Annotated in this window: 43 protein-coding genes, 2 rRNA genes and 2 pseudogenes (1 of these 47 running past the window's edge); 30 read left to right on the forward strand and 17 right to left on the reverse strand. The window is 61.2% G+C overall.

The features are described from left to right. Positions 1-129: ribosomal RNA gene (locus tag ACQ4W6_RS04855) — 23S ribosomal RNA — on the forward strand; the annotation flags it as partial. 151 nt (positions 130-280) lie between these two features. Next, positions 281-393, forward strand: a 5S ribosomal RNA gene (gene rrf / locus ACQ4W6_RS04860). 152 nt (positions 394-545) lie between these two features. Here rrf and uraH read toward each other — a convergent pair. Beyond that, positions 546-899 (reverse strand): hydroxyisourate hydrolase, encoded by a 354-nt coding sequence (gene uraH / locus ACQ4W6_RS04865; RefSeq protein WP_436566058.1) that lies wholly within the window; start codon positions 897-899, stop codon positions 546-548. 121 nt (positions 900-1,020) lie between these two features. Here uraH and puuE point away from each other — a divergent pair, with 121 nt between their 5' ends. The 11 genes and pseudogenes from puuE to ACQ4W6_RS04920 all read left to right on the forward strand — a co-directional run. Then, the gene (gene puuE, locus ACQ4W6_RS04870; protein WP_436566059.1) at positions 1,021-1,974 is read left to right on the forward strand and encodes an allantoinase PuuE; all 954 of its coding nucleotides are present in this window, start codon (positions 1,021-1,023) and stop codon (positions 1,972-1,974) included. A gap of 99 nt (positions 1,975-2,073) precedes the next feature. Continuing rightward, positions 2,074-3,540, forward strand: a complete 1,467-nt coding sequence (gene xdhA / locus ACQ4W6_RS04875) for a xanthine dehydrogenase small subunit (RefSeq protein WP_436566060.1) — start codon at positions 2,074-2,076, stop codon at positions 3,538-3,540. Positions 3,541-3,550: 10 nt separating this feature from the next. Further along, positions 3,551-5,896 carry a xanthine dehydrogenase molybdopterin binding subunit gene (gene xdhB / locus ACQ4W6_RS04880; protein WP_436566061.1) on the forward strand — a complete coding sequence of 782 codons (2,346 nt, stop codon included), beginning with the start codon at positions 3,551-3,553 and terminating at the stop codon, positions 5,894-5,896. 9 nt (positions 5,897-5,905) lie between these two features. After that, positions 5,906-6,973: a xanthine dehydrogenase accessory protein XdhC gene (gene xdhC / locus ACQ4W6_RS04885; protein WP_436566062.1), complete on the forward strand. Its 1,068-nt coding sequence runs from the start codon at positions 5,906-5,908 to the stop codon at positions 6,971-6,973. A 9-nt stretch (positions 6,974-6,982) separates the two neighbouring features. Next, positions 6,983-8,299 carry a guanine deaminase gene (guaD, locus tag ACQ4W6_RS04890; RefSeq protein WP_436566063.1) on the forward strand — a complete coding sequence of 439 codons (1,317 nt, stop codon included), beginning with the start codon at positions 6,983-6,985 and terminating at the stop codon, positions 8,297-8,299. A 43-nt stretch (positions 8,300-8,342) separates the two neighbouring features. After that, complete coding sequence (locus tag ACQ4W6_RS04895) at positions 8,343-9,842, forward strand: adenosine deaminase family protein (protein ID WP_436566064.1); 1,500 nt, start codon at positions 8,343-8,345, stop codon at positions 9,840-9,842. Positions 9,843-10,672: 830 nt separating this feature from the next. Next, entirely contained in the window at positions 10,673-14,044 is a 3,372-nt protein-coding gene (locus ACQ4W6_RS04900; protein WP_436566065.1) for a TonB-dependent receptor, read from the forward strand. A 111-nt stretch (positions 14,045-14,155) separates the two neighbouring features. Continuing rightward, positions 14,156-15,865: a bifunctional metallophosphatase/5'-nucleotidase gene (locus ACQ4W6_RS04905; protein WP_436566066.1), complete on the forward strand. Its 1,710-nt coding sequence runs from the start codon at positions 14,156-14,158 to the stop codon at positions 15,863-15,865. Between the two features lie 19 nt (positions 15,866-15,884). Continuing rightward, a complete protein-coding gene (locus ACQ4W6_RS04910; protein ID WP_436566067.1) occupies positions 15,885-17,114 on the forward strand; it encodes a phospholipase D-like domain-containing protein in 1,230 nt (409 codons plus the stop codon). Between the two features lie 2 nt (positions 17,115-17,116). Continuing rightward, on the forward strand, positions 17,117-18,184 hold the full coding sequence (locus tag ACQ4W6_RS04915; RefSeq protein ID WP_436566068.1) for a S1/P1 nuclease: 1,068 nt from the start codon (positions 17,117-17,119) through the stop codon (positions 18,182-18,184). Positions 18,185-18,364: 180 nt separating this feature from the next. Continuing rightward, positions 18,365-18,949: pseudogene (locus tag ACQ4W6_RS04920) on the forward strand (NUDIX domain-containing protein); the annotation flags it as partial. 420 nt (positions 18,950-19,369) lie between these two features. On the opposite strand, the gene ACQ4W6_RS04925 reads toward ACQ4W6_RS04920, so the two are convergent. The 7 genes from ACQ4W6_RS04925 to ACQ4W6_RS04955 form a co-directional block, all read right to left on the reverse strand. Beyond that, positions 19,370-20,341 (reverse strand): ABC transporter permease, encoded by a 972-nt coding sequence (locus ACQ4W6_RS04925; protein ID WP_436566069.1) that lies wholly within the window; start codon positions 20,339-20,341, stop codon positions 19,370-19,372. A gap of 4 nt (positions 20,342-20,345) precedes the next feature. Further along, on the reverse strand, positions 20,346-21,425 hold the full coding sequence (locus ACQ4W6_RS04930) for an ABC transporter permease (protein ID WP_436566070.1): 1,080 nt from the start codon (positions 21,423-21,425) through the stop codon (positions 20,346-20,348). Further along, the gene (locus tag ACQ4W6_RS04935; RefSeq protein ID WP_436566071.1) at positions 21,422-22,951 is read right to left on the reverse strand and encodes an ABC transporter ATP-binding protein; all 1,530 of its coding nucleotides are present in this window, start codon (positions 22,949-22,951) and stop codon (positions 21,422-21,424) included. The genes ACQ4W6_RS04930 and ACQ4W6_RS04935 overlap by 4 nt, the downstream gene beginning before the upstream one ends. A gap of 81 nt (positions 22,952-23,032) precedes the next feature. Then, entirely contained in the window at positions 23,033-24,028 is a 996-nt protein-coding gene (locus ACQ4W6_RS04940) for a BMP family lipoprotein (RefSeq protein WP_436566072.1), read from the reverse strand. 401 nt (positions 24,029-24,429) lie between these two features. Then, complete coding sequence (locus tag ACQ4W6_RS04945) at positions 24,430-25,332, reverse strand: LysR family transcriptional regulator (RefSeq protein ID WP_436566073.1); 903 nt, start codon at positions 25,330-25,332, stop codon at positions 24,430-24,432. Between the two features lie 80 nt (positions 25,333-25,412). Next, positions 25,413-26,333 (reverse strand): pseudouridine-5'-phosphate glycosidase, encoded by a 921-nt coding sequence (locus tag ACQ4W6_RS04950; protein ID WP_436566309.1) that lies wholly within the window; start codon positions 26,331-26,333, stop codon positions 25,413-25,415. A 24-nt stretch (positions 26,334-26,357) separates the two neighbouring features. Beyond that, complete coding sequence (locus tag ACQ4W6_RS04955; RefSeq protein WP_436566074.1) at positions 26,358-27,515, reverse strand: carbohydrate kinase family protein; 1,158 nt, start codon at positions 27,513-27,515, stop codon at positions 26,358-26,360. Positions 27,516-27,907: 392 nt separating this feature from the next. Between ACQ4W6_RS04955 and xapA the strand changes: the two genes are divergently transcribed. The 7 genes from xapA to ACQ4W6_RS04990 all read left to right on the forward strand — a co-directional run bounded on the left by xapA (position 27,908) and on the right by ACQ4W6_RS04990 (position 36,559). Further along, a complete protein-coding gene (xapA, locus tag ACQ4W6_RS04960; protein ID WP_436566075.1) occupies positions 27,908-28,747 on the forward strand; it encodes a xanthosine phosphorylase in 840 nt (279 codons plus the stop codon). Positions 28,748-28,867: 120 nt separating this feature from the next. After that, the gene (locus ACQ4W6_RS04965; protein ID WP_436566076.1) at positions 28,868-30,061 is read left to right on the forward strand and encodes a phosphopentomutase; all 1,194 of its coding nucleotides are present in this window, start codon (positions 28,868-28,870) and stop codon (positions 30,059-30,061) included. Next, on the forward strand, positions 30,058-31,017 hold the full coding sequence (gene deoC / locus ACQ4W6_RS04970) for a deoxyribose-phosphate aldolase (RefSeq protein WP_436566077.1): 960 nt from the start codon (positions 30,058-30,060) through the stop codon (positions 31,015-31,017). Before ACQ4W6_RS04965 ends, deoC begins: the two co-directional genes overlap by 4 nt. 12 nt (positions 31,018-31,029) lie before the next feature. Further along, the gene (locus ACQ4W6_RS04975) at positions 31,030-33,411 is read left to right on the forward strand and encodes an aldehyde dehydrogenase family protein (protein ID WP_436566078.1); all 2,382 of its coding nucleotides are present in this window, start codon (positions 31,030-31,032) and stop codon (positions 33,409-33,411) included. A gap of 140 nt (positions 33,412-33,551) precedes the next feature. Next, the gene (gene deoA, locus ACQ4W6_RS04980) at positions 33,552-34,874 is read left to right on the forward strand and encodes a thymidine phosphorylase (protein ID WP_436566079.1); all 1,323 of its coding nucleotides are present in this window, start codon (positions 33,552-33,554) and stop codon (positions 34,872-34,874) included. 55 nt (positions 34,875-34,929) lie between these two features. Beyond that, positions 34,930-35,337 (forward strand): cytidine deaminase, encoded by a 408-nt coding sequence (locus ACQ4W6_RS04985; protein WP_035824999.1) that lies wholly within the window; start codon positions 34,930-34,932, stop codon positions 35,335-35,337. Between the two features lie 10 nt (positions 35,338-35,347). Beyond that, positions 35,348-36,559: a nucleoside deaminase gene (locus ACQ4W6_RS04990; protein ID WP_436566080.1), complete on the forward strand. Its 1,212-nt coding sequence runs from the start codon at positions 35,348-35,350 to the stop codon at positions 36,557-36,559. Here the strand turns inward: ACQ4W6_RS04990 and ACQ4W6_RS04995 are convergent. The 6 genes from ACQ4W6_RS04995 to ACQ4W6_RS05020 all read right to left on the reverse strand — a co-directional run bounded on the left by ACQ4W6_RS04995 (position 36,556) and on the right by ACQ4W6_RS05020 (position 41,502). Beyond that, a complete protein-coding gene (locus ACQ4W6_RS04995) occupies positions 36,556-37,719 on the reverse strand; it encodes a dipeptidase (RefSeq protein ID WP_436566081.1) in 1,164 nt (387 codons plus the stop codon). The two genes, ACQ4W6_RS04990 and ACQ4W6_RS04995, sit on opposite strands and share 4 nt — an antisense overlap. Before the next feature lie 11 nt (positions 37,720-37,730). After that, positions 37,731-38,153: a VOC family protein gene (locus tag ACQ4W6_RS05000; RefSeq protein WP_436566082.1), complete on the reverse strand. Its 423-nt coding sequence runs from the start codon at positions 38,151-38,153 to the stop codon at positions 37,731-37,733. A gap of 133 nt (positions 38,154-38,286) precedes the next feature. Continuing rightward, positions 38,287-38,559, reverse strand: a complete 273-nt coding sequence (locus ACQ4W6_RS05005; protein WP_436566083.1) for a hypothetical protein — start codon at positions 38,557-38,559, stop codon at positions 38,287-38,289. 146 nt (positions 38,560-38,705) lie between these two features. Next, on the reverse strand, positions 38,706-39,227 hold the full coding sequence (locus tag ACQ4W6_RS05010; protein ID WP_436566084.1) for a hypothetical protein: 522 nt from the start codon (positions 39,225-39,227) through the stop codon (positions 38,706-38,708). Between the two features lie 91 nt (positions 39,228-39,318). Beyond that, positions 39,319-39,996 (reverse strand): TetR/AcrR family transcriptional regulator, encoded by a 678-nt coding sequence (locus tag ACQ4W6_RS05015; RefSeq protein WP_436566085.1) that lies wholly within the window; start codon positions 39,994-39,996, stop codon positions 39,319-39,321. A gap of 9 nt (positions 39,997-40,005) precedes the next feature. After that, entirely contained in the window at positions 40,006-41,502 is a 1,497-nt protein-coding gene (locus tag ACQ4W6_RS05020; protein WP_436566086.1) for an aminotransferase-like domain-containing protein, read from the reverse strand. Positions 41,503-41,700: 198 nt separating this feature from the next. On the opposite strand from ACQ4W6_RS05020, the gene aptA reads away from it, so the two are divergent. From aptA to ACQ4W6_RS05065, 9 genes and pseudogenes are all read left to right on the forward strand, one after another. Then, entirely contained in the window at positions 41,701-43,017 is a 1,317-nt protein-coding gene (gene aptA, locus ACQ4W6_RS05025) for an omega-aminotransferase AptA (protein ID WP_436566087.1), read from the forward strand. Between the two features lie 9 nt (positions 43,018-43,026). Beyond that, positions 43,027-44,529: a CoA-acylating methylmalonate-semialdehyde dehydrogenase gene (locus ACQ4W6_RS05030; protein WP_436566088.1), complete on the forward strand. Its 1,503-nt coding sequence runs from the start codon at positions 43,027-43,029 to the stop codon at positions 44,527-44,529. 50 nt (positions 44,530-44,579) lie between these two features. Next, a complete protein-coding gene (locus ACQ4W6_RS05035; protein WP_436566089.1) occupies positions 44,580-45,947 on the forward strand; it encodes an NAD(P)-dependent oxidoreductase in 1,368 nt (455 codons plus the stop codon). Then, positions 45,947-47,224 carry an NAD-dependent dihydropyrimidine dehydrogenase subunit PreA gene (gene preA, locus ACQ4W6_RS05040; RefSeq protein ID WP_436566090.1) on the forward strand — a complete coding sequence of 426 codons (1,278 nt, stop codon included), beginning with the start codon at positions 45,947-45,949 and terminating at the stop codon, positions 47,222-47,224. Before ACQ4W6_RS05035 ends, preA begins: the two co-directional genes overlap by 1 nt. A 272-nt stretch (positions 47,225-47,496) precedes the next feature. Next, positions 47,497-48,981, forward strand: a complete 1,485-nt coding sequence (locus ACQ4W6_RS05045) for an NCS1 family nucleobase:cation symporter-1 (RefSeq protein WP_436566091.1) — start codon at positions 47,497-47,499, stop codon at positions 48,979-48,981. A gap of 24 nt (positions 48,982-49,005) precedes the next feature. Beyond that, positions 49,006-50,397 carry a dihydropyrimidinase gene (hydA, locus tag ACQ4W6_RS05050; protein ID WP_436566092.1) on the forward strand — a complete coding sequence of 464 codons (1,392 nt, stop codon included), beginning with the start codon at positions 49,006-49,008 and terminating at the stop codon, positions 50,395-50,397. 14 nt (positions 50,398-50,411) lie between these two features. After that, positions 50,412-51,647 carry a Zn-dependent hydrolase gene (locus ACQ4W6_RS05055; RefSeq protein ID WP_436566093.1) on the forward strand — a complete coding sequence of 412 codons (1,236 nt, stop codon included), beginning with the start codon at positions 50,412-50,414 and terminating at the stop codon, positions 51,645-51,647. A gap of 47 nt (positions 51,648-51,694) precedes the next feature. Beyond that, positions 51,695-53,083 carry a tetratricopeptide repeat protein gene (locus ACQ4W6_RS05060; protein ID WP_436566094.1) on the forward strand — a complete coding sequence of 463 codons (1,389 nt, stop codon included), beginning with the start codon at positions 51,695-51,697 and terminating at the stop codon, positions 53,081-53,083. Positions 53,084-53,121: 38 nt separating this feature from the next. After that, positions 53,122-53,256: pseudogene (locus ACQ4W6_RS05065) on the forward strand (Zn-dependent hydrolase); the annotation flags it as partial. Positions 53,257-53,276: 20 nt separating this feature from the next. Here ACQ4W6_RS05065 and ACQ4W6_RS05070 read toward each other — a convergent pair. From ACQ4W6_RS05070 to ACQ4W6_RS05080, 3 genes are all read right to left on the reverse strand, one after another. Next, positions 53,277-54,464, reverse strand: a complete 1,188-nt coding sequence (locus tag ACQ4W6_RS05070) for an ammonium transporter (RefSeq protein ID WP_436566095.1) — start codon at positions 54,462-54,464, stop codon at positions 53,277-53,279. Positions 54,465-54,696: 232 nt separating this feature from the next. After that, positions 54,697-56,457 (reverse strand): allantoate amidohydrolase, encoded by a 1,761-nt coding sequence (locus tag ACQ4W6_RS05075; RefSeq protein ID WP_436566096.1) that lies wholly within the window; start codon positions 56,455-56,457, stop codon positions 54,697-54,699. 72 nt (positions 56,458-56,529) lie between these two features. Further along, the gene (locus ACQ4W6_RS05080) at positions 56,530-57,468 is read right to left on the reverse strand and encodes a LysR family transcriptional regulator (protein ID WP_436566097.1); all 939 of its coding nucleotides are present in this window, start codon (positions 57,466-57,468) and stop codon (positions 56,530-56,532) included. A gap of 132 nt (positions 57,469-57,600) precedes the next feature. Here ACQ4W6_RS05080 and ACQ4W6_RS05085 point away from each other — a divergent pair, with 132 nt between their 5' ends. After that, positions 57,601-57,671, forward strand: the start of a protein-coding gene (locus tag ACQ4W6_RS05085; RefSeq protein WP_436566098.1) for a urate hydroxylase PuuD. 1,156 nt of this gene lie beyond the right edge of the window; only the first 71 of its 1,227 coding nucleotides appear in the window; it begins with the start codon at positions 57,601-57,603; its stop codon lies off the right edge, out of view.

Below are 57,671 nucleotides of genomic sequence, written 5' to 3' on the forward strand. Positions count from 1 at the left end.
GAGATGAGATTTCCCAGAGCCTTGAGCTCTTTAAAGGGTCGTTCGAGACCAGGACGTTGATAGGCTGGGTGTGGAAGTGCAGTAATGCATTAAGCTAACCAGTACTAATTGCCCGTACGGCTTGTCCCTATAACCTTAGCAGGTACAGAGGATGAGAAAGTACATGTTGCGTGTTGTTGATCGCAGTCATTACCCAAGTAACACCTCAATACATATCTAAACTTCTTCCAGATTCATGACGCTGCTGCCCGATCGGGAGCAACCGTCAGTACAAGTTATGCCTGATGACCATAGCAAGTTGGTCCCACCCCTTCCCATCCCGAACAGGACCGTGAAACAACTTTGCGCCGATGATAGTGCTGCAACCAGTGTGAAAGTAGGTTATCGTCAGGCTTGTTATTTGGAGAAATAGCCCCGGCTGTTTTTCCTTGAGAAAAACCCAACCAGAAATGGTTGGGTTTTTTTTCGTCTGGTGATTTGAATTTCACGGCATAAGGACGTAAAAAAAGGCACCGCTATGCGGTGCCTTTGTCGTTTAACGTCGCTTAACTTCCTCGATAAGTCGAATATGACCACGGCGACACCACCAGCGGTACATGGTAGTTCTCATCTGAATGGGCAATACCGAAGGCCAGCGTGACCAGGTCGATGAAACGGGGTGAGGGCAGCTCGACGCCTTGGGCGGCGAAATAGTCGCCCGCGTTGAACACCAGTTCATATTGGCCCGCCTTCATGCTGTCGCCTTCCAGCAAGGGCGAGCTGCAGCGGCCATCGCTGTTGGTCATATCCATCTTCAGCAAAACTTTTCCTTCCGCCGCGACTGAAAACAGGGCCACCTTGACGCCGGCTCCCGGCTTGCCGTGGGCGATATCGAGTACATGCGTGCTGAGTTTTCCCATTTGCTATCCTGTATATAAGGTGAGTGAATGTGCTTATCGTGCAAATCATATACCGGCGACTGCGCTGGGCTATATGATTGGGCATATAGCCAACATTGTCCTCCTATAGGCGATCCACCGCATGAGTACCTACGAACATTATCCGCGTGACTTGATCGGCTATGGCCGCACGCCGCCCCATCCGCAATGGCCAGGCAAGGCCCGCATCGCGCTGCAATTTGTCCTCAATTACGAGGAGGGGGCGGAAAATAACGTGTTACATGGCGATCCCGCCTCGGAAACATTCTTATCGGAGATGATCGGTGCGGCCGCTTTTCCCGCCCGTCACCTGAGCATGGAGTCCATCTATGAGTATGGTTCGCGTGCAGGCTTGTGGCGCTTGCTGCGCATGTTCGAGGAGCGGCGCTTGCCGCTGACGGTATTTGGCGTGTCGATGGCATTGAAACGCAATCCGGAAGCGGTAGCGGCTTTTCAGGAATTGGGGCATGAAATCGCTTGCCACGGCTTGCGCTGGATTTCCTACCAGAACATGGATGAGGCGACGGAGCGCGAACATATGCGCGAAGCGGTGCACATCATCCGCGAATTGACGGGTTCCGCCCCGCAAGGCTGGTACACCGGGCGCGATTCGCCAAATACGCGCAAACTGGTGGTGGAGCATGGCGGTTTCCGCTACGACGCCGATTATTATGGCGACGACTTGCCATTCTGGGAAAAAGTGGCGTACACGGATGCCACAGGCACTAGCGCCGTGCAGCCGCAGCTGATCGTGCCGTATACGCTGGACACGAACGACATGCGTTTTGCCGCCATGCAAGGCTTTAATTCGGGCACGCAGTTTTTTGATTATCTGAAGGATGCATTCGATGTGCTGTATGCGGAAGGCGATCCGAACGGCTTGAACCAGCCGAAGATGCTGTCGGTGGGCCTGCATTGCCGGCTGGTGGGGCGTCCCGGGCGGGCTGCGGCACTGGCGCGCTTTCTCGACTATGTGCAACGGCATGAGCAAGTATGGACCACGCGCCGCATCGATATCGCCGAACACTGGCATGCGACGCATCCGTTCCAAAAGTAATCTTTATTCATATGGGATGATAAGTAAAATCAGTCTTTGCATATAGTTGTCCCGGGTGCCGGTGTTAATCTCCTATACTGGGACTATACCGAGGCTAGCATGTCAGAACCTATTCGCTTTTATTACCGTGGTGCCGTACAGGAAGTGCTCAACGCCGCCCCTACGCAGACTGTGTTGCAGCACCTGCGCGAGGATTTGCATTGCACCGGGACCAAGGAAGGCTGTGCCGAAGGTGATTGCGGTGCCTGCACGGTCGTCATTGCCAGCCTGCATGATGGCCAGGTTGAGATGAAGGCCGTCAACGCCTGTATCCAGCTTACGCCCACCCTCGATGGCAAGGCCCTGTTTTCCGTGGAAGACTTGCAGCAGCCCAACGGCGCCCTGCACCCGGTGCAGCAGGCGATGGTGGAATGCCACGGTTCCCAGTGCGGCTTTTGCACGCCGGGTTTTGTCATGTCGTTGTGGGGCATGTACCTGGAAAAGAATGGCGCCACGCCCACGCGTTGCGAAATCGACGATACGCTATCGGGCAACCTGTGCCGCTGCACGGGCTACCGTCCCATCATCGACGCGGCAAAACGCATGGGCGAATTGCCGCATGTGGCCTTCGATCGCGATGCTCTGGCGCAACAGTTGCGGCTGCTTCAGCGCGATAGTCTGGTGAGCTATGAACATGACGGTCAGCAATTCCACGCACCGCGCACCATCGAGGAACTGGTGCAGTTGCGCGCCGAACATCCGCAGGCCTGCCTGCTGGCTGGGTCCACCGATGTAGGTCTGTGGGTCACCAAGCAACTGCGCGACCTGGGTGACATCATTTATCTGGGCAAGATAGCCGCCCTGAAAACCATCGCCATCTTTGACGGCAAACTGGAGATCGGCGCCGGCGCCAGCCTGAACGCTGCCTACGGCGCGCTGTGCCAGCATTATCCCGGCGAACTGTCGGAACTGTGGCAGCGCTTCGCCTCATTGCCGATCCGCAACGCGGGTACCTTGGGCGGCAATGTGGCCAATGGTTCGCCCATCGGTGACTCGATGCCATGGCTGATCGCGCTGGGCAGCGACATCGTGCTGCGCGGCCCTGCTGGCCAGCGGATCATGCCCCTTGAACATTTCTATTTAGGCTATCAAAAGAAAGACTTGCAGCCCGGCGAGTTCGTCGAAGCCGTGCGCGTGCCCTTGCCCCGTGCCGATGTGCATTTCCGCACGTATAAACTGGCCAAGCGTTTTGACCAGGATATCTCGGCCGTGTGCGCCGCATTCGCCTTCCAGCTCGATGGCGAGCTGATCGTCGACGCGCGCATTGCCTATGGCGGCATGGCGGCCACGCCGCAGCGCGCCGCGCAAACGGAAGCATTCTTGCGGGGCCAGGCGTGGACGGAAGACAACTTGCTGATCGCCATGCGCCTGCTGGCCGATGATTACGCGCCGCTGTCGGATATGCGCGCATCGAACAGTTACCGCATGACGACGGCGCAAAACCTGCTGCGCCGTTTCTGGCTAGAAACACGCCCCAGTGCGCCGCTGCTGCGCACTGCCGTCAACGCCTACGCTTGCCGCGCCTGAAAGGAAGAGCATGAACCATCCTGCCACGCCCGAACTGCAAGCGGCCGCCTGGAGCGCCGTGGGCAAGCCCAGCCCGCATGAATCGGCGCAATTGCATGTGCTGGGACAAGCCACCTACACGGATGACATCGCCGAATTGCAGGGGACCTTGCACGCTGCGCTGGGCCTGTCGCAAAAGCCGCACGCGCGCATCACGGCCATGGAGCTATCGGCCGTGCGCGCTGCAAAAGGGGTTGTTGCCGTCTACACCGCACAGGACATTCCCGGCACGAATGATTGCGGCCCCATTATCCATGATGACCCGATCCTGGCCTTCGATCTGGTGCAATACGTGGGCCAGCCGATCTTCATCGTGGTGGCCGATACGCACGATCACGCGCGTCGCGCCGCCCGACTGGCGCAAGTGTCGTATGACGAGTTGCCGGCGATCATGACGCCACAGGCGGCGAAAGCGGCGCAATCGTACGTGCTGCCGCCCATGCACCTGGCGCGCGGCGATTATCAAAGCGCGTTTGAAAGTGCGCCGCATGTGCTCAAGGGCCAGTTGTATGTAGGCGGGCAGGAACAGTTCTATCTGGAAGGACAGATTTCCTACGCGATCCCGAAAGAGGCGCATGGCATGCTGGTGCTGTGTTCGACGCAGCACCCCAGCGAGATGCAGCACGTGGTGGCGCACGCGCTGGGCGTGCATTCGCACAACATCACCGTCGAGTGCCGGCGCATGGGCGGCGGTTTCGGCGGCAAGGAGTCGCAATCGGCCCTGTGGGCAGCAGTTTCGGCCATTGCGGCGGCGAAATTGAAGCGTCCCGTGAAGTTGCGCGCCGACCGCGACGATGACATGCTGGTGACGGGCAAGCGCCACTGTTTCTATTATGAGTATGCAGTGGGCTATGACGACGAGGGCAAGATTCTTGCCGCCAAGGTCGACATGACCACGCGCGCCGGCTATTCGGCGGATTTATCCGGCCCCGTCGCCACGCGCGCCGTCTGCCATTTCGACAACACTTATTATTTGTCCGACGTGGACATCCGTGCCGCCTGCGGCAAGACGAATACCCAGTCAAACACGGCATTCCGGGGCTTTGGCGGACCGCAGGGTGCCATTGCCATCGAGTACGTGATCGATGAAATCGCGCGCCATTTGCAGCGCGATGCGCTCGATATCCGTTTGCTCAACTTCTATGGCCGCAACCATGGCGAAGGGCGCAACGTCACGCCGTATGGCCAGGTCATCGTCGACAATGTCATCCACGAACTCGTTGCCGAACTGGAAGTGAGCAGCGATTACCGCGCGCGCCGCCTCGCCATCGACGCCTACAATGAAGCCAGCCCCATCTTGAAAAAGGGCCTGGCATTCACGCCGCTGAAGTTTGGCATCGCGTTTAACGTCACCCACCTGAACCAGGCTGGCGCCCTGGTCCACGTGTATGTGGATGGCTCCGTGCTGGTCAACCATGGCGGCACGGAAATGGGGCAGGGCATCAATACCAAGGTCATGCAGGTGGTTGCGCACGAGCTGGGCCTGGACCTGGAGCGCGTGCGGGCCACGGCGACAGACACCAGCAAGGTGGCCAATACCTCGGCTACGGCGGCCTCCACCGGTGCCGACTTGAACGGTATGGCGGCGCAGGATGCGGCGCGGCAGATCCGTGAACGATTGGCCGGCCATGCGGTCAAACTGTATGGTGGCGAAACGAACGCGGTGCGTTTCTTCGACAACCACATCCTCGTCAATGGTCACCTTGTGCCATTTGCCGAGCTGGTGCAAAAGGCCTATCTTGCACGGGTACAACTGTGGTCGGACGGTTTTTATGCCACGCCGGGATTGTCGTGGGATGCGAAGACGATGACGGGTCATCCGTTTTCCTATTACGCCTATGGCGCAGCCGTGGCCGAAGTGGTGGTCGATACCCTGACGGGTGAATGGAAGCTGCTGCGTGCGGACGCCCTGTACGACGCTGGCCAGTCGCTGAACCCGGCGATTGATATGGGTCAAGTGGAAGGCGCCTTTATCCAGGGCATGGGCTGGCTGACGACCGAGCAGTTGTGGTGGAACGCAGTAGGCAAGCTGATGACGCATGCGCCGTCGACCTATAAAATTCCCGGCATTTCTGATTGCCCGGAAGATTTTCGCGTCAAATTGTTCCAAAACCGTAATGTGGAAGACAGCATCCACCGCTCGAAAGCCGTGGGCGAGCCGCCGTTGCTGTTGCCGTTTTCTGTCTTCTTTGCCATTCGCGACGCCATTTCCAGCGTTGGCAACCATGCCGTGCAGCCACCGCTCAATGCGCCTGCCACCAGCGAGGAAATCCTCAAGGCGATCATGGCCGTGCAAGCGGCCGGCGCCAGCGCATAGGAGGCGATGATGAACGACTGGCTAACAGCGATGACAAACGAGACGCAACCATCCGTGCTGGTGACGGTGGCCCTGGTGGAAGGTTCCGGGCCGCGCGAGGCGGGAGCGAAGATGCGCGTCACCACGTGCGGCCAGTTTGATACCATCGGTGGTGGCCACCTGGAACTGCGCGCCGTCGAAATTGCCAAGACGATGCTGGTCACGGGCGACACCCGTGCGCGGCTGGAACGCTACGCGCTGGGCCCCAGCCTGGGCCAATGCTGTGGCGGCGTCGTCTACCTGGCGTTCGAACTTGTCGATACCCGTCTGCAAGAGGTGCTGCAGGCCTTGCGCGAACGCCGCCAGCAAGATAGCTGGCGCTTGACGGCGCTCGATGGCGACGCCGCGACGGCGCTATTCGATATGTCAGGGCAATTCATCGCCGGCACGGCGGACCAGGCACCCGATACATTCTCGCGCGAACGGGGTACCCATGTGGCACAGGGGATGGATGGACGACGCTGGCTGGTCGATCCTTGCCTGGCGCCGCGCGCTCATTTGACGCTATTTGGCGCCGGCCACGTGGGCGCTGCCATCGTGCGCGCGCTGGCCGACCTGCCCTGCAACGTCACCTGGGTCGATGAACGCGAAGACATGTTTCCCATTGTGATGCCCGATAATGTGCGCATCGCCTCCACCGATACGCCCGAAGAGTTTGTCGTCATGGCACCGCCGGGCGGCAGTTTCCTGGTCATGACGCATAGCCATGCACTGGATCAACGCCTGACGCAAGCGATCATGGCGCGCATGGACGCCGGCTGGTTTGGCTTGATCGGTTCGCAGACCAAGCGCAAGCAGTTCGAGCACCGCCTGCAGGCGCGAGGCGTGCCGGCCGAACGGATAGCCGCGATGGTGTGTCCTATCGGCATGCCCGGCATCGGCAACAAGGCGCCGGCCGTGATCGCCGCTTCCGTTGCCTGTCAATTATTGATGGTGTGGGAGCAAGCCGCTAGCGCGGCCCTGGCCGCACCGCTGCGCCTGGTCACTGCCAGCGCGCAACCGCGGCGCAAGAAACGCGCCGCCACTGAGCCCTTATAGAAAGAAGTCATGCCGATTGTTCCTGCCACATTGCAAGCTTACCGTGCCAGCTTGCTGCACTTCCGCGCCGATCCCGCTGTCAAAGAGGACGCGCATGCATGGCATGCGGATGGCTTGCTGGTCGTTGCCGATGGCAAGGTCGTGGCGGCCGGCGATTATGTGCAATTGCAGGCGACCTTGCCGCCAGGAACCGCTATCGTCGATTACCGGGGCAAGCTGATCGTACCGGGCTTTATCGATACCCATCTGCATTTTCCGCAGACGGAAATGATCGCCTCGCCCGCCCCCGGGTTGCTGCCGTGGCTGGAAACGTACACCTTCCCCACCGAGCGCGCGTTTGAAGATCCTGTCCATGCACGCAACGTGGCCGAATTTTTCCTCGATGAATTGCTGCGCTGTGGCACCACCACAGCCATGGTGTATGGCAGCGTGCATCCGCAATCGGTCGACGCTTTCTTTGGCGCCAGCGAGGCGCGCGGCCTGCGCATGGTGGCGGGCAAGGTCATGATGGACCGCAACTGTCCGGAATTTTTGCGCGATACGGCCGAGTCGGGCGCGCGCGAAAGCGAAGAGCTGATCCGCCGCTGGCACAAGCACGGCCGTTCGCTGTACGCGATCACGCCCCGCTTCGTGCCCACCTCGACCAATGAACAGATGCACCTGGCGGGCGAACTGGCGCGTGCCTATCCGGATACCTATCTGCAAACCCATGTGTCGGAAAACGAGGATGAGTGCCGCTGGGTACGCGAACTGCATCCGCAGGCGCGCAGCTACCTCGATGTGTATGACCAGTACGGCATGCTGCGCCCGCGTGCCATGTTTGGCCACTGCGTCTGGCTCGACGAGCGCGACCGCGCGCGCATGGCGGAAACGGCTTCGGCGGCAGCTGTTTGCCCTACGTCAAACCTGTTCCTGGGCAGCGGCCTGTTTGATTTCGAGCAAGCCGATGCGGCGCGCGTGCTGCTCTCGTTGGCCACGGACGTGGGCGGCGGCACCTCGTTCTCGATGTTGCAAACCATGAACGAAGCCTATAAAGTAGCACGCTTGAAAGGCAGCTACCTGCCCGCCTTGCGCATGTTTTACCTGGCGACCCTGGGCGCCGCGCGGGCCATGCAGCTGGAAGGCACCCTGGGTAATTTCACGGCGGGCACGGAAGCAGATTTCATCGTGCTCGACAAGAAATCGACGCCGCTGCTGGAACGCCGCACGGCGGGCTGTAACAGCCTGGAGGAATTGCTGTTTGCCTTTGCATTGCTGGGCGACGACCGCGCTGTGGCCGCCACCTATTCGGCCGGCCAGCGCGTGCATGTGCGGCGGCAGGGCTGACTTACCCGTTTTCCAATACGAACCACCCTGAGCGAGAATGCAGATGCAAAAGAAACTCACTAGCCTGGCGCTTGCCGCCGCGCTGTCACTGACTGGAACGGCACAGGCTGCCAAGGCGGCTACCGCGACGTCCAACGAAGCGGCCACCGCGCGCCATTTCGCCTCCCTGGTCTCGGGCGCGCAGCCCAAGACAGCCGAGCTGAGCCTGTTCTTTTCCATGATGCCCAAGGGCGGCGACCTGCATCACCATTACTCTGGCGCCATCTATGCCGAGCAATTCCTCGACTGGGTCGACAAGGAAAACTACTGCGTCAACAAGACAAGCTACCGCATCGAAAGCAGCAAGGACGTCGTCGCGGCCGAGCGCGCCAAGCCTGCCGCGCAGCGCACCTGCCTGTCGTCGACCGAAGTGTTTGCCGACGCGGGCCTGTATGCGCAATTGCTGCAGCGCTGGTCGACCAAGGATTTCTACAACCACGGCGCCATCCAGACACCACCTGACCGCACTTTCTTTGATACCTTTGGTTACTTCGGTCCCGTGGCGTCCACTAACACGGCCGATGGCTTGCAGACGCTCAAGCAGCGCGCCATCGCAGAAAACCTGAGCTACATCGAAACCATCTTCGAGTTGTCGCCGTTCGTGCAAAATGCGCAGTTCGACCAGCAGGTACTGGCACCGGGCTTGCAGCCGGCCGCGTTGCAAGCTGTGTTGGCCAACTGGACGGGCAGCTTGGAGCAGGATGCCAGCTTCCAGAAAAGCATCACCGCCTATAACGATAACGTGAACCGCAGCAGCGCCGGCATCGACGATGCCAACTTCACCATGCGCTACCAGGCCTATGTGCTGCGTTTCCTGTCGCCATCGCAGGTGTTTTCCTCGATGGTGGCCGCGTTCAAGGCGGCCAGCCTGAATCGGCTGGTAGTGGGCGTGAATATCGTGGGCCAGGAAAGCGTGAATGTGTCGATGCGCGATTACAGCCTGCACATGGAAATGTTCAAGTTCCTCAAGGCCAAGTATCCAGACGTCAAGATTGCCCTGCACGCCGGTGAACTGGCGCTGGGCATGGTGCCGCCGGAAGGCATGGCCTTCCATATCGCCGAAGCCGTCGATGTGGCGGGCGCCGACCGCATCGGCCATGGCATGGATATCGCCTATGAACACAATGCGCTGGCGACCATGCAAAAGATGCGCGATCGGGGCATTCCCGTGGAAGTGAACCTGACCAGCAATGATTACATCCTCGGCATCAAAGGCCAAGCCCATCCGATCACCCTGTACCGCAAGTACGGCGTGCCGTTCGTGATCTCCACCGACGATGCCGGTGTGTCGCGCAATACCTTGTCGAACGAATACGTGTTGTTTGCCAGCCAGTACAAGACCGATTATGCGGAACTGAAAAAACTTTCGTATAACAGCCTGCGCTATTCCTTCCTGGCAGATGTAGATAAACAACGTTTGCTGAAAGCACTCGATGCCCGTTTCAGCCGCTTTGAGGCGCAAATCGCTGCCGCCGACAAGGCGGTCAAAAGTAGTAAACCATAAGTTTCGCGACTGTCGAAACTGATACTTCCATCACGGCCGGGTTCTCCGGCCGTTTTCTTTTCTGAGCCTAAAGTCGCACGATGTTTTTATGTTAATTCTGTGGCGGCCATGCGACACAATTAACGACAGTTACATGACTTTATCCAAATTGCTGGATGAATCAATTTCAAGCACATATTGCTCATTTATAATCTCGCGCCATGAGCCCGGACATCGCCAGCACGATATCAATCCAGCTACATACATCTTGCTATTTATACTTTAAATATATAAATATGTAAAAAAAAACGTATTTGTCATCCATTTTTCGATGATGCATAGTGGGATGAGTGTGATGATAAAAAGTCACAATTCATATTGATGATCGCGTATGAAGATGGGTATTTGCAGTAAATAACGGTGAGATACAGAATGAAACAAACAGTCAAGCGGCTAAATGACGACATTCTTCGGTATCTTGCCGCCGTGTCACAGTCTTGAAATATTTAACAATTACACTCGCGGCTTGCCATGTCGGCCGGTTCAGCATGTCGGGTGAATGACACAGGTGCTAGCGCCCTGGATTGTACGGCCAGGAAACAACGTTTTCCGTCGTTATTGCTTGAATTTCACTGGCTGTGAGGTATGGAAGGCGTTTGTGATGGTCTTGTCAGGACCAGTAGCCAGTCCAGCCGGCGTAACAGTTGCAGCATCGTAAAGAGGAAATCTTGTGTTTGTGTTGCTGTGCGGCGCAGCCGGGCAGTGAGGCAATCCAGGATTTTCAAAAATAATAGTCTTTTCTGGGGTTAAAGATGATCAATCACAAACGACTTCGGCTAACGCAAATCGCGTTGAGCCTGTCTATTGCACTGGCGGCGGCACCATCGTTCGCACAGAACACCACGTCGGCCATCAGCGGACGTATCTCAGCCAATGACGGTAAGCCAGCAGCTGGCGCCCAGGTCAATATCGTTCACGTTGAATCCGGTTCCTCCAGCAACGTGACCACCGATGCCGAAGGCCGTTACGTCGCGCGTGGCTTGCGCGCCGGCGGTCCTTACACGATCACCATCACCAAGAATGGCGAAGTGGAAAAACGCGAAGGCGTCTTCATCCAGCTGGCTGAAACGGCCAGCGTCGATGCGACCTTGGGCGCGCAGATGCAAGTGGTGAATGTCAGCACCAACGCCATCCGCAACCAGGTATTTAACCGCAACAACATGGGTTCCGGCACCAATATCGGCCCGACCGAATTGGCTACCCAGGCATCGATCTCGCGCAGCCTGCAAGATTACGCCCGCGCCGATCCGCGCCTGTCGCAAACCGACAAGGAACGCGGCGAAATTTCCGTGGCCGGCCAGAACTCGCGCTACAACTCGATGACGATTGACGGCGTGGCCGTAAACGACACCTTTGGCCTGGAAGCTTCCGGTACTGCAACGGGCAAGCAACCGATCTCGATCGAAGCGATCCAGTCGGTGCAAGTGAACGTCGCTAACTATGACGTGACGCAAAAAGGCTATACGGGTGCCAATATCAACGCCGTGACCAAATCCGGTACCAACAAGGTCAAAGGTAGCGTCTATTACGTGTTCCGTAACGACACCATGTCGGGCGACCGTTACAACAGCACCGACGACACTTACTACGCACCGCCAAAATCGAAAGACACCACCAAGGGTATTACCCTGGGCGGCCCGCTGATCGAAGACAAGCTGTTCCTGTTTGCCAACTACGAAAAAACCACCAGCTCGCGCGGCGCGCCAGCATTCGGTCCTGTCGGCAGCGCACAGACCAACGTTGCCATTACCCAAGGCGCCATCGATAGCGCGATTGCTATTGCCAAGGACAAATACGGTATCGATGCCGGTACTTCGGCAGTTCCTGCGGGTTCCGAATTCACGGCGACGGAAAAGCTGCTCAAGCTGGACTGGAACCTGACCGACACCCAGCGCATGATGCTGCGCTACACCAAGACCGAACAGTCCGAGCCGATCTACACCGGTTTTTCCGGCACTGGCCTGTCGCTGAGCTCGTACTGGTATGACCAGAACAAGAGCCTGGAAACCCTGGTTGGTCAATGGACCGCCGAGTGGACCCCGACCTTCTCGACCGAAGTCAAAGTGTCGTCGCGCGACTACGACAGCGTACCGCGCAACAACGCTTATCTGCCGGCAATCGGCCTGCAGTTCAGCGGCGCGCTGCCAGCTGGCGCACCTTCGAGCCTGGCTACCGGCAACCGCTTCTTGAACTTTGGTACCGAACTGAGCCGTCAGCGTAATATTCTTGGCACCAAAACCAAGGATTTCTACGCAGCCGGTACATGGTCGCTGGGCGACCATGAAGTCAAGTTCGGCACCGACTACAGCAAGAACGACATCTATAATGCGTTCCTGCAAAACGTCAACGGTAACTACACCTTCGGCTGTATTAACAGCAGCGCCACGTTTGGCTATTCGTTCGGCGCCATCAATTGCGGTACTGCCACGGCAGCGCAATTGCAGGCAGCCGTGCTGGAAAACTTCAGCCGTGGCCGCCCAAGTTCGTACTCTTACCAGGTGGCACAGCCTGGCCGCACGATGGACGACGCCGTCGCGACGTTCTCGCTGAAAAACATCGGCCTGTTCCTGCAAGATACCTGGGAAGTCAACAAGCAGCTGACGGTCATGGCCGGTTTGCGCATCGACGGCACCCGCATCGGTGAAAAGCCGATCTACAATGCGCGTGCAGCACAGGCAACTGTTGCTCGTACCACGCCTAACGGTCGTCAGACCGGCGGTTTCGGTATCGATAACTCGCATACCATCGACGGCGAAAACCTGTATCAGCCACGTTTTGGCTTCAACTACAAGCTGGAATCGGCGCGTCCGACGCAAATTCGCGGCGGCTTCGGCTTGTTCCAGGGTGCGGCGATGAGCGTCTGGCTGGGCAATCCTTACCAGAACACCGGTATGGCAACCCAGAACATTACCTGCGCCTCGTCGGCCGGCACTTGCCCGACCACCGATGGCTTCTTCAATGCCGATCCAACCAAGCAGCCAATGAGCGTGCCAGCGGTTATCCCGGCAATGAAGGTCGATGCCCTGAGCCCGAACCTGGCGCAACCATCGGTATGGAAAGCCAACCTGGCCATCGAACATGAGCTGCCATGGATGGGCCTGATTGTCAGCGCGGAATACCTGCGTTTCCAGACCAAGAGCGCGATTTACTATGAAGAGCTGAACATGGGCGCGCCAACGGCAACCGGTAGCGATGGCCGTCCAATGTACTATGGTCCTAACGCCTACAATACGGCTTGCTGGAATGCAAATGGCGCCCTGATCGGCGGCACCAATTGCAGCGCCTTGACCAAGGCTGGCAGCAATGCCGCCTTCGGCCAGGTGCTGATGGCTAAAAATACCGACAAAGGCGAGTCGAACGTGCTGACCCTGTCGGTGCGCAGCCCACTGCGCGAAGGCCTGTCGTGGGGTTCGTCGTACACGTATAGCGATGCCACGGAAGTGTCGCCGCTGACATCGTCGACGTCGAGCTCGAACTGGGGCGGCCGTGCCGTCTTCAATCCGAACGAAAACGTGGCGTCCAACTCGAACTATCTGGTCAAGGACCGCTTCACGGCCAACGTCAACTGGCAAAAACGTTTCTTCGGCGAATACAAGACCACCTTCGGTCTGTTCTATGAAGGCCGTAGCGGCAAGCCATACAGCTGGACCATCAACAACGACTTGAACGGTGACGGACTGGCCGGCAACGACTTGATGTACATCCCTAGCGCGCCAGGTTCGGGCGAAGTGGTGTTCTCTGGTGCCACGCCAGCGGCCCGTGCCGCCAATGAGGCAGCGTTCTGGAGCGTCGTCAACGCCAATGGCGACTTGCGCAAAGCCAAAGGTGGCGTGATTGGCCGTAACGAGAGCTTTGCTCAATGGACCAACAGCTTCGATGTGCGCATGAGCCAGGAAGTACCGGGCTTCTTCAAGGGTAACAAAGGCATCATTACCTTTGATATCCTGAACGTCGGTAACCTGCTCAATCGCAAATGGGGCCGCATCAATGAAGTGGGCTTCCAGGGCGCCGGTGGCCTGGTGCGCAGCTTCGTCGACTACGTGGGTATGGAAAACGGCAAGTATGTGTACAACACCCGTCCTGTGGTGGAAAGCCTGGAAACGCGTCAAGTCAAAGGCGAATCGCAATGGGCGCTGCAAGCGACGGTCAAGTACGAATTCTAATGTCGTAGTTGTTGCGTAGTTTGGCAAGATAAAAACGGCTGGTGGCGACACCAGCCGTTTTTTTTATACACCAGATGGTTTACTCTTTCCCCTTTTGATAAATATCATTTAATGGCTCACTTCCTACGCACTCCGGTCGCCAGCGCGGCCCTGATCCTGACCCTGTCCGGCTGCAGCAATTTCGCTTCCGCTCCACAGGCTGCGCGCAGCGGCCCGGTTGAAGTGAACCTGGTCGCCCTGAACGATTTTCACGGCAATCTCGACCGTAGTAAATTCACTTACACCAGTGTCACCGACCCGGTGCGCAAGACGGTGCAGGCGGGCGGCATCGATACCCTGTCCGGCGCCTTGGCGGCGTGGCGCCGTGAAGACGCACAGCTGATTTTTGTCGGTAACGGTGACCTGGTCGGCGGCAGCCCCGCCATGTCGGCGCTGTGGGCGGACGAGCCGAGCATCGTGGCCATGAATATGCTGGGCATGAAGGCCAGCTCGGTCGGCAATCATGAATTTGACCAGGGCAAGGCGGAATTGCTGCGCCAGCAGCGCGGCGGTTGCGAATCGTCGCGCGCGGACAAGGCATGCAAGTTCAACCCTGACTTCAAGGGCGCCAGCTACACCTACATGGCGGCCAATGTGATCGACATGCAGACGGGCAAACCGCTGCTGCCGGCTTACCGCATCGAAGAAGCGCATGGCGTCAAGGTGGGCTTGATCGGCGCCGTGCTGAAAGATACGCCATCCGTGGTGACGGCGGCCGGTGTTGCCGGCTTGCAATTTGGCGATGAAGCCGACGCCATCAACGCCACCTTGCCGCAGCTGCGCGCGCAAGGTGTGGGCGTGTTCGTGGTACTGCTGCACCAGGGCGGCGAGACGCAGGAAGCCGTTGACCAGCCTGACTGCAGCGGCCTCAAGGGCGAAGTGGTCGACATCGTCAAGCGCCTCGATCCGGCCATTCAACTGGTCGTCAGCGGCCACTCGCACCAAGGTTATCTGTGCCGCATCGATGGCCGTTTGGTGACACAAGCACAGATGGGCGGACACATGTTGACGCGCATCAAACTCAAGGTCGATCCCGTCAAGAATGCGGTGATCGATGCCAGCGCGCAAAACGTCGTCATGCTGCCCGGCATGTATGAGCCGGACCCGGCCGTGGCAGCTTATCTGGCATCGGTGCAGCAGCGTAGCGCGCAAGAATTGTCGCGTCCTGTGGCCGTCATCGCCGTGCCGACGGTGGGCCGCAGCACCAAGGGCGGTGGCGCCTCCGCGCTGGGTGACCTGGTGGCCGACAGCACCTTGTTCGGCGCGCGCGCCGCGGGTGCGCAAATCGGCCTGATGAACAATGGCGGCATCCGCAAGGACCTGGAAGCGGGCGCAGGCCTGATGACGAACGTGGGCCAGAACCAGGCCGTGGTGCCATTTGGCAATACGCTGATCGTGGTCAGCCTGTCCGGCGCGCAAATCCGCACCTTGCTCGAGCAGCAATGGCCGGGCGCCGCAGCGGAAGAGGGCAATCTGCTGCAAGTGTCCGACGGTTTCAGCTACCGCTGGGACAGTACTCGTCCGCAAGGCCAGCGCGTGCTGCCGGGCAGCATCTTGCTCGATGGCGTGGCGATTGACGATCATCAACAATACCGTGTCGCCGCCAACAGTTTCCTGGCCGGCGGTGGCGACCGCTTCACCGTGCTGGCGGCCGGCACGCGCCGCCTTGACACGGGCGTGCGCGACATCGACGCCTTCAGCAATTACCTGATCGAGCGCGCGCGCGCCGGCAAGCCTGCTGGCAGCGTGACGGCGGCGGGCCGCATCGTGCGCGTCAAATAATATTTTCAAGGAAAAAACCATGCGTCGTTTATTTGTTTCCCTGCTCGTAGCTAGCCTGTTCGCGGGCAGCGCCCACGCCGATTTCACGATTCCCGGCTTTGAGCTGGTCCACACCTCGCCCGTGGAAACCACGTTGACCAATCCCGACTTGCGCGAACCGCTCGCCGTCTGGAGCGAGCTGTTCGATTCCGCCAAGAAAGAGATCGTCATCGCCCAGTTCTATGCCGTCAGCAAACCGGGCACGGCTTTCGAAAAAGTGCTGGCCAGTTTGACGGCGGCCGGCCAGCGCGGTGTGAAAATCCGTTTCCTGCTGGACCAGAAGGGCGTTGGATTGTCGGAAGCGGCCACCATCGCCCAGATCAAGGCGATTCCCAACCTGGAGTTGCGCCTCATCGATTTCAACAAGGTGACGGGCAATGGCATCGTGCACGCGAAATACCTGGCCGTCGATGGCCGGGTGGCGTATATCGGCAGCCAGAATTTCGACTGGCGCTCGTTCGAGCACATCCATGAAACGGGCTTGAAGATTACGCAAGCGGCCATGGTCAGCCAGGTGCAGGCCATTTTTGAGCAGGATTGGCAGGCGCAGGCGTTGACGTCGCAAGGTGGCCGTGCCACGGTACTCAACAGCAAGGTAGTACAGGCTAATTACGCGCAAAACGCTTTCCTGCTGGCCAGCCCGAATGCGTATAACCCGGCTGGCGTGGGCGACTCGGAAACGGGCTTGCCTGCCTTGCTGGCGGAAGCGAAAAGCGAAGTGCGCATCCAGCTGCTCGATTATGCGCCGCTGTCGTATGGCCCGAACCGCACGCGTCCGTACTACGCCGTGATCGATAACGCCGTGCGCGCGGCCGCCACGCGTGGCGTCAAGATCAAGCTGATGGTATCAAGCTGGAACACGGAAGCGCCCGCCATTGCCTACCTGAAAAGCCTTGCCCTGGTGCCGAACGTGGAAATCCGCATCGTCACCTTGCCCACGGCTTCGACGGGTTTCATTGCCTTCGCGCGCGTGATCCACAGCAAGACCATGAGCATCGATGGCAAGCTGGCCTGGGTGGGCACCAGCAATTGGGCGGGCGGCTATTTCGACCTGTCGCGCAACCTGGAAGTGGTGCTGCGCAACGACGCCATGGCGCAGCGTATTGCTGCTTTGCATGAGCAGACGTGGAGCTCGGCCTATGCACAGCCGATCGACATCAACAAGCAATATCCGAAACCGGCCAAGGCTGCGCCGCAAGCGAAGGAATGAGCATGAAGAAATTACTCACCGTGCTGGCGCTGGGCGCCGCTTTTAGCTCCGGCAATGCATTGGCCTGGGGTAACGATGGCCACCGCGCCGTGGGCGCCATCGCCGATCAATTGCTCAAGGGCAGCGCCGCCCAGGCGCAGATCGCCAGCTTGCTGCTGCCTGGCGAAAGCCTGGAAAAGATCGCTAACTGGCCCGACTGCGTGAAGGGCACGTATTGCGGCCCGCAATCGCCCGAGATGCTGACCTATGTGGCAGCCAATCCGAAACATGGCGAATACCATTACACGAATGTTCCGTTCCAGAACGTCCACTACCACGACCATGCCGTGGGCACGGCCGACGATGATATCGTGCAGACGCTCAAGCAGGCGATCCTGGTGTTGCAGGGCAAGGCTGATGCAGCCAGCAATCCGCACCGCTTCAGCAAGCGCGAAGCCTTGATCCTGATCACGCATCTGGTGGGCGATATCCACCAGCCCTTGCATGTGGGTAATGCCTTTGTCGGCAAGGATGGCAGTTTCTTCGTGCCTGCCACGCAGGCGCAGATTGACGACGTCGCCATTTTCAATGCGCGCGGCGGCAACGACTTGCTGCTCGACGATGCGAAGATGACGGCATTGTCGAATGCCGTGATCCCCGCGTTACCGGCGGATGACGGCGAGGCCAGGCCGGCCAGCCCGTATCCGAAGTCGCCCACCAAGCCCCTGCATTCCTACTGGGACAGCACGGTGGTCGATTACGCCATGCGCCGCCTGAGCACACGCACGCCGCAACAGTTCGCCAGGACCGTGATCGCCAGCGCGCCGCAAGTGGCCCGCAACAGCGGCGACCCCGTCAGCTGGCCATATCAGTGGGCCGATGCGTCGCTGGCGGCGTCAAAGATTGCCTACGCGGCTGTGGTCGCTGGCCCGGCCACGCAGCAGACCAGCCGCAAGGGCGATGTCTATAATGTATGGACCTTGACGGTGCCGGACAATTATCCCGTACCCAGCTCGGCGCTGGCGAAGCAGCAACTGATCGAGGGCGGCTATCGCCTGGCGGCCGTGTTGCAGGCGATCTGGCCGCAATAACAGCAGAATTGAAAAGCGGCTTGCGGGCCGTTTTTTTTACGCCAGCGTCACGCTGATGCCCAACTCGCAGTAGCGCGTTACCAAAGCGTTGTCCACATCGCGGTGCACGACGATATCATTGACCTGGCTCAAAGGCGCGATCTGGAAGGGCGAGGACGAAGGCAAGCACAAGGAGACAAGATGCGCGAAGAAAATACTGAGCAGCAACGGGTACGTATTCAGGGCGTGCAGACCCTGTCGCACGATTGGTACCTGTTGCAAAAGACCACATTTGACTATCTGCGCCGGGACGGCCAGTGGCAGACGCAGACGCGGGAAACCTACGACCGCGGCGATGGCGCCACCATTTTGCTGTACAACAAAGCCAAGCGCACGGTGATCCTGATCCGCCAATTCCGCTTTCCCACGTTTCGCGAAGGCCACGACGGTTTCCTGATCGAAGCGGCGGCCGGTTTACTGGAAGAAGCTAGCCCTGAGCAGCGCATCCGTGCGGAAGTCGAGGAAGAAACGGGCTACCAGGTCGGTCATGTGCAGAAAGTGTTCGAGGCCTTCATGAGCCCCGGTTCGGTGACGGAGCGCTTGCATTTTTTCGTGGCGCAATATGATCCCACCAGCCGCCTCAGCGAGGGCGGCGGCCTGGCGCATGAGGGCGAAGATATCGAAGTGCTGGAATTGCCGCTGGCGCAAGCGATGCAGATGGTGGCGGATGGGCGCATTTGCGACGGCAAGACCATCATGCTGCTGCAGCATGCGCAAATGCACTTGACGCCGCGCAAACGGGGACTGCAAATATTGATTGCCGGACCGTATCGCTCCGGCACGGGCGACGATCCGGCCAAGATGGAGCGCAATGTAGCGGCCATGGAAGCCGTCTGCCTGCCCCTGTATGCGGCCGGGCATTTGCCACTGCTGGGTGAATGGCTGGCCTTGCCCATGCTGGCGCTGGCCGGTTCGCGCCAGGTCGGCGACCTTGTCTACGAAGAACTGTTCCATGCGCATGCGACGCGTTTGCTCAGCCACTGCGATGGCGTATTGCGTATCGGCGGCGCTTCCCAGGGGGCGGAGCAGATGGTGGCCGTGGCGCGCAGTCTCGGCTTGCCCGTGTATTTTTCCTTGGCGGACATTCCGCAGGCATAAAAAAGCGAAGCCCGCGGGCTTCGCTTTTTGTATCAGGCTAAGTCAGACTTAACGAGACTTTACAAACGGAATGCCGATCGCTTTCGGTGCGATGGATTTCGCCATCAAGCCTGCCAGCACGATCACGGTGACGACATACGGCACCATCTGGATCAGGGAACCGGGGATGCGGCCCACGACAGGCAAGTCCACGCCTTCGATCTGGATCTGGATGGCGGCGAAGAAACCGAACATCAAACAGCCCAGGAAGGTGTAGACGGGGCGCCAGTTGCCGAACACCATGGCCGTCAGGGCCAGGTAGCCGGCGCCGGCCGACATGTCGCGCAGGAAGAAGCCGCTTTGCACGATGGCAAGATAGGCGCCCGAGAACGAGCACAAAATGCCGGCCACCAGCATGGCCAGGTAGCGCGTCGCTTCCACGCTCACGCCGGCCGAGTCGGCCGCATGCGGGTTTTCGCCGCAGGCGCGCAGACGCAGGCCGAAGCGCGTGTGGTACAGCAGCCAGTGCACCAGCGGAATCAACAGGAAGGCCACATACACGAGGATGGAATGGCCGCCGATCAAATGGGCATACACCCAGCCGATGAAGGGGATGTGTTCCACGTATTGCGTGCCTGGCAAGACCACGTCGAACAGGCGCGCCTGGCCCAGGTCGGGCGTGCGGCCGCCTTGCTGGAAGAAAAATTGCGCCAGCACAAAGGTCAAGCCGCTCATGGCGATATTGATCGCCATGCCGGCCACCAGCTGGTTGCCCTTTTGCGTGATGCTGACATACGCCTGCAGCAGGGCCAGGGCGACGCACACCAGCATGCCGGCCGCCATGCCGTAATACGGGTTTTGCGTGGTGTAGGCCACGGCGGCGGAGGCGAAGGCGCTGGCCAGGATCTTGCCTTCCAGGCCGATGTCGATCATGCCGCTGCGTTCGGCAAACAGGCCGGCCATGGCGGCAAAGATCAGGACCGGCGCATTGCGCACGGTCGACACCAGGATGCTGGCGAAATGAAAGTCGTCGAGTGTCATGGTGTTAGCCTTTGATGCGCTTGAGCAGGGCGGAAATGGCCGGTGCGTAGAAGTTTTCCATTGCACCACAGAACAGGATGATCAAGCCCTGGATGAAGATGAAGGTTTCCGTCGGAATATTCGGTTTTTCCAGCGACAAGTCGAAACCGCCCTGTATCAGCGCGCCGAACAGCACCGACGACAAAAAGATCCCGACCGGATGCTGGCGGCCCATCAGGGCGATGGCGATGCCGATGAAGCCGGCGCCGCCGACGAAGTTGAGCGATAAATAATGCGTCGAGCCCATGATGGAGTTGACGGAACCCAGGCCTGCCAGCGCGCCGGAAATGAGCATGACGATGATGATCATCTTGCTGATCGATACGCCCGCATAGTGGGCCGCATGCTTGTTCAGGCCCGTGGCGCGCAGCTTGAAGCCCCACGACGAGCGCCAGACCATCACGCCGTAGATGAGCAGCGCGGCGATGGCCAACAGGAAACTGATGTTCAGCGGCGTGTCGCCCAGCGCCGGGAACCAGGTGGAGAGGCGCGGCATTTCGCCGCTTTCGGCAAATACGCGGCTGGCCGTATTCTGCTCGCCTGGCGGAATCAGGTATTTCACGATCACGAAGTTCATCAGGCTGGCGGCGATGAAGTTGAACATGATGGTGGTCACCACGATGTGGCTGCCCCGTTTCGCTTGCAGATAGCCGGGCAAAAAGCCCCACAGCGCGCCAAACAGGGCCGCGCCTATCATGGCCGCCGGAATCAAGAGCCAGGCGGGCAGGGTCTGGTCAAAGGCAAGCATGGCGACTGTCAAGCCCAGGCCGCCGATATACATCTGGCCTTCGCTGCCGATATTGAACAGGCCGGCCTGCATCGCCACGGAGACCGACAGGCCCGTGAAGATGAAGGTGCTGGCGTAGAACAGGGTGTAGCTCAAGCCTTCCGGATTGAGGATGGCGCTGTGGACGAGGATACCCAGCGATTCGCCCGGGTCTTCGCCCAGCATATAAATCACCAGTGCCGCGACCAGCAAGGCCGACAGCAGGTTTAACATGGGCATGACAAAGGCTGTCGCCCAGCGTGGCAAGTCGTTATTCATGATTTATGCATTCCCCCCATCAACAGACCGATGCGGGTGGTATCGAATTCTTCAATGTTCAGTTCGCCGGTGATGCGTCCGCCGCACATGACCAGAATGCGGTCGGCCAGCGCCCGCACTTCTTCCAGTTCGACCGACACCAGCAGGATCGCCACGCCTGCGTCGCGCAGGGCCAGCAATTGCGTATGGATGCTTTCGATGGTGCCGATGTCGACGCCGCGCGTGGGTTGCCCCACCAGCATCAGTTTCGGCTTGGCCAGCACTTCGCGCGCGATCACCACTTTTTGCTGGTTGCCGCCGGACAGCAAACCGATGCGCAGATCCGGGTTGGCCGGGCGCACATCGAAGGTCTTCAGCAGTTCTGCGCAGCGCGCGCCGATGGCCTTGAAGTTGAACAGGCCCCAGCGGTTTTTCAGGTGGTCCTGGTAGCCGAGGATGGTGTTTTGCATGACGGAGAAGTTTTTCACCACGCCATCGCGCAAGCGGTCTTCCGGAATGTGGGCGATGCCCAGTTCACGGAAGGCCAGCGGCAAGCCGTCGGCGTCTGTGCGCTTGCCAAACGGTAAGTCCTTGTCCAGGAAGCGCAGCTTGCCCGAGGTCGGCAAACGCATGCCCGAGAGGATTTCCAGCAGCTCGCTCTGGCCATTGCCGGACACGCCCGCGATGGCGACGATCTCGCCGGCGCGCAAGTTGAAGCCGATATCGGCCAGCAATTTGACCTGTTGCTCATCTGCAAGTTGCAAACCGTCTACTTCCAGCACCGTGGCGCCCGGATTGTAGGGCGCACGCGGCAAGTGGCTCTGGATCGGGCGGCCCACCATCATGTTGGCCAGCTCCTCTTTCGAGGTGGTTGCCGTGGCGACGGCGCCCACCACCGTGCCGCCGCGCATGACGGTGACGTTGTCGGTGATTTCCAGGATCTCTTGCAGCTTGTGCGTGATCAGGATGATGGTCTTGCCTTGTTCCTTGAACAGGCGCAGGATTTCAAACAGCGACGCCGTTTCCTGGGCCGTCAGCACGGCCGTCGGCTCGTCGAGGATCAGGATGTTGGCGCTGCGGTAAATCTGCTTGAGGATTTCCACGCGCTGCTGCGCACCGACGGACAAGTCTTCGATCTTCGCCAGCGGGTCGACGTCGAGGCGGTAGCGCGCGCAAATGTCGCGCAGCTGGGCCTCCGCTTCGGCGCGGTGACTGGCCAAACGAAAACCGCCTTCCGTGCCCAGCATGATATTGTCGAGGACGGTGAAGTTCTCGACCAGCATGAAGTGCTGGTGCACCATGCCAATGCCGAGCTTGATCGCCTCCTGGCTGTTGCGGATAGGCTGTATTTTTCCGTCGAGCAAGATTTCTCCGCCGTCGGCACGGTAATATCCGTACAGGATGCTCATCAAGGTCGATTTACCGGCGCCGTTTTCTCCCACCAGGCCATGGATACTGCCCTTGGCGATGGAGAAACTGACGTCGGCGTTGGCCTTCACATGTCCAAATTGCTTGGAAATGCTGCGAAATTCTACTGCTGGCTGCATAGGCTCATAACTGGATAGTTTCATGGAAACGCGCCGCGCGGAGACAGGCCCCGGCGGCGCGTTTAAGAATGAAGAGTGCGTTTAAACCGGGCAGGTGCTGCCGACGCGGTAATCGATCACTTTGATCTTGCCGTCGATAATGTCTTTACGCGCAGCCAACACGCGCTTCTCGATTTCCGGCGTAATCAGCGTGCGGTTGTTCGCATCGAGCGCCCAGTCCACGCCGCCTTCTTTCAAGCCTTTATAACTGGTGCCACCCTTCCAGGTGCCGTTCTTCACTTGCATGAAGCTGTCGTAGACCGTGTTGTCGACGCGCTTGACCATCGAGGTCAGGATGCTGCCTGGATACAAATGGTTCTGGTTCGAATCGACGCCGATGGCCAGCTTGCCTTTTTCCTTGGCCATCTGCAAGGTACCCATGCCGCTGCCGCCAGCGACGGCGAAGACGACATCGACGCCGCGTTCGAATTGCGAGCGGGCCAGCTCGCCACCCTTGGCCGGGTCATTCCAGGCGCTGGACGTGGTGCCGACCATGTTTTGCGTGATGTCCGTTTTCGGATTAACGGCCTTGACGCCTTGCGCGTAGCCGCAGGCGAAGTTGCGGATCAGGGGAATATCGATGCCGCCGATGAAGCCGACTTTCTTGCTCTTGCTGGCCATGGCTGCAGCCACGCCCACCAGGTAGGAGCCTTCTTCTTCCTTGAAGATGACGGAATTGACGTTGCTGCCGGCAGCCTGGCCGTCGATCAGCACGAATTTCACGTTCGGGAATTCCTTGGCGACCTTTTGCACGGCTTGCGTTTGCGCAAAGCCGATGGCAGCGATCATGTCGAGTTTCTTGCGGGCCAGGCCGCGCATGACTTGTTCAGCCTGTGTATCGCTCGATGCCTGCACTTCGATGAAGGAAATGCCCGTGTCTTTTTTGAAGCGCGATGCGCCTTCGAAAGCGGATTGGTTGAACGACTTGTCGAACTTGCCGCCCGCGTCATACACGACACCCAGTTTTGGGGTAGCCGCGGACGCTTGAGCAGTCAGGAATACGGCTGCGATCGTCAAACTAAATTGTGTAAGTTTCATGAATTGGCTCCTGGAAGATCGATATTGTATATTTTTTATAGGTGAAACATATAATGTGGGGCCGATTTAGCCTGTTTTTCATGCACGAGGTGATGGTTCCTTATCAACATTGCACTGTATTGCACAAGATCATGCAGAAGATCATTGCTGGCCTTGTATGCTTTTACGTACACAGTGTGATGCTCATGCAACAGTCGCGCCCGTCTCTTTTATATTTACAACATCGAATGGATGAGCCGGAGCGGGCTGGATGCGCCGTCGGCATGACGGGCAAGGCAAGCACGGGACCGTCGCCACGATGGGCGTCCGAATCACTATGCATCATGCCCGATATGTATGACAAATACGTTTTTGTTTGTTTATTTATATGAAACACATATAAATGACTGGACTGCCTGGATTCAGGCGCCTGGCGGATTGAGAATATTCAGGAAGGCCCGCACGACAGGGGCGTCGTCGAGCGTGGTGTAACTGATATACAGGTTGGCCGACGGCGGATTGGTCTTGATCGGCAGAAACACCACACCGGGCCAGCCGATGCGGCTCGTCGTTTCTGGCACCAGGGTCACGCCCAGACCCGCGCCGACCATGGCCAGCAGGGTTTGCGGTTCGCTTGCTTCCTGAAAAATCACCGGTTCAAAGCCCGCATTGATGCAGCATTGCACCAGATAGCGGGGAAAGGCCGACTTGTCCAGGGTCAGGCTCAGCATGGGTTCGTGGGCGATGTCGAGCAACTCGATGGCCGTGTTCTTTGCCAGTGGATGGTGTTCATTGACGGCCACGCAGACGTTTTCGCGGAAGCAAAGTTCCTGGCGTAAATTGTCGTGGCGCAAGTCGTCATCGTTGAGTTTGGGTTCGCGCCAGAAGCCCACGTCGATCTGCTTGGCGCGGAGTGCTTCGTATTGCACCGTGGGGCCGAGTTCGTGGATGGTCCAGGTGACACGGGGAAACTTGGTCTGGAATTCTTCCAGCAGGCTGGGGATGGGGCCCCACATGGCCGAGCCGACGATGCCTACGCGCAAGCGGCCCACTTCGCCGCGGTCGATCTGGCGGATGGTATCGATGGTCATGCGCATCTTGGCCAGCAAGTCGGCCGCTTCGTTCATCAGCGCCTTGCCCGCCACGGTCAGTTCGAACGTACGCGTAGTGCGCGCAAACAGGCGTACGCCCAGTTCGCTTTCCAGTTTCATGATCTGCTGGCTCAGGGGCGGCTGCGAGATATGCAGGCGCTCGGCGGCGCGGCTGAAGCTTTTCTCCTCGGCAACGGCAAGAAAATACTTTAACTGTTTAAGATCGATGGACATGCTTTCCTTGCGTTGCGTGTGCTAAGCGGGAACAGCGCGCGGACCCATGAAGGTGCGCGCGCTTCTTTACAGCAGTCCTATTATCGTGCCACCACCGCCTGCATGGCAATGGCCAGTGCCGTCCCGACCTGGGCATTGTGCTTGACCAGGGCGATATTCGTCGCCAGGCTGCGTCCGTCCGTCAGTTGCTTGATGCGCGACAACAGGAATGGCGTGACTTGCTTGCCCTTTACGCCGCCCGCGTCCGCTTCCTGCAGCGCTTGCGTGGTGATCGTGTCGATCTCTTCCTTCGGCATGGCTTGCGCGGCTGGCACGGGATTGCTGACGACCACGCCGCCTGCCAGGCCCAGCTGCCACTTGGTGTTGATGAAAGCCGCCTGTTCGGCTGGCGTATCGAGGCGGAAATCGGCCTTGAAGCCGCTTTCGCGCGTGAAGAAGGCGGGGAAACCGTCCTGGCCGACGCTGATGACGGGCACGCCATGCGTTTCCAGGTATTCCAGGGTCAGGCCGATGTCGAGGATCGATTTGACGCCTGCGCAAACGACGGCGACCGAGGTTTGCGCCAGTTCCTGCAAGTCGGCGGAAATGTCGAAGCTGGTTTCCGCGCCGCGGTGCACGCCGCCGATGCCGCCCGTCACAAACACGGCAATGCCGGCCAGTTCGGCGCAGATCATGGTGGCAGCCACGGTGGTGGCGCCCAGTTTGCGCTGCGACAGGACAAACGGCAGGTCGCGGCGGCTGACCTTCATGGCGTCGGGCGAGGTGCCCAGCAATTCGAGCTGCTCGGGCGACAGGCCCACGCAAATCTTGCCGTCGATGATGGCAATGGTGGCTGGCACGGCGCCGCCGTCACGGATGATCTGTTCCACTTCGCGCGCCATTTCCACGTTTTGCGGATATGGCATGCCGTGCGAAATGATGGTCGATTCCAGCGCCACGATGGCTTTGCCGGCTGCGCGCGCGTCGAGTACTTCTTGCGAGAAGGAAAGGAAGTTGTGCAGTTGGGGCTTCGATTGGGTCATGGTTCAGTCCTGTTGAAAGAGGGTAGGAGGGGGTGGCGCCAGGTCGGCGTCGTCAATATCATCGAGTGCATCGGCTGAAATCAGCGGCGACACGGTGGCGGCCGATTCAAGCGTCATGGCGGCCAGTTTCAGGCCGCGCCGGCACGCCAGCTTCAGGTCTGCGCTGTTGTGGTAGAGCGACCAGCAGACGGCGGCAGAGAAGGCATCGCCGGCGCCCGTCACGTCGACGGCGTCCACTTCGCGCGCGGCCAGGTGCACGATAGGCGCGTCCAGGGTGTCGCCATCGGTAAAATATACGCCTTCGCCGCCACAGGTGACGATCACCTGGCGTGCGCCCTGGCGCTGCACTTCGCGGCAGGCGGCGCGCAGCTCGGCTGCCGTCGGCAAGGCGCGCGCGACGCGCGTTTCCAGTTCGCCGCGGTTCAGTATCAGCAGGCGCAAGCCCGTCAGGTCTTGCGGCAGATGCGCCATTTTCGGTTGCGAGACGGCGATGATGACCAGCGGGGTCGCTTGGGCAGCCTCCTGGCGCGCATCGGCCAGCAAGGCTTGCACGCTGTCGTGGCCCAGGTTCAGGTCGCATACGGTCAGGGCGGCGGCCGCGCGCTGCGGCTGGCGGCTGTGCAAAAAGGCTGGCGTCAACTGTTCATACAGTTGCATGTTGGCCATCGCCAGCAGCATTTCGCCATGTTCGTCGAGCACGGCCGTGTAAGTGCCACTGCTGGTGTTGCTCAAATGCAAGCTGCCGCGCATGTCGATGCCGGCGTCTTCCGCATGCGTTTGCAGGGCGTGGCCGGCGGCATCGTCGCCCAGCGCCGTCAGCAGGGCGACGGGGAGCGACAGGCGGGCCAGGTTTTCCGCGATATTGCGGCCCACGCCGCCAAATACTTCTTCCGAACGCACGGGGTTTGACGTGCCCATCTGCAGGGTGGCCAGGGTGCGCATCTTGCGGTCGAGGTTGGCAGCGCCTATGCACAGCACGGGGCGGCTGTCGGGCAGCACATAGGCACGTCCCAGCAGGCGGCGTTCACGGATCAAGCCGGCGATATGGCCGGCGACGGCCGAGCGCGACAAGCCCAGTTCGCTCGCCAGGTCTTGCTGCGAGATGAAGGGGTTGTTGCGGATCAGCGTATACAGCTGGTCTTTTTTATTGGTATCGGTCACAGGGTTTTCGCTGAAGGTTTAAACATTTGTCCGTAACTGTAAACATTTGTCTGTTTTGTGTCAAGCGTGCGCACAAATACCTGCGTGGCCCGCGTAATGCATCTATTTTCCGGGCATGGCAAGGCCGCAATCGTGGCTGGCAGGCATGGGCTTGCGTGGACTATAATATCGGCCATTTATATTTGAATTGTATAAATTGGCAAGAAAAATGGTATTTGCCATACATATTGCGTTTGATGCATAGTGGCGGCTGACAGTCGCAATACGCATTTGGCACTACCCACAAACCCCATACAAGCGCCAGTTTTTACCCGCTGCACCGGGGCGACGGCAGGTCGCCGGACACCACCGCGCAGGCAGCAACCATCATCATTAGTCACTAGAGGATAACCATGTCGAACAACACCCCTTTCCACGCCGCCGAAATCATCCGTGCCCGCGCCCCTGAAAATTTCAAGCCGCGCGTGGCGATGATCCTCGGTTCCGGCCTGGGCGTGTTGGCCGAGCAGATGACGGACGCCGTCAGCATCAGCTTTGACGAATTGCCAGGTTTCCCGATCAGCACCGTGCACGGCCATGCCGGCGAACTGGTGGTGGGCAACTTGTCGGGTGTCGCCGTGGTCTGCATGAAAGGCCGTGGCCATTTCTATGAAGGCTATGGCATGGGCGTGATGACGAGCGCTATCCGCACCTTGAAACTGCTGGGCTGCGAAATGCTCTTCGTGACGAATGCGGCCGGTTCCCTGCGCCCCGAAGTGGACGCCGGCAGCCTGGTCGCCATCAGCGACCATATCAACCTGTTGCCAGGCACGCCGATGGTTGGCCCGAACGACGACCGCTTCGGCCCGCGCTTCTTCAGCATGGCCAATGCCTACGATGCGGACCTGCGCAACCTGGTGAAGGAAACGGCTGCCTCGAATGGCATCACCCTGCACGAGGGCGTATTTGTCGCCTACCCAGGTCCGAACTTCGAGACGGCTGCTGAAATCCGCATGATGGCCCGCCTGGGCGCCGACACGGTCGGTATGTCGGTGGTGCCGGAAGTGGTCTCGGCCCGTCATTGCGACCTGAAAGTGGTGGGCGTGTCCGTCATTACCAACCTGGCAGAAGGCATGTCGCCATTCGCCCTGTCGCACGAACAAACCCTGAAATACGCGGCCATCGGCGCGAAAGACCTGGTCAAGCTGATCCTGGCCTTCCTGGCCAAAGTGGCAGAAAAACCGCAAGCCTAAGTACTCTTCTCTACGCAGTAGCGGCGCGCCATCCACCGGCGCTGCCGCGCGGCAGACCGGGAAAATCCGGCCTACACTGAGCGCATCATCCCGCATCACATCCATAAAGCGAGCCTTATCATGTCACGCGCATTTATCCTCCTGCTTGATTCCTTCGGCCTTGGCGCGACGCCAGACGCCGCCAAGTATGGCGACGCAGGTGCCAATACCTTTGGCCATATTGCCAGCACTGTCGCCAAAAGCGGCAAGACCTTGAAACTGCCTAACATGGAACGCCTGGGTCTGGGCGCCGCCGCCCACTTCGCCAGCGGTGAATGGGCCGCGGGCTTCGATCAGCGCGACGGTTTTACCGGCGCCTACGGCGCGGCGCGCGAGCGCTCCACCGGCAAGGACACGCAGAGCGGCCACTGGGAAATCGCCGGCGTGCCCGTCGAATTCGACTGGGGCTATTTCCCCCGCACCACGCCATCGTTCCCGGCCGACCTGACCGACAAGCTCAAAGCCATGTCGGGCGTGCCCGGTTTCCTCGGCGACTGCCACGCCTCTGGCACGGACATCATCAACAAGCACGGTGACGAGCACGTCGCCAGCGGAAAACTGATCATCTACACCTCGGGCGATTCGGTCATGCAGATCGCCGCGCACGAAGAGTCGTTCGGCCTCGAACGCCTGTACGCAGTGTGCGAAATGGCCTTCAAGCTGGTCGAGCCATACAACATCGGCCGCGTCATCGCCCGCCCGTTCACCGGCAGCAACGGCAACTATACGCGCACGTCCAATCGCCACGACTACGCCGTCGCGCCGCCAAGCAAGACCCTGCTGGACCACGTGAAAGACGCGGGCGGCGAAGTCGTCGGCCTGGGCAAGATCAGCGATATTTTCGCCACCCAGGGCATCTCGCGCGTCGTCAAGGGCGTCGACAACATGGCCTTGTTCGAAGCGCTGTTGAAAACGGCCGATGAAGTGCAGGACAAGTCGCTCACTTTCGTCAACTTCGTCGATTTCGACCAGGCTTTCGGTCACCGCCGCAATGTTGAAGGCTATGCCGATGCGCTGCGCGAAATGGATGCGCGCCTGCCGGAATTCATGGCCAAGCTGAAGCAAGGCGACCTGGTCGTGATCACCGCCGACCACGGCTGCGACCCGACCTGGCACGGCTCCGACCATACCCGCGAACATATTCCGATGATCTTCTTCGGCCCCGGCGTCGCTCCGCGCGCACTGGGCATTTCCGAGACCTTCTCCGATATTGGCCAAACCCTCGCCAAGCACCTCGGCGTACCACCACTTGCTAATGGAACCAGCTTGTTATGACACTCATGCACCCCGACTTCAAGCGTAACGAGGCCATTGGCCTCGACCTGGGCTGGATCAACCAGATTCGCGTCAACCGCGCCGCTACGGACCGCCGCGCGGCCAGCCTGGCGAACCGCCGTACGGTGAAAAAGGAATACCAGGCCGCCTGGCTGGTCAAGGCCATCCAGGTGATCGACCTGACCACCCTGGGCGGCGACGATACGCCGGGCCGCGTCGAGCGCCTGTGCATGAAGGCCATGCGCCCACTGCGCGCCGACCTGATGGCGGCATTGGGCCTGGCTGATTTGAGCACCGGCGCCGTGTGCGTGTATCACGAGATGATCGCCCCTGCCGTCAAAGTCATCCAGGGCCGCTTGCCCATCGCCGCCGTGTCGACGGGTTTTCCGGCCGGCCTGACGAGCATGGAAACGAAGCTGCGCGAGATCGAACTGTCGGTCGCAGCCGGCGCCACTGAAATCGATATCGTCATCACGCGCCAGCATGTCTTGAAAGGTAATTGGCAAGTGCTGTACGACGAAATGCTGGCCTACCGCAAGGCCTGCGGCGAAGCGCACGTGAAGGCGATTCTCGCCACGGGCGACTTGCTGACGCTGGAAAACGTGGCCAAGGCCTCGTGGGTGTGCATGATGGCGGGCGCCGATTTCATCAAGACCTCCACTGGCAAGGAAGGCGTGAACGCCACCATTCCCGTGGCCCTGACGATGGTGCGCACGATCCGCGAATACCATGAGCAGACAGGCTTCCAGGTGGGCTTCAAGCCGGCTGGCGGCGTCAGCTCGGCCAAGAGCGCGCTGCAATACCTGAGCCTGATGAAGGAAGAGCTGGGCAATGAATGGCTGCAACCGCACCTGTTCCGCATCGGCGCTTCCAGCCTGCTGACCGACATCGAGCGCCAGCTCGAGCACTACGTCACCGGCAGCTACTCGGCCAATCATCGTCACGCACAACCTTAAAGAACATTCGTCATGACTACAATTAACGAGATTCTCAACACTATGGACTACGGCCCTGCTCCCGAAAGTCAAAAAGAAGCGCAGGCGTGGCTGGACGGCCATCAGCGCAAATTCGGTCTGTTCATCGGCAATGCCTGGAGCGAGCCGGCTGAATTGTTCGCCTCGACCAATCCTGCCGACGGCAGCGCCCTGGCCGAGCTGACGCAAGCCACCGACGCCGACGTTGAACGCGCCGTGGAAGCGGCGCGCCGCGCGCTACCCGTGTGGCAAGGCATGGGTGGCCACGGCCGCGCCAAGGTCATGTACGCGCTGGCCCGTCTGCTGCAAAAGCATTCGCGCCTGTTCGCCGTGCTGGAAACCCTGGACAACGGCAAGACCATCCGCGAGACGCGCGATATCGACCTGCCGCTGGCCGCGCGCCATTTCTATCATCACGCCGGCTGGGCGCAGCTGCAGTCGGAAGAATTCGCCGACTACCGCGCCGTGGGCGTGGTGGGCCAGATCGTGCCGTGGAATTTCCCGCTGCTGATGCTGTCGTGGAAAATCGCCCCGGCCCTGGCCGCTGGTAACACGGTGGTCTTCAAGCCGGCCGAATTCACCTCGCTCACGGCCATGCTGTTTGCCGAGTTGTGCCTGCAGGCGGGCGTGCCGGCCGGCGTGGTCAATATCGTCACCGGCGACGGCCGCGTGGGTTCGGCCATCGTCAACCACCCTGGCGTCGACAAGATCGCCTTTACGGGTTCCACCGAAGTGGGCCGCTTGATTCGCCAGGCGACGGCCGGCAGCGGCAAGAAGCTGTCCCTGGAACTGGGTGGCAAGTCGCCATTCATCGTCTTTGAAGATGCCGACCTGGACGGCGCCGTGGAAGGCCTGGTCGACTCGATCTGGTTCAACCAGGGGCAAGTCTGCTGCGCCGGTTCGCGCCTGCTGGTGCAGGAGTCCATCCAGGAGCGTTTCCTGAATAAAGTGCGTGCGCGTATGGAAAACCTGCGCCTTGGTTCGCCCCTCGATAAATCGATGGACGTGGGCGCGCTGGTCGATCCGGTGCAGCGCCAGCGCATCGCCGCGCTGGTCGATTCGGCCCGCGCCGAAGGCTGCGACGTATGGCAACCGGCGTGCGAACTGCCGGCTGACGGCTCCTGGTTCCCGCCGACCCTGATCACGGGCGCGTCGACTTCGGCTGCCGTGGCACAAGCTGAAATCTTCGGCCCCGTGCTCGTCGCCATGAGCTTCCGTACGCCGCCAGAAGCGGTGCAACTGGCGAACAACACGGTGTACGGCCTGGCCGCCAGCGTGTGGACCGAGTCGATCAGCCTGGCGCTCGACATCGCTCCCGCCATCAAGGCTGGCGTGGTGTGGATCAATAGTGCGAACCAGTTCGACGCGGCCTGCGGCTTCGGTGGCTACCGCGAATCGGGCTTTGGCCGCGAAGGCGGCCGCGAAGGCATGCTGGAATACATGACGGCCCTGGCCGAAGATGCGCGCCCTGCGGCGCCTCTGGTCGAAGCCAAGGCCAAGGCCGCAGCAAAGCCGGCAGCCGCCGATCCGTTCGCCATCGACCGTACAGCCAAGATGTACATCGGCGGCAAGCAGGCGCGCCCTGACAGCGCCTACAGCACCCCGGTGTTTGGCGTGAATGGCGCCTTGTTGGCCGAGGTGGGCGTGGGCAGCCGCAAGGATATCCGCAACGCCGTCGAAGCGGCCCACAAGGCGTCCGGCTGGACCAGCGCTACGGCGCATAACCGCGCGCAAGTGCTGTACTACATCGCCGAAAACCTGGCCGCGCGCGCCGATGAATTCGCCGCCCGCATCGCCGCCATGACGGGCAACAAGAACCCTGAGAAGGAAGTGCAGGCATCGATCGAACGCCTGTTCTACTACGCCGCATGGGCCGACAAGTACGACGGCCTGGCGCACCAGCCGCCAACCAAAGGCATCACCGTGGCGCTGAATGAAGCGGTCGGCGTGATCGGTATCGTTTGCCCGAACGAAGCGCCTTTGCTGGGCTTCATTTCGCTGGTGGCTCCTGCCATCGCGCTGGGCAACCGCGTAGTGGTGGTACCGTCGGAAGCGCATCCACTTTCCGCGCTGGACCTGTACCAGGTCTTCGACACGTCCGACTTGCCGGGTGGCGTCGTCAACATCATCAGCGGCAACGCCGACGAACTGGCACGCACGCTGGCCACGCACGCCGACATCGACGCCGTCTGGCGCCATGACGGCTCTGCAGAGGGCTGCGCGGAAGTTGAGCGCCTGTCGGCCGGCACCCTGAAACGTACCTGGGTCGGCGGCGGACGTGGCCGTGACTGGTATAGTGCCGCCCAAAGTGGCGGCCGCGCCGTGCTGGCGCATGCGTCGCAAGTGAAGAACGTCTGGATTCCTTACGGCGTTTAAGCAGGACAGGGCAGGACAGTGGGGCCGGATTTCCCGCGCAGCGATGCGCCGGGGTTCCGGCCCCAAGTTGCTTTCACAAGCCCGGCGCCAGCCGCACCCTGCGCCGCCAGAATTGAACATTACATATTGTCGGAGCTAGCATGTTTTTAACCCAAGAAATCATCCGCAAGAAGCGCGACAAGGGCGTCCTGAGCGCCGAGGAAATCCAGTTTTTCGTGCGTGGCATCACTGACGGCAGCGTCAGCGAAGGCCAGGTCGCGGCGCTGGGCATGGCCGTCTTTTTCAATGACATGAACATGGACGAACGCGTGGCGTTCACCCTGGCCATGCGCGATTCCGGCCACGTGCTGGACTGGCGTTCGCTGAACCTGCCGGGTCCTGTCGTTGACAAGCATTCGACGGGCGGCGTGGGCGACGTGGTCTCCCTGCTGCTGGGCCCCATGATCGCCGCGTGCGGCGGCTACGTGCCGATGATCTCGGGCCGTGGCTTGGGCCACACGGGCGGCACGCTCGACAAGTTCGACGCCATTCCAGGCTATTGCACGGTGCCGGACAATGAATTGTTCCGCAAGGTGGTGCAGGATATCGGCGTGGCCATCATCGGCCAGACGGCGCAGCTGGCGCCGGCCGACAAGCGTTTCTACAGCATCCGCGACGTCACCGCCACGGTGGAATCGGTGGCCATGATCACCGGCTCCATCCTGTCGAAAAAGCTGTCGGCAGGCCTGGACGCGCTGGTGATGGACGTGAAAGTGGGCACGGGCGCCTTCATGCCGACCTACGACAAATCGGTGGAACTGGCCGAGAGCATCGTCGCCGTCGGCAATGGCGCGGGCATGCAGACCTCGGCCATTTTGACGGACATGAACGAATCGCTGGCGCCCTACGCCGGTAATGCGCTGGAAGTGCGCGGCGCCATGGATTACCTGACGGGCCGTTCGCGTCCCGCGCGTCTGCATGAAGTTACCCTGGCGCTATGCGCCGAGATGCTGGTGCTGGGCGGCCTGGCCGCAACGGAAGAAGAAGCGCGCGTCAAGCTGATGGCGGCCCTCGATTCAGGCGAAGCTGCCGAGCGCTTCTCGCGCATGGTGTCGGCATTGGGCGGCCCGTTTGATCTGATCGACAATCCGGACAAGCACCTGGAAAAAGCGCCATTCGTCGTGCCTGCGCCAGCCCTTTCCGCCGGCTATGCCAATGTGCGCGATTGCCGCGGCATCGGCCTGGCCGTGGTGGCCCTCGGTGGCGGTCGCCGCCGTCCGACGGACAGCATCGACTTCGCCGTCGGTCTGACGGATCTGGTGGGCCTGGGCGAGCAGGTCGCCGTCGGCCAGCCGCTGGCCATGGTGCATGCGCGCACGGAAGCGGCGGCGCAGCAAGCCGTCAAGGAAATCCAGGACGCGTATGAAATCAGCGCGGTGGCGTTGACGGCCAATCCGGTAATTTACCGTACCATCCGTCCGTAAATTACTTTCATCCCCGGCATTTCAGCGGGGTTGACCCCAGTTTAGAAAGAATAAAATGAACAACCAAGAACTGATCGCCGAAGCCAACGCCGGCCGCGAACTGGCCTACGCGCCATACTCGCGCTTCAAGGTGGGCGCGGCCCTGCTGTGCAAGGATGGCCGCGTCTTCCGTGGCTGTAACGTGGAAAATGCCGCCTATGGCCTGTGCAACTGCGCCGAGCGCACGGCGTTCTTCAGCGCCATCGCGCATGGCTGTAAACCTGGCGATTTCGCCAAACTGGCCGTGACGGGTGACACGGTCGAGCCGATCTCGCCATGCGGCGCCTGCCGCCAGGTGATTTTCGAGATGGGTGGCGCCGATTTGCCCGTGATCCTCACCAACCTGAAAAACGACGTCATGGAAGTGACGGCGGGCTGGCTGCTGCCACACGGGTTTGGCAATTCCGATCTGGACATGAAGTAACAGGATCCGCTTGAACAAGACGATAGACATCCAGGCCGCTGTGGCGATTGCCGCAGCCGAAGCCCTGGCGGCCAAGACGCAGGGCACGTTCGGCGTGGGCGGTGTGCTGCTCGATGGCGCCGGCAACGTGCTGCAATCGATGCACAATAACGTCGTGCGCCAGGGCCTGGTATTCGATCCCACCGCGCATGGCGAACGCCAGCTGGTGGACTGGTATTTTGCCGAGCGCGCCAAGGGCACGCCCTTGCCGCCGCCGGGCGAACTGACCATCGTCACCTCGCTTGACCCCTGCTGCATGTGCACGGGCGCGATTCTGGCAGCCGGCTTCAATGTGGTAGTGGCCGCGCCCGATGTCAATGCGGGCATCAATTACGATGGCGCCGCCAGTTTCACGGCCTTGCCGGCACCGCTGCAGGCGCAGGCGGGGCGCAGCTTTTGCTATCCGGCCGTGCGCGGCGCCAGCGTGTATGCCCGCGCGCCGTCGGGCGCCGCGCCCAGGTCTTTTTTCATCGGCAAGAGCATCCACGAGGCGACGCAGGCATTGTGTTCGCTGGTGTTTGAGTCGACGTCGGCGCGCGTGATGCAGCTGTTGAACGCCGGCGACGATGGCCACCGGCGCGATCCTGCCACCTTGCCATCCGAGCATGCCGTGGTGCGCGCCTTGCGCCGCCGCTATCCCGATGCCCTGACCTACCGCTGCACACCGCATGCGCCCGATGCGGGCCTGGCGCCATTCCTGCAGGCGGCCATGGAGCAGGATGCGCGCGATGGCGGCCAGGGCGATGCAGCCGCCTTGCTCGATTCCTTCGGCAACCTGCTGCTGTGCATGCCGGGCCAGCTGGCGCACTCCCTCATTCGCACGCCCTTCATGGAGTGCACGCGCCAGTACGCGCAATTGCGCTATGAACTGATGGCGGGCGCCGAGCCGGCACTGCAGGAGGAAATTAAAAGCTATCTGGGGCACCCCAAGCACGGCACCTTCGTGCTGGCCATCGGCCCGGACGATAGCGCCGCCAGTTTCATGAACCTGGGTGCCTATGGTTCGACCATGGAAGGTGCGCTGCCGGAAAATAATCCGGCGCAATTCCAGTACGTGCGTCCGGCGATCGGCCAACATGCCTTGCACTCGCTGTGCGGTGTCATGCCGCCGCTGTACCGCCATCTGATCAAGGTCAGGCCGAGCCAGGTGGCGAACCAGGCCCTGATCGCGGCCCTGTCTTAGGCGTCGTCGTCGGGCAGGTTCCTGAGCAGGAAGTCGCGCACGTTGCCACCGGCGACGCGGCGTATCTGCGCTTCCGACAGGCCCGCATCGAGCAGCGCCTGTGTCAGGCGCGGCAGTCCTGCCGCATCGATGGCGGTCGTGACGGCGCCGTCGAAGTCCGAACCGTAGGCCACGTGCTGCGCGCCGATCAGCTTTACCGTGTAGCCGATGGCGCGCGCGATCGATGCCACATCCTTGCCGCAGACAGCCGTGTTCCAGAAGCCAATGCCCACCAGGCCGCCCTGGGCGGCGATGCGTTTCAATTGGCTGTCACTGAGATTGCGTCCGTTGGCGCAGGTGCCGCGCACGCCCGTATGGGACACCGTCACGGGGCGTGTCGCCAGTGTCAATACGTCGTCGATGGTAGCGGGCGAGGCATGCGCCAGGTCGACGATCATCTTGCGCTGCTCCATGGCGCGCAGCCATTGCCTGCCCAGCGGGGTCAAGCCGCCTTTTTTCAAACCATGCTGGGAGCCGGACAGTTCCGTATCGAAGAAATGCGTGGGCGCGGCCATGCGGTAGCCTGCCTTGTATAGTGTATCGAGATTGGCCAGCTTGCCTTCCAGCGCGTGTGCGCCTTCCAGCGTCAGCCAGCCGGCCAGCAGGCCGGGATCTTGCTCGCGCGCGGCGATGAAGCTGCGCAGTTGGGCACGGCTGCCGATGACCCGGACCTTGCCATTGCTCTTGCCAGCTTGCTGGCGCAACGCGTCGGCCTGGTAGGTCGCGCGCGCCAGCAGGCTGTTCCAGGTGGCGGGCGGCAAGCCTTGCGCCACCACCAGCGCCGTGATGTTGTCCGTGTCGCTGCCGTTGCGCTCGATATTCATCTTGCGCGGCGTCTTGGTCACCACGGAAAATGCCTGCAGGGCCACGTTGCCCCGTTCCAGGCGGGGGAAATCGACATGGCCACGCTGGCTACCGCGGTTCAGGTCGCGCTGCCACAGCAGGCTGTCGGCGTGCAGGTCGGCGATCCACAGGCTCTGGTGCAAGGCAACGGCGGCTGTCGACGGCGCCTTGCCAGCCGGCGGATGCACTTGATTGAGGTGTTCGTCGACGAGGATGGGGGCGGACAGGAAGCCGCCGAGCAGCGCAAGGCTGGCGGCGGCGATGGTACTGATGATCATTGTTCTCCGTCTCACCATGGGTCGTAGGTGCCCAGGCTCCAGATGTGGCCTTCCGGATCGCGGCAGGTAAAGCCGCGTCCGCCGTAATCTTCATCCTTGATGTCGAGCACGATCTCGGCGCCCTCTGCAAGCGCGCTGCGGTAGACGGCATCGGCATCGTTGACGACCAGGTAGCTGCTTTGCGTATTCGCGCCACCGATGTCGCCAGGGTGCTGCATCAGGCGGCCGTATTCGCTGTCGATGGCGCTCGCCAGCATGATCATGCCATTGCCGAAACTGAGCTGGGCGTGCGCGATGCCGCCGTCGCTGTCGGGCACGATCAACTGTTTTTCAAAGCCGAATGCCTTGCAGAGCCAGTCGATGGCGGCTGGCGCGTCGCGGTAGCGCAGGCAGGGTATGGTGGTGGCCCTGGTAGCTTTTGCTGTAGTGGTCATATGGAAACTCCTGTAGAGGGATGGAGTAGCTTCGATCATGCATGTTCACCATGACCGGTGTGCATGGCCATGGTGTTGTACCTGTCATGACCGCGCTTCACTATATGCCACTCTCATGCGCCCTACAAGAGCGTCACGCTTGGGGCGGTTGTTCCGGCTGGGTAGCTTTTTTGTCCCAGCTGAAGCCGCCCGCCTTGCCGGCCCACTTCAGCAGCAGGAAGATGGCAAACAGGGTGATGGCCAGCGGCAAGATGGTGATGACGAAGGCGAGGCCAATGGCGCAGGCCAGCAGCATGGGCCAGGGCATTGCCGACACTGCGTCCAGGCCCTGGCGCGCATAGTCGCACAGCTCGTTCCAGAAGGCGGTGAAGGATGTGCTGCCCGGTGCCGAATTGATGTCTTTCATATTGCTCTCCTGTCGTCGTTGAGTGCCCGTTGCCGTCGTGATGGCCTGGCGATGATGCACTATAGCCAGGCTTTTGCTTGAGTGCACCCTGTCTGCGATGAACAGCAGCCTGGGCGGCACGAACGACGACATGCGGCGACAGGCCGTTACTCGAAGACTTTCAGCTTGAGCTGGACGCTGAGGGCGCCATACAGCCGGTCTTTATAGGATGGCACGATGGCGATATTGATGCCCACGCGCTGGTATTCATAGCTGATGGTGGGGACCAGGGCGGGGAACCAGCCGCCGTCGCGCATCTTCGGATAACCGCTGAAGCCGCCAACGACGGCGCCGACGCGAAACGGGCCCATCTTGATGGGCTGGTAATACACGCCCAGGTAATTGGAATACGCGCGGTCGCTATTGTAGAAGCGGCCAGCCGTGGCCGACGCGACGGTGGAAAAGCGGTATTCGGCGCCCAAGCCAGGATTGCTGTCGTTCAAGCCCTTGTCGCGTTGAAAATGATGCGAATAAAAGCCCGCATTGAGCCAGGTTTCGTTCAAAGGCTGGTTTTCTATCATGCCAAATGTCTGTGCCTGCGCTGCCGGGGCCAGCGCCAGCGCCAGCAGGGTGGCGCAGACGGCCTTGCCCAGTAATGACGCGCTGCGCGCCGATGACCATCGTTTCATGCCTGTTCCTTGTTCCGTATTTGTCCTGTGCATATTGCAAACGCTCCAGCGCGTCATGCTATCACCAGACATCTGTTTGTTGGGAATTTCATCACGGGCCGGGCGCTGTTACAGGCAGCGCGATGCTGGCCAGCACCATGTGCGTGATGAGGAGTTCGGCATCCTCGTAATCCTTGCGCGTCAGCTGCTTGCGGTCCAGCACCAGGGTCATCTGCGCCGAAAAATCCGCATACGATTGCGTCATGGCCCAGATGGTAAACATCAGGTGCGTGGCGTTGACGGGTGCAATCCTGCCGGCCGCGATCCATTCTTCGAAGACGGCGATATCCTTGCGCAGCAGGGGCACGACCCTGTCGCGTATCTGCGCGCCATACAGGGGCGCGCCATTGATCACCTCCAGCGCATACACGCGCGAAGCCCATGGCTGCTCGCGCGAAAAACGCAGCTTGGCGCCGATATAGGCACGCAGTACATCGCGCGGTTCGTCGTGCTCATTGGCCAGTATGTCCATGCGCGCCAGCCAGTCGTCGAGTACATCATCGAGCACGCGCTGGTACAGCAGCTGTTTGCTGGGGAAGTAATACATCAGGTTCTGCTTCGACATCCCGGCCCGCTCGGCGATGGTAGCGATCGATGCGCCTTCGTAGCCATTTTCCGCGAACACGCGCACGGCTTGCTCCAGGATGTCCGCTTCCAGGCGGTCGCGGTTTTGCAGGCGCCGGCCGCCAGCATTTTTCACTTGCGGGATGGAGGATTTGTCGCTGGCCATGGTCGCTCTCTAGCGGGGACGGATCGATTGCAGGAAGGCTTGCAGCACGGGCGTGTCGGTGTAGGCGACGTTAAAGCGGAACCACACCGTCTCGGGCGCGCGCAGCATGAAAAATTCGTTTGGCGACAGCAGGATGCCCGCCTTTAACGCCATGTCGGCGATGACTTTTCCGCTCCATTCCGGCGTCTGGACGTCGGGCCAGCCGGCGCTGACGAACATGCCGCCGCGCGGCCGCGCCACAGGTGCCATGCCCACCTGCGCCAGGCAGTCGATGCTGCGTTCGCGGGCCGCGTCGAGCTGCGCCACCAGCCGTTCGACCATGCGCTTGTAAGGCCGTGCGGAGATGGCATGGTAGACGGCGCGCTCGTTGATTTCCGACGTCGTCAGGCCCGCCAGCATCTTTACGCGCACCAGTTCGGCCACCAGCGAAAGCGAGGCGCAGATGGAGCCCACGCGCAGCACGGGCGACAGGGTCTTGGAAAAGCTGCCCACGCGGATCACGCGGCGCAAGCCATCCATGGCGGCCAGCGACGCTTCGCCGCGCGCCGCCATCTCGCGGTAAATATCATCTTCCACCAGCCAGAAATCGAATTGCTCGGCCAATGCCAGCAAGCGGTGCGTCTGCGCCTGGCTCAATGAGGTGCCCAGAGGGTTTTGCAGCACCGTGTTGACGAACATCAGTTTCGGCTGCGTACGGGCCGCCTCGCTGGCCAGCGCATCGAGATCAAGTCCTGCCTCGCCGCGCGCAATGCCGACCGGGATGCAGCCGTGGTGGCGTATCAGCGACTGCAAATTGCTGTAGCCGGGGTCTTCCACCAGCACCGTATCGCCCGGCTTGGTCAGGCTGCGCAGAATCAGGTCGAACGCGTGCGTGGCGCCATGTGTCAGCAAGACCTGGTCTGGCTCAACCTGGAACAGGTCTTCGGACAGGCTCGTCGCCAGGTGCTGGCGCAGCGAGGGAAAACCCAGAGGATGGCCATAGCCGCGCAGCCGGCTGGCGGGGATGCGCATGGCCTGGCGCACGGCATCGAGCACGGTCGCCTCGCCATACATCTCGGGCGGCAGCCAGCCCGCGCCCACGGGCAGCGCTTCCGACACCCCGGAATACAGGTCCGGCGTGAGCGCATCGATGGCGGTGGGACTGGGACTGGGATTGGCGTTGGCATTGGCATTGGCATGCGCGGCCGCCTGCGGCGAGGCGGCAATATCGTGGCGCGCGACGAAATAGCCGGAGCCGCGCCGTGACGATAACAGGCCCAGGTTGACCAGGCGGTCGTACGACTCGACGACGGTGAAGGTGGATACGCCATTGCACTTGGCAAACTGGCGCACGGACGGCATGCGTGTGCCAATGCGCAAGGCGCGGCTGCCTACCATGACACTGATGGCGATGACGATCTGTTCGACCAGGCCGCCTTTCTTGTTGCGGCCGATTTCCAGCACGGGCCAGCCGCTGGCATTGCCTGCGGCATCGTCCGTGCTGTCGTTGCTGGGCTGGTGCGTCACCGGTACTCCTTATGCTGCCCTGCACAAAATTGTAGTGGTTTTTTGACCTGTACGGTTGGGATACTTTACCGTTTGTGTATCTGTGCCATCGGGGTTGGCCTGTCTATTATTACATCAGCTTTTTGCCAACTGGTAAATTATTTTACGCCTCGTCAAAAATGATATTGCGCGGCGGCAGCCCATCCCAAGGAGAAGGTCATGAACACAGCGAGGCCGGAATCGATGTCGGCATTCTGGATGCCATTTACGAACAACCGGGATTTCAAGGCCAACCCGCGCCTGCTGGTATCGGCCGAAGGCATGTACTACAAGGACGTCGATGGCAATGCCATCCTCGATGGCACGGCCGGCCTGTGGTGCGTACCGTGCGGCCATGCGCAGCCGAAGATCGTCGGCGCCATCCGCGAGATGGTGGGGCAGCTTGACTTCGCGCCCACCTTCCAGATGGGCCATCCGGCAGCTTTTGAGCTGGCGGAAAAACTGATGGACTATACGGGCCACAAGTTCGGCCACGTGTTCTACACCAACTCCGGTTCCGAAGCTGTGGACACGGCCCTGAAAATTGCGCTGGCCTATCACCGGGCGCGTGGCGAAGGGGCTCGCACGCGGTTGATTGGCCGTGAACGCGGCTATCACGGCGTGGGCTTTGGCGGCATTTCCGTGGGCGGCATCGGCGGCAACCGCAAGACCTTCGGCCCCCTGCTGCCCGGCGTGGACCACTTGCCGCACACGCACAACCTGGAAAAGAACGCCTACACGGTGGGCGAGCCGGAATATGGCACGCACCTGGCCGATGAACTCGAACGCATCGTCGCGCTGCACGACGCTTCCACCATTGCCGCCGTCATCGTGGAGCCAGTGGCCGGCTCCACGGGCGTGCTGATTCCGCCGAAAGGCTATCTGAAACGCTTGCGCGAATTGTGCACCAAGCACGGCATCCTCCTGATCTTCGATGAAGTCATCACGGGTTTTGGCCGCATGACGACGCCGTTCGCGGCTGATTATTTTGACGTCGAACCGGACCTGATGACGACCGCCAAAGGCCTCACCAACGGCATGGTGCCGATGGGTGCCGTGTTCAGCAAAAAATACATCCACGACGCCTTTATGGATGCACCAGCCGGCATCGAACTATTCCACGGCTATACCTATTCCGGCCATCCGCTCGCTTGCGCCGCCTCGCTGGCGACGCTGGAAGTATTCGAGGAACAGGACATCCTGGGCCACGCGAAAGCGATGCAGGCGTATTGGAGCGACGCCGTGCACTCACTCAAAGGGCTGCCGCATGTGATCGACCTGCGCAGCATTGGCCTGATCGCCGGCATTGAACTCGAAGGCATTGCCGGCAAGCCGGGCACGCGCGCCTTTAACGCCTTTAAGCAAGCCTTCGCCGACGGCGTACTGATACGCACGACGGGCGACATCATTGCCCTGTCGCCACCGCTGGTGCTGGAAAAGCAGCACGTCGACGAGCTGTTCGGCAAGCTGGCGACAGTATTGAAAAATCTGGACTAAGGAAAAACCATGAGCGATCTCGATACCATCACCCACTTTATCAACGGCGCCAAGGTTGACACCAACAGCGGCCGCTATGGCGACGTCTATAACCCCGCCCTGGGCGTCCCGGTCGCCCGCGTGGCGCTGGGGACCGTAGAGGACGTCGATGCGGCAGTGCAGGCCGCCGCCGCCGCCTTCCCTGCATGGTCGGCCACGCCACCCTTGAGCCGCGCGCGCGTGCTGTTTCGCTACCTGCAGCTGTGCCAGCAGCACACGGATGAATTTGCCGCCATGCTGACGCGCGAACACGGCAAGACCTTTGCCGACGCGCAGGGCGAGGTGGCGCGCGGCATCGAGATGGTGGAATTTGCCGTCGGCATTCCGCAACTGCTGAAAGGGGAATTCACGGACCAGATTTCGCGCGGCATCGATGCCTGGTCCATGCGCCAGGCGCTGGGTGTGGTGGCCGGCATTACGCCATTTAATTTCCCCGTGATGGTGCCAATGTGGATGTTCCCCGTCGCCATCGCCTGCGGCAATACCTTTGTGCTGAAACCGTCCGAACGCGATCCCTCGGCCTCGATGCTGCATGCAAAATTGTTGAAGGACGCAGGCTTGCCGGACGGCGTCTTCAATGTGGTGCAGGGCGACAAGGTGACGGTCGACGCCCTGCTCGATCATCCTGTCGTGCAAGCCATCAGCTTTGTCGGCTCCACGCCGATCGCCGAATACATCTATGCGCGTGGCAGCGCCAGCGGCAAGCGCGTGCAGGCCCTGGGCGGCGCGAAGAACCACATGGTGGTGATGCCCGACGCGGACATGGACATGACGGTCGACGCCCTGATCGGCGCCGCCTACGGTTCGGCCGGCGAACGCTGCATGGCTATCTCGGTGGTGGTGGCCGTGGGCGATGCGGGTGACAAATTGATCGATGCACTGGCGCGGCGCACGGCTGCACTGAAAGTGCGCGACGGCATGGAGCATGGTGCTGAGATGGGGCCCGTGGTTTCGCTTGCGGCCAAGCTGCGTATTGAAAAACTGATCGGCGAAGGGGTGGAGCAAGGCGCCACTTTAGTCGTCGATGGCCGCAACCACGTGGTGGCAGGACGCGAAAACGGCTTCTTCGTGGGAGGTACCCTGTTCGATCACGTGACGCCCGACATGAGCATCTACAAGGAAGAAATTTTCGGTCCCGTACTGTGTATGCTGCGCGCGCCCGACGTGGTGCATGCGGTGGAACTCATAAACGCCAACGAGTATGGCAACGGCGTGGCCATCTACACGCGCGATGGCGGCGTGGCGCGCGAATTCGTGCGCCAGATCCAGGTCGGCATGGTGGGCGTCAACATACCTCTTCCCGTGCCCATGGCCTTCAACAGTTTCGGCGGCTGGAAGCGCAGCATGTTCGGCGACCACCACGCCTACGGCCCGGAAGGCGTGCGTTTCTATACGCGCCACAAGGCCGTCATGCAGCGCTGGCCCAACACGGCCAGCGCTGGCGTGGAATTTGCTTTTCCGCAGATGAAGTAAGGGCACGTATTTCAGAAAAATCCACAGCAGGAAATGACAAGGAAAGCGTGATGATCGAATCCCTACATTATTTGCCGCATCCTGCCTTGCCCAGCGCCGAGCTGGCGGGGCATTTCACAGACCTGGCGCCACCGTTGACGGCGCGCCAGGCAGCCATCGAAAGCGCACGCTGCTTGTATTGCTACGACGCGCCGTGCAGCCGCATCTGCCCATCGGAAATCGACGTGGCCAGCTTCATCCGCAACATCCACGACAAGAACATCAACGGCGCCGCAGCCGGCATCCTGAAGCAGAACATCCTGGGCGGCAGCTGCGCGCGCGTCTGCCCGACGGAAATCCTGTGCGAAGACGTCTGCGTGCGCAACCACGATGCGGAAGGCCAGCCCGTGAAAATTGGCCTGCTGCAGCGCTATGCCGTCGACCACATGCATTTTGCCAGCCATCCGTTCAAACGCGCGCCGGCCACGGGCAAAACCGTCGCCATCGTCGGCGCGGGACCTGCCGGCCTGTCGTGCGCGCACCGCCTAGCCATGCTGGGGCACGACGTGGTGATCTTTGAGAAGGAAAACAAGGCGGGTGGCCTGAATGAATATGGCATCGCCAAATACAAGCTGACAGACGACTTCGCGCAAAAGGAAATCGATTTCCTGCTGGGCATAGGCGGCATCACCATCCACTGTCAGCAGGTGTTGGGTGACAATGTGCAGCTGTGCGAGCTGCATGCCCGCTACGACGCCGTCTTCCTGGGCCTTGGCCTGGGTGCCAGCCGCAAGCTGGGCCTGACAGGCGAGGATGCGCCGGGTTTGCTGGCCGCCGTCGACTACATTGCCGCGCTGCGCCAGGCGGACGATCTGGCCACCTTGCCCGTGCCGAAGCGGGCCATCGTCATTGGCGCCGGCAATACGGCCATCGACATGGCCGTGCAAATTCAACGGCTCGGTGCCGAGGAAGTCACGCTGGTGTACCGGCGCGGCTTCGACGCCATGACGGCCACTCACCATGAACAGGAGATCGCCAAGGCGAACCAGGTGCGCATGTTGACCTGGGCCCAGCCGCAACAGGTGCTGCTCGATGCCTCCGGCAAGGTAGCCGGCATGCGCTTCGAGAAAACGCAGATGCAGGGCACGCGCCTGCTTGGCACGGGCGAGACGTTCGACGTGGCGGCCGACGCCATCTTCAAGGCTATCGGCCAAAGTCTCGATACCCAAGTGCTGCACGATCCCATGGCTTCCCTTTTGAGGCGCGAGGGTGACAAGATCGCCGTCGACGCGGGCCTTCGCACGGTGCTGCCGGGGATTTATGCGGGCGGCGACTGCGTGGCGCCGGGGCAGGACTTGACGGTGCAGGCCGTCCAGCATGGCAAGCTGGCCGCACTGGCCATTCATCACGATCTTCTTTCCAAGGTGGAGGCTGCATAATGGCTGATCTCAGCATCGAATTTTGCGGCATCAAGGCGCCGAATCCCTTCTGGCTGGCGTCCGCACCGCCGACCGACAAGGCCTATAACGTGGTGCGCGCCTTCGAGGCGGGGTGGGGCGGCGTGGTATGGAAGACCCTGGGCGAAGATCCGGCCGCCGTCAACGTCTCTTCGCGCTATTCCGCCCTGTATGGCAAGAACCGCGAAGTGGTGGGTTTCAACAACATCGAGCTCATTACCGACCGTTCGCTGGAGATCAATCTGCGCGAAATCACGCAAGTAAAAAAGGACTGGCCTGACCGCGCCATCATCGTCTCCTTGATGCTGCCGTGCGAGGAGCACTACTGGGCCGACATCCTGCCAAAGGTGGAGGCGACGGGCGCCGATGGCATCGAGCTCAATTTCGGCTGCCCGCATGGCATGCCGGAGCGCGGCATGGGCGCCGCCGTGGGCCAGGTGCCCGAGTACGTGCAGATGGTCACCGCCTGGTGCAAGAAGCACAGCAAGCTCCCCGTGATCGTCAAGCTCACGCCCAACATTACGGACGTGCGCCTGCCGGCGCGTGCGGCCAAGGCGGGCGGCGCCGATGCGGTTTCACTGATCAACACCATCAACTCCATCACATCGCTGGACCTGGACCGCATGGTGGCCTTGCCCATCGTGGGCGGCGCCAGCACGCACGGCGGCTATTGTGGTGCGGCCGTCAAGCCCATCGCCCTGAACATGGTGGCCGAAATCGCCCGTGATCCGCAGACGCGCGGCTTGCCCATTTCTGGTATCGGCGGCATCGGCAACTGGCGCGATGCAGCCGAATTCATCGCCCTGGGCGCCGGCTGCGTGCAGGTGTGCACGGCCGCCATGCTGCATGGTTTCCGTATCGTCGAAGAGATGAAGGATGGCCTGTCGCGCTGGATGGATGAAAAGGGCTACGAACGTATCAGCGATTTTTCCGGCAAGGCCGTGGCCAACACGACGGACTGGAAATACCTGGACATGAATTACCAGGTCATCGCGCAAATCAACCAAGACGACTGCATCAAATGCGGCAAGTGCTACGTGGCCTGCGAAGACACCTCGCACCAGTCCATCGCGCAACTGATCGACGCCGCCGGCACGCGTACCTATGAAGTCATCAAGGATGAATGCGTGGGCTGCAACCTGTGCGAAATCACCTGTCCGGTGCAGGGTTGCATCACGATGGTGCCGCAGACCACAGGCAAACCTTACATGAACTGGACGCAGGACCCGCGTAACCCGCGCGCATTGGTGACGGCCTAACATAAGCTACTGCGCGTCGCGCTTTGCGGCCTGTGATGCTCACCGTGCTCTAGCACGGTTGCGCTTCTCGGCCACAAACCGCTGCCGCTCGCTACGCTTCTGTTAGCCATTGTAAGGCTAACGTCTGGCTAAAAAAACAGGGCACGATTTTTGCATGTGTTTGATTTGTAAACATTCCCCAGTCTTGCGGTAAGCTAGGCCGCAGCCGTTTCCACATTGCAGTATCCCTGGCATCTTCAAGTTGCCAGCGGTCTAACCGATGGAGAATACCTGTGAACCACGACTATTCAGGCAACACGCAGCTATGGAACGAAGACCTTGCGCCCACCACGGCGGCGCAGCGCACCTGGCGCTGGTATCACTTCGCCGCGCTGTGGGTCGGCATGGTGATGTGCATCCCCGCCTATACGCTGTCGGCCAGTCTGATCGATAGCGGCATGTCCGGCTACCAGGCCGTGCTCACGGTATTTATCGCCAACGCCATCGTGCTCTTGCCCATGCTGCTGATTGGCCACGCGGGCACCAAGTACGGCATCCCGTATGCGGTGCTGGCGCGTGCCTCGTTCGGCACCATGGGCGCGCGCTTGCCAGCGCTGATGCGCGCCATCGTCGCCTGCGGCTGGTATGGCATCCAGACCTGGTTCGGCGGCCAGATGATCTACACCCTGATGGGTGTCCTGATGGGGCATGAACTGGGCGGCGAGAAGATCGCAGGCCTGGGCATCAACGGCAGCCAGCTGCTGTGCTTCCTGGCTTTTTGGGCCATCCAGTTTTACTACATCTTGCACGGCATGGAATCGATCCGCAAGCTGGAAACCTACACGGCGCCGCTGAAAATTCTCATCTGCTTCGTGCTGCTGTACTGGGTGCATACCAAAGCCGGGGGCGTAGGTGCGCTGCTGGACCAGCCATCGCAATTCATCCCCGGCGGTAAAAAGGCCGGCCAGTTCTGGAGCGTCTTCTGGCCATCGCTGACGGCCATGGTGGGCTTCTGGGCTACCCTGGCGCTGAACATTCCCGACTTCACGCGCTTCGCCAAGACCCAGCGCGACCAGATCGTCGGCCAGTCGATCGGCTTGCCCGTGCCCATGGGCCTGTTGGCCATGCTGGCCGTGATCGTTACCTCCGCTTCCGTCGTTTTGTACGGCAAGGCCATCTGGGATCCCGTCGACCTGGCCAGCCGTATGACGGGCGCCGCCGTGTTGATCGCGCTGATCATTCTCTTGATCGACACCGTCAGCGTCAACCTGGCGGCCAATCTGGTGGGGCCAGCGTATGACTTTTCCTCGCTGGCGCCGAAGCAGATTTCGTACAAGATGGGCGGCTACATCACCGCCTTCATCGCCATCGTCATGATGCCGTGGAAGGTACTGGAATCGACGCAGGGCTATATCTTCACATGGCTGATCGGCTATTCGGCCCTGCTTGGCCCCATCGCCGGCATCCTCATTGTCGACTATTACTTTGTGCGCAAGACCCAGCTCGACGTGAAGCAGTTGTATCGCGACGATGGCGTCTACTCGTACGGCAATGGCTGGAACATGGCGGCCTTGATCGCCTTTGTCATCGCCGTGCTGCCGAATATCCCGGGCTTTTTGAACGCGGCCTTTCCCACGGCCTTTCCCGACGTGGCCGAAGGCTTTAAAACCGTCTATACCTACGCCTGGTTCGTGGGCGTGGCCATCGCCGCAGTCGTCTATGGCGTCATGATGAAGGGCAAGGTAGTGGCACACATGCAGCAGGCGCCGCTCGCTTGATCGACTAAACGAGGAGACAGCAATATGACTACACTGATACGTGGCGGCACCGTCGTCAACGCCGACCGTGCGTTCCGTGCCGATGTACTGATTGAAGGCGATATCATCGCTGCCGTCGGCGAGAACCTGCCGGTGCCCGTTGGCGCCACCGTGATCGACGCGGGCGGCCAGTACGTGATGCCGGGCGGGATCGATACGCATACGCACATGAATTTACCCTTCATGGGCACGGTGACGGCCGACGATTTTTTCACTGGTACGGCGGCCGGCCTGGCAGGCGGCACCACCACCATCATGGACTTTGTCATCCCGGCCCCAAAGCAGTCGCTGATCGAGGCCTATCACCAGTGGCGCGAATGGTCGGCCAAGGCAGCGGGCGACTACACCTTTCACGTGGCGATTACCTGGTGGAGCGAGCAGGTACATGAAGAGATGGGCATTCTCGTGCGCGAACATGGCGTCAACAGCTTCAAGCACTTCATGGCCTACAAGAACGCCATCATGGCCGACGATGAAACCCTGGTGAAAAGCTTTACCCGTTCGCTGGAGTTGGGTGCGCTGCCTACCGTGCATGCGGAAAACGGCGAGCTGGTGTTCCAGTTGCAGCAATCCTTGCTCAAGAAAGGCATCACGGGGCCGCAGGCGCATCCGCTGTCGCGGCCACCGGCCGTGGAAGCGGAAGCGGCCAACCGCGCCATCGCCATTGCCAACGTCCTCAACACGCCCGTGTACATCGTGCACGTTTCGTGTGCAGAGTCGCTCGATGCCATTACGCGGGCGCGGGCGAATGGCCAGCGCGTGTATGGCGAAGCGCTGGCGGGCCACCTGGTGATCGACGACAGCGTGTATCAGAGCGATGATTTCGATTTCGTGGCGGGTCATGTCATGAGTCCGCCGTTTCGCGGCAAGCACCATCAAGCGGCCCTGTGGCATGGTCTGCAGAGTGGCAACCTGCACACGACAGCCACCGACCACTGCACCTTTTGCGCCGAACAGAAGGCGGCGGGCAAGCAGGACTTCACGCGCATCCCGAACGGCTGCGGCGGCGTCGAGGAGCGCATGGCCGTGGTGTGGGACGCGGGCGTCAATTCGGGCATGCTGACGCCATCCGAATTCGTCAAGGTCACCTCCACCAATGCGGCACAGATCTTCAATATGTATCCGCGCAAGGGCGTCATCGCCGTGGGCAGTGATGCCGACATCGTGTTGTGGGACCCGCAAGGCACGCGCACCATTTCTGCCGCCACGCAGTTCGCCAAAGGAGGCTTCAATGTCTTCGAAGGGCGCAGCGTGCGCGGCATCCCCAGCACCACGATCGCTGCTGGCAAGGTGGTGTTCCACAAGGGCGAATTGATGGCCGTCGAGGGAGCGGGGCGCTATGTGCAGCGCCCGGCTTTCTCTGCGGTCACGGCATGAAAAAGGAGAGTGGCATGAGTGAACTGAGGATCAATGGCGAACGCCTGTGGGCGGCCCTGATGGAGCTGGCAAAAATCGGCGCCACGCCCAAGGGCGGCGTCAAGCGCCTGGCCCTGACGGACCTGGACAAGCAGGGGCGCGACCTGGTGGTGGGGTGGGGCCGCGAAGCAGGAATGAGCATCACCATCGACCAGATCGGCAATGTTTTCATGCGCCGCGACGGCACGGACAATACCTTGCCGCCCGTGATGACGGGCAGCCATATCGATACCCAGCCCACGGGCGGCAAGTTCGATGGCAATTACGGCGTGCTGGCGGGCCTGGAAGTGGTGCGCACCCTGAATGACTTGAAAATCAAGACGCAGGCACCCATCGAGGTGGCCTTCTGGACCAATGAAGAAGGCTCTCGCTTCGTGCCCGTGATGATGGGTTCCGGCGTCTTCTGCGGCGCCTTTTCCCTGGAGACTGCGTACGCGGCGAAAGACACGGAAGGCAAGACCGTAGGCGAGGAGTTGGCGCGCATCGGCTACAAAGGCGAACAGGTGCCGGGCGATCATCCCATCGGCGCCTATTTCGAGACGCATATCGAGCAGGGCCCGGTGCTGGAAGATGCGGATAAAGTCATCGGCGTGGTGCCGGCCGTGATGGGCCTGTCCTGGTATGACTGCGTGGTGACGGGCATGGAAGCGCACGCGGGACCGACGCCAATGGGACTGCGCAAGGATGCGCTGCAGGTGGCCACTGGCATCATGCAGGAAGTGGTGGCGATTGCCAACCGCTATCCGCCGTATGGGCGCGGCACGGTGGGCATGGTGCAGGTGTTTCCGAATAGCCGCAACGTGATTCCCGGCGAAGTGAAATTCAGCATCGACCTGCGCAATGTGAGCGATGAATTGCTCAACACTATGCACGGCGAAATCACGGCCTTCATTGATGCCACCCGCGACAGGACGGGACTCGGCATCACGCTAGAGCGCGTGTCCTACTACCCGCCATGCCCCTTCCACCCGGACTGCGTGGGCGCCGTGCGCAACGCCACGGAAAAGCTGGGCTACTCCGTGATGGACGTGGTCTCCGGCGCCGGCCACGACGCCATTTACGCGGCTAGATTGGCGCCGGCCGGCATGATCTTCGTGCCCTGCAAGGATGGCATCAGCCACAATGAAATCGAGGATGCCAAGCCCGAACACCTGGAAGCGGGCTGCAATGTGCTGCTGCACGCGATGCTGGAACGGGCCGTGGCCGTGTAGGCGGGGCAGTGCTATGCTGGGCGCCTCGACACAGCATGGCACTTTCGATGAGCATTCCCGATACTGATATTCGCCAGGCCGCCCTGCTTGCCATGCAGGGCGGCACCCTGCTGGCAGCCGGCGATGTGGCCGGTGCCGAGGCCAGCTTCCAGCTGGCGCTGGCGCACCATCCTGATGATGTTGTCGCCCTATCCAACCTGGCCTGGATGCGCGGGCAAACGGGTGCGCTGCAGGATGCCGAAGCGTACTACCGGCGCGCGCTGGCGCAATCACCCGATGACGTGCATCTGCTGCAAAACCTGGCTGCGCTGTTGATGCAGTGCAGGCGCTTGGCCGAGGCCGAGCGTATCAAGCGCAGGGTGCTGGCGTTGGCGCCGGAGCTGTTTTCAGCCTGGTCCAATCTGGGCGTGCTGCTGGCCTGCGCCCAGCGCGAGACAGAGGCGGAATCCTGCTACCGCCGCGCCATCGCACTCGATCATGGCTATGCAAACGCGCGCTACAACCTGGCCTATTTGCTGCTGCGCCAGGGCCGACTGACCGAAGGCTGGCAGATGCTGGAGGCGCGGCCACAACCGTCTGCGTTTGCCGACTATTTCCGCTTCCCGCGCTGGCAGGGCGAAGCGCTGGCCGGCAAGTCGCTGCTGATCTGTCCGGAGGCGGGCATGGGCGACATGCTGCTCTTTTGCCGCTATGTGCCGCTGCTCAGGCAACTGGGCGCGGCCAAGGTGAGCGTGCTGTGCCATCCACCGCTCAAGGCCCTGCTGCAAACCCTGCCCGGCATCGATCGCGTGCTGGCCATAGGCGAAGCCGTGCCGGCCGAGGGCTGGGACTATTGGGTGGCAGTGCTGAGCTTGCCGGGCCTGTGCGGCACGACCCTGGAAACGATACCGGTACCTGTGCCGTACTTGCAGGCGCAGCCGTCAGCCGCGGACGCCTGGGCCGCGCGCCTGTCGCCTGCATCGCAGCACACACCGCTGCGCGTGGGCCTGGCCTGGAAAGGCAATCCCGCGTTTGAAAACGATGGCGAGCGCTCGCTGCCATCGCTCGATGTGCTGGCGCCCTTGGGCGCCGTCGCGGGGATCCAGTTCCTCAGCCTGCAGAAGGGCGCGGGCGAGGATGAGATGTCGGCCGCGTTGTCTTTGGCGGGCGGCGCTGCGGCACTGGGCGACATGGCCGACACGGCGGCCCTGATCGCCAGCCTGGACCTGGTCATCAGCGTCGACACCGCCGTGGCGCACCTGGCTGGCGCGCTGGGCAAGCCATGCTGGGTGCTGCTGCCCGACTACCGCGCCGACTGGCGCTGGATGGCGGGGCGCAGCGACAGCCCCTGGTATCCGTCGATGCGCCTGTTCCGCCAGCCCTCGCTCGGCGGCTGGGCGCCGCTGATCGCGCACCTGGCCGGGGAATTGGAGCGCTGGCAGCGCAGCGGAGACTGAATCAAACCGGCTTGCTCTGGAAGTTGTGCAGGAAAGCCAGCAGCGCGGGCCACGACGCCATCTACGCGGCCTGTCTGGCGCCGGCCGGCATGATCTTCGTGCCCTGCAAGGATGGCATCAGCCACAATGAAATCGAAGACGCGATGCTCGAGCGCGCCGGCATCGACGGGTAACTGGCGTCGCCCGGCGGGGATTAGTCCGGCGTGGAGCTGATTTTATGGATGGACAGGTCGGCACCGTCGAATTCCTGTTCGGCGTCGAGGCGGATGCCGACGGTTTTTTTCAGCAAGCCGTAGATGACGATGCCGCCGGTGACGGCGATGCCGATGCCCAGCGCGCTGCCGATCAGTTGCGCCATGAAGGAGACGCCGCCCATGCCGCCCAGCGCCTTGCTGCCGAAGATGCCGGCCGCCAGACCGCCCCAGGTGCCGCACAGGCCGTGCAGCGGCCAGACGCCCAGCACGTCGTCGATTTTCCATTTGTTCTGTGTCCAGGTGAACATCCAGACGAAGATGGCGCCGGCGATGCCGCCGGTGATCAGGGCGCCCAGCGGGTGCATCAGGTCGGAGCCGGCGCACACCGCCACCAGACCGGCCAGCGGGCCGTTGTAGACGAAGCCCGGATCGTTTTTACCCATCAGCAGCGCCACCAGGGTGCCGCCGACCATGGCCATCAGGGAATTGACGGCGACCAGGCCGTTCATCTTGTCCAGCGTTTGCGCGCTCATGACGTTGAAGCCGAACCAGCCCACGGTGAGTATCCAGGCGCCCAGCGCGAGGAAGGGGATGTTCGATGGCGGGTGCGCGGCGATGGCGCCATCCTTGCTGTAGCGGCCGCGCCGCGCACCCAGCAGCAGCACGGCCGGCAGGGCCACCCAGCCGCCCACGGCGTGGACCACGATGGAGCCGGCAAAGTCGTGGAATTCGGCGCCGAAGACGCTGTGCAACCAGTCCTGCACGCCGAAGCGGTGGTTCCAGGCGATGCCTTCGAAGAAGGGGTAGACCAGGCCGACCAGCACGGCGGTGGCCGCCAGTTGGGGATAGAACTTGGCGCGCTCGGCGATGCCGCCGGAGATGATGGCGGGGATGGCCGCTGCGAAGGTCAGCAGGAAGAAGAATTTGACCAGTTCGTAGCCGTTCTTGGCGCTGAGGACTTCGGCGCTGGAAAAGAAGTTGGCGCCGTAGGCGATGCTGTAGCCGACGAAGAAGTAGGCGATGGTCGAGACGGCGAAGTCGACGAGGATTTTGACGAGGGCGTTGACCTGGTTTTTCTTGCGCACCGTGCCCAGTTCGAGAAAGGCGAAACCGGCGTGCATGGCCAGGATCATGATACCGCCCAGTAAGATGAAGAGGGCGTCGGCGCCATTTTTAAGTGCATCCATGCGAACTAGTTTCCCGGTAATTGTGCAGCATTGAATTAATGCTACAAACTAAAGCAAGATCCGTTCCATTTTGGTGCGAATTTGTAGTCGCTTGTTTCTTAAGGGGAAAATTTTTTGGCAACGATTCTGCCGTCCGGGGGGTGCACTGTTATTGTGCGTATTTTCGCCCTGATTTGGGGCGCGGCGGCGCTGAAAAAACGCCGCTGCCCGGCCCAAGGCGGCGGCGCCCGCGTCAGGGCCGCTCTTCGGCACAGAAGTTGCGCAGGAAGGCCAGCAGGGCTCGCGCCGCGATGTCGGCATCGTCGGCCGTCATGGTTTCCAGCGGGTTGTGGCTGATGCCGCCATTGCCGCAGCGGGTAAACAGCATGGCCACGTCGGTGATGGCGGCCATGGCCATGGCGTCGTGGCCGGCGCCCGACAGCAGCGCATATGGTTCGATGCCGACGGACGCCACGGCTTGTGCCAGTTGCGCCATCAGCCATGGCGCGCACGGCGCGGCGCGCGCCGACAGCAGCAGCTCCAGCTGATAGTCGATCTGGCGCCGGGCGCAGATGGCGGCGATGCCATCGAGAACATCGTCAACGGCCCTCTGGCGCACAGCATCGCTTGCAGCGCGGATGTCCAGGGACAGCGTGCAGGCGCCGGCGATCACGTTGACCGAACCGTTGGGCACCAGCAGTTGCCCCACCGTGCCCACCAGCGCCTCGCCCTGATTGCAGCGCTGCTCCACCAGCAGGATGATTTCGGCGGCCGCGCTGGCCGCATCGCGGCGCATTGTCATGGGTGTGGTGCCTGCGTGGCTGGCCACGCCACTCAGGCTGACCAGGTAGCGCGAGCTGCCGGCAATCGCCGTGACGATGCCCAATGGCAGGTCGCGTTCGAGCAGCACGGGGCCCTGCTCGATATGCACTTCCACGTAGCCCAGCAAGTCGGCCGGATCGCGCGCGATCGCGCCGATGGCGGTCGCCTCGTGTCCGGCAGCGGCCAGCGCCTCGCGCATGCTTGTGCCATCCGTATCAACCTGCTCCAGCAGCGAGACATCGAACTTGCCCGTGACGGCCGTGCTGCCCAGGAAGGTACTCTTGAAGCGCACGCCTTCCTCTTCGGCGAAGCCGACGATCTCGAAGTGGAACGGCAGTTTTTCGCCCCGTTCGTGCAGGTAGCGCACGACGGCAATCGGCAGCACGATGCCCAGGCGCCCGTCGTACTTGCCGCCGTTGCGCACCGTGTCGTAATGCGAGCCTGTCATCAGGGTTTTCGCACCGGGCGTGTCGGACAGATAGCGTCCGACGACATTGCCGACGGCGTCGACATGCACCTGCATGCCGGCGTCTGTCATCCAGGCAGCCAGTTGTGCAGCCGTTTTCTGGTGCGCCGGCGTCAGGTAGGCGCAGGTCAGGTTGTAATCGCTATCGCTCCAGCCGGCCAGGGTTTCCGCGTGCTGCATGATGGCCGGGCCGAAGTCCAGGCGCACGTCGAACAAGTCATTGAGGCGCAGCTCGGCGATGCGCTTGATCTGCCGCAGCGATTCGGCCAGTTCCTCGGCGCGCCGGTTTTTCAGGCGCCGTGCAAAGGTGGCCATGATGTCCTGGCGTGTCAGGCCTTCGCCCGTCGGACCCTTGACGGCGAGGATGAAGGGAAAGCCGAACTTGGCGTTGTATTCGGCATTCAGGCGCTGCAGGGTGGCAAATTCTTCGGCGCTGCACAGGTTCAGGCCGGATTTGGCTTGCTCGCGCGTCGATTCGGCTGTCAGCTGTCCCGCGATGGCGGCCTTGCCGGCCAGTTCCGGGTGGGCGCGTATCAACCCAAGCTGCTCTTCGGGCGAAGCTTGCGCCAGCACGCGCTGCAGTTCCGTCTTGAGCGCCGTCAGGCTGGCAAACGGTATGGCCATGGCGGCCCGCTGGGCGATCCAGGGCGAGTGTTCATAGATGCCATGCAGCTGCTCGATGAAGCGCGCCTGGCTGCTGGCGTTCAGGTCTGAAAGGGTAGTCATGGTTTTCCGATCATGCAAGCGGTGATGATAGCGCCCGTTCTGGCGTCCATTATATGCGCGCGCTGATAGCGCCTATCGCTGAACCAGCGCCTTGGCCGCGGCGCTGACCTGGTCGCGCAGCCATTTGTGCTCAGGCGCCTGGTGCACGCGCTGGTGCCATAGCTGGTAAAAGCGCATGGGCGGGAATTTCAAGGGCACGGTATAGGTTTTCAGCGCCAGCGTCTTCTCATAGAAGCGCATGAACTGGCGGCCCGTGGTCAATACCAGGTCGGTCTGCGTCAGCATGTAGGGGATCAGGCCGAAGTACGCTGATTCCACCACCACGTTGCGCTGCAGGTTTTGCCGCTCAAGGAAGGAGTCGATCACGCCGTGGTAACCGGGCATCATCTGCGATGGCGCCACGTGGGGCAGGCTCAGGTAATCGTCCAGGGTCATGGCGTCGCTGGCAGTGCGCCGCGCATAGGCGTTTTCCGCATGCATGGCGCAGATGATAGGGTCTTCGAACAGCTTCGAGATGTGCAAATGGGCGGGCGGTTCATCCCAGTTGGCGATGACCAGGTCCAGGCCCCCATCGGACAATTGGCGGATATGATCGATGCCCGGCCCCAGGCTGTGCAGCACGACGCGGCTTTTCGGTGAGCCGCGGCGCAGCAGCGCCACCACGTTGGGCAGGAACTGGCTGTCCAGGTAGTCGGGCGCGGCGATATGGAAAGTGCGCGCTTCTTCCTGCGCCACGAAAGGCGTCTTCTTGATGAACAGGCTTTCCGTCTGGTCGAGGATCCGCTTGGCCGGATTGAGCAGGCTTTCGCCGTGCTGGGTGGGCACCATGCCGCGCGCGCCGCGTACCAGCAGCGGATCGCCCGTCAGTTCGCGCAACTTGCGCAGAGAGGCGGAAATCGATGGCTGCGGTTGATTGAGTTTCAGCGCCACGCGCGAGACATTCTTTTCCACCAGCAGCAGGTAGAGGATGCGGATCAGGTGCAGATCGAGGTGTTGCGGCAGGCTGGACATGTGGTGGCGGCTCTGTTGTATATCGAATTGAATATGTCAAATATACGATATTTTTCATGTGATGGGCGGTAAATCCGTTTATCTTGTGTAGATTGGCGCGAATATTTGGTTCGGTCTGACTAGAGGAAATTTATGGAAGTATTTGCCTACCTGATTCCGTACGGCCTTGAATGGCTGAACCTGATCGTCCGCTGGCTGCACGT

The sequence above is a fragment of the Janthinobacterium woesei genome (assembly GCF_051380875.1).
GTDB lineage: Bacteria > Pseudomonadota > Gammaproteobacteria > Burkholderiales > Burkholderiaceae_D > Janthinobacterium.

Excerpts from the sequence above, each read along its gene's own strand:
- uraH (WP_436566058.1), bottom strand. The coding sequence starts at position 899 with ATGGGAAAACTCAGCACGCATGTACTCGATATCGCCCACGGCAAGCCG.
- puuE (WP_436566059.1), top strand. The coding sequence starts at position 1,021 with ATGAGTACCTACGAACATTATCCGCGTGACTTGATCGGCTATGGCCGC.
- xdhA (WP_436566060.1), top strand. The coding sequence starts at position 2,074 with ATGTCAGAACCTATTCGCTTTTATTACCGTGGTGCCGTACAGGAAGTG.
- xdhB (WP_436566061.1), top strand. The coding sequence starts at position 3,551 with ATGAACCATCCTGCCACGCCCGAACTGCAAGCGGCCGCCTGGAGCGCC.
- xdhC (WP_436566062.1), top strand. The coding sequence starts at position 5,906 with ATGAACGACTGGCTAACAGCGATGACAAACGAGACGCAACCATCCGTG.
- guaD (WP_436566063.1), top strand. The coding sequence starts at position 6,983 with ATGCCGATTGTTCCTGCCACATTGCAAGCTTACCGTGCCAGCTTGCTG.
- ACQ4W6_RS04895 (WP_436566064.1), top strand. The coding sequence starts at position 8,343 with ATGCAAAAGAAACTCACTAGCCTGGCGCTTGCCGCCGCGCTGTCACTG.
- ACQ4W6_RS04905 (WP_436566066.1), top strand. The coding sequence starts at position 14,156 with ATGGCTCACTTCCTACGCACTCCGGTCGCCAGCGCGGCCCTGATCCTG.
- ACQ4W6_RS04910 (WP_436566067.1), top strand. The coding sequence starts at position 15,885 with ATGCGTCGTTTATTTGTTTCCCTGCTCGTAGCTAGCCTGTTCGCGGGC.
- ACQ4W6_RS04915 (WP_436566068.1), top strand. The coding sequence starts at position 17,117 with ATGAAGAAATTACTCACCGTGCTGGCGCTGGGCGCCGCTTTTAGCTCC.
- ACQ4W6_RS04925 (WP_436566069.1), bottom strand. The coding sequence starts at position 20,341 with ATGACACTCGACGACTTTCATTTCGCCAGCATCCTGGTGTCGACCGTG.
- ACQ4W6_RS04930 (WP_436566070.1), bottom strand. The coding sequence starts at position 21,425 with ATGAATAACGACTTGCCACGCTGGGCGACAGCCTTTGTCATGCCCATG.
- ACQ4W6_RS04935 (WP_436566071.1), bottom strand. The coding sequence starts at position 22,951 with ATGCAGCCAGCAGTAGAATTTCGCAGCATTTCCAAGCAATTTGGACAT.
- ACQ4W6_RS04940 (WP_436566072.1), bottom strand. The coding sequence starts at position 24,028 with ATGAAACTTACACAATTTAGTTTGACGATCGCAGCCGTATTCCTGACT.
- ACQ4W6_RS04945 (WP_436566073.1), bottom strand. The coding sequence starts at position 25,332 with ATGTCCATCGATCTTAAACAGTTAAAGTATTTTCTTGCCGTTGCCGAG.
- xapA (WP_436566075.1), top strand. The coding sequence starts at position 27,908 with ATGTCGAACAACACCCCTTTCCACGCCGCCGAAATCATCCGTGCCCGC.
- ACQ4W6_RS04965 (WP_436566076.1), top strand. The coding sequence starts at position 28,868 with ATGTCACGCGCATTTATCCTCCTGCTTGATTCCTTCGGCCTTGGCGCG.
- deoC (WP_436566077.1), top strand. The coding sequence starts at position 30,058 with ATGACACTCATGCACCCCGACTTCAAGCGTAACGAGGCCATTGGCCTC.
- ACQ4W6_RS04975 (WP_436566078.1), top strand. The coding sequence starts at position 31,030 with ATGACTACAATTAACGAGATTCTCAACACTATGGACTACGGCCCTGCT.
- deoA (WP_436566079.1), top strand. The coding sequence starts at position 33,552 with ATGTTTTTAACCCAAGAAATCATCCGCAAGAAGCGCGACAAGGGCGTC.
- ACQ4W6_RS04985 (WP_035824999.1), top strand. The coding sequence starts at position 34,930 with ATGAACAACCAAGAACTGATCGCCGAAGCCAACGCCGGCCGCGAACTG.
- ACQ4W6_RS04995 (WP_436566081.1), bottom strand. The coding sequence starts at position 37,719 with ATGATCATCAGTACCATCGCCGCCGCCAGCCTTGCGCTGCTCGGCGGC.
- ACQ4W6_RS05000 (WP_436566082.1), bottom strand. The coding sequence starts at position 38,153 with ATGACCACTACAGCAAAAGCTACCAGGGCCACCACCATACCCTGCCTG.
- ACQ4W6_RS05005 (WP_436566083.1), bottom strand. The coding sequence starts at position 38,559 with ATGAAAGACATCAATTCGGCACCGGGCAGCACATCCTTCACCGCCTTC.
- ACQ4W6_RS05010 (WP_436566084.1), bottom strand. The coding sequence starts at position 39,227 with ATGAAACGATGGTCATCGGCGCGCAGCGCGTCATTACTGGGCAAGGCC.
- ACQ4W6_RS05015 (WP_436566085.1), bottom strand. The coding sequence starts at position 39,996 with ATGGCCAGCGACAAATCCTCCATCCCGCAAGTGAAAAATGCTGGCGGC.
- aptA (WP_436566087.1), top strand. The coding sequence starts at position 41,701 with ATGAACACAGCGAGGCCGGAATCGATGTCGGCATTCTGGATGCCATTT.
- ACQ4W6_RS05030 (WP_436566088.1), top strand. The coding sequence starts at position 43,027 with ATGAGCGATCTCGATACCATCACCCACTTTATCAACGGCGCCAAGGTT.
- ACQ4W6_RS05035 (WP_436566089.1), top strand. The coding sequence starts at position 44,580 with ATGATCGAATCCCTACATTATTTGCCGCATCCTGCCTTGCCCAGCGCC.
- preA (WP_436566090.1), top strand. The coding sequence starts at position 45,947 with ATGGCTGATCTCAGCATCGAATTTTGCGGCATCAAGGCGCCGAATCCC.
- hydA (WP_436566092.1), top strand. The coding sequence starts at position 49,006 with ATGACTACACTGATACGTGGCGGCACCGTCGTCAACGCCGACCGTGCG.
- ACQ4W6_RS05055 (WP_436566093.1), top strand. The coding sequence starts at position 50,412 with ATGAGTGAACTGAGGATCAATGGCGAACGCCTGTGGGCGGCCCTGATG.
- ACQ4W6_RS05060 (WP_436566094.1), top strand. The coding sequence starts at position 51,695 with ATGAGCATTCCCGATACTGATATTCGCCAGGCCGCCCTGCTTGCCATG.
- ACQ4W6_RS05070 (WP_436566095.1), bottom strand. The coding sequence starts at position 54,464 with ATGGATGCACTTAAAAATGGCGCCGACGCCCTCTTCATCTTACTGGGC.
- ACQ4W6_RS05075 (WP_436566096.1), bottom strand. The coding sequence starts at position 56,457 with ATGACTACCCTTTCAGACCTGAACGCCAGCAGCCAGGCGCGCTTCATC.
- ACQ4W6_RS05080 (WP_436566097.1), bottom strand. The coding sequence starts at position 57,468 with ATGTCCAGCCTGCCGCAACACCTCGATCTGCACCTGATCCGCATCCTC.